Annotated in this window: 61 protein-coding genes and 1 pseudogene (2 of these 62 running past the window's edge); 17 read left to right on the top strand and 45 right to left on the bottom strand. The window is 65.7% G+C overall.

The window, feature by feature from the left end:
* From sppA to E0T84_RS05210, 17 genes are all read right to left on the bottom strand, one after another.
* Positions 1–412: the beginning of a signal peptide peptidase SppA gene (gene sppA / locus E0T84_RS05290; RefSeq protein WP_138743975.1), read on the bottom strand. 1,373 nt of this gene lie to the left of the window's left edge; the window shows 412 of its 1,785 coding nt (coding positions 1–412); it begins with the start codon at positions 410–412; its stop codon lies beyond the left edge, outside the window.
* Positions 413–550: 138 nt separating this feature from the next.
* The gene (gene rplO, locus E0T84_RS05285; protein ID WP_138743974.1) at positions 551–994 is read right to left on the bottom strand and encodes a 50S ribosomal protein L15; all 444 of its coding nucleotides are present in this window, start codon (positions 992–994) and stop codon (positions 551–553) included.
* Positions 994–1,179, bottom strand: coding sequence for a 50S ribosomal protein L30 (gene rpmD / locus E0T84_RS05280; protein ID WP_070186314.1), 186 nt, complete (start codon positions 1,177–1,179; stop codon positions 994–996). The genes rplO and rpmD overlap by 1 nt, the downstream gene beginning before the upstream one ends.
* Before the next feature lie 2 nt (positions 1,180–1,181).
* Positions 1,182–1,829, bottom strand: a complete 648-nt coding sequence (rpsE, locus tag E0T84_RS05275) for a 30S ribosomal protein S5 (RefSeq protein WP_075910301.1) — start codon at positions 1,827–1,829, stop codon at positions 1,182–1,184.
* Between the two features lie 25 nt (positions 1,830–1,854).
* Entirely contained in the window at positions 1,855–2,271 is a 417-nt protein-coding gene (gene rplR / locus E0T84_RS05270) for a 50S ribosomal protein L18 (protein WP_070186316.1), read from the bottom strand.
* Between the two features lie 3 nt (positions 2,272–2,274).
* Positions 2,275–2,814, bottom strand: coding sequence for a 50S ribosomal protein L6 (gene rplF, locus E0T84_RS05265; RefSeq protein ID WP_070186317.1), 540 nt, complete (start codon positions 2,812–2,814; stop codon positions 2,275–2,277).
* 13 nt (positions 2,815–2,827) lie between these two features.
* A complete protein-coding gene (rpsH, locus tag E0T84_RS05260; protein ID WP_070186318.1) occupies positions 2,828–3,226 on the bottom strand; it encodes a 30S ribosomal protein S8 in 399 nt (132 codons plus the stop codon).
* A gap of 104 nt (positions 3,227–3,330) precedes the next feature.
* Complete coding sequence (locus E0T84_RS05255) at positions 3,331–3,516, bottom strand: type Z 30S ribosomal protein S14 (RefSeq protein ID WP_003883429.1); 186 nt, start codon at positions 3,514–3,516, stop codon at positions 3,331–3,333.
* A gap of 4 nt (positions 3,517–3,520) precedes the next feature.
* Positions 3,521–4,084, bottom strand: coding sequence for a 50S ribosomal protein L5 (rplE, locus tag E0T84_RS05250; protein ID WP_070186319.1), 564 nt, complete (start codon positions 4,082–4,084; stop codon positions 3,521–3,523).
* Positions 4,084–4,401, bottom strand: coding sequence for a 50S ribosomal protein L24 (rplX, locus tag E0T84_RS05245; RefSeq protein WP_003883431.1), 318 nt, complete (start codon positions 4,399–4,401; stop codon positions 4,084–4,086). The genes rplE and rplX overlap by 1 nt, the downstream gene beginning before the upstream one ends.
* Positions 4,401–4,769 (bottom strand): 50S ribosomal protein L14, encoded by a 369-nt coding sequence (gene rplN, locus E0T84_RS05240; RefSeq protein WP_003883432.1) that lies wholly within the window; start codon positions 4,767–4,769, stop codon positions 4,401–4,403. The genes rplX and rplN overlap by 1 nt, the downstream gene beginning before the upstream one ends.
* Positions 4,770–4,955: 186 nt before the next feature.
* Positions 4,956–5,831, bottom strand: a complete 876-nt coding sequence (locus E0T84_RS05235; protein WP_138743973.1) for a formylglycine-generating enzyme family protein — start codon at positions 5,829–5,831, stop codon at positions 4,956–4,958.
* A 46-nt stretch (positions 5,832–5,877) separates the two neighbouring features.
* On the bottom strand, positions 5,878–8,241 hold the full coding sequence (locus tag E0T84_RS05230; protein WP_138743972.1) for an arylsulfatase: 2,364 nt from the start codon (positions 8,239–8,241) through the stop codon (positions 5,878–5,880).
* Positions 8,242–8,330: 89 nt separating this feature from the next.
* A complete protein-coding gene (locus tag E0T84_RS05225; RefSeq protein ID WP_070186322.1) occupies positions 8,331–9,029 on the bottom strand; it encodes a TetR/AcrR family transcriptional regulator in 699 nt (232 codons plus the stop codon).
* Between the two features lie 77 nt (positions 9,030–9,106).
* Positions 9,107–10,531 carry an FAD-binding oxidoreductase gene (locus E0T84_RS05220; RefSeq protein ID WP_138743971.1) on the bottom strand — a complete coding sequence of 475 codons (1,425 nt, stop codon included), beginning with the start codon at positions 10,529–10,531 and terminating at the stop codon, positions 9,107–9,109.
* 56 nt (positions 10,532–10,587) lie between these two features.
* On the bottom strand, positions 10,588–11,112 hold the full coding sequence (locus E0T84_RS05215; RefSeq protein WP_070186324.1) for an NUDIX domain-containing protein: 525 nt from the start codon (positions 11,110–11,112) through the stop codon (positions 10,588–10,590).
* 9 nt (positions 11,113–11,121) lie between these two features.
* The gene (locus E0T84_RS05210) at positions 11,122–13,713 is read right to left on the bottom strand and encodes a LuxR C-terminal-related transcriptional regulator (RefSeq protein WP_131823122.1); all 2,592 of its coding nucleotides are present in this window, start codon (positions 13,711–13,713) and stop codon (positions 11,122–11,124) included.
* An 87-nt stretch (positions 13,714–13,800) separates the two neighbouring features.
* On the opposite strand from E0T84_RS05210, the gene E0T84_RS05205 reads away from it, so the two are divergent.
* On the top strand, positions 13,801–14,625 hold the full coding sequence (locus tag E0T84_RS05205) for a carotenoid oxygenase family protein (protein ID WP_083284143.1): 825 nt from the start codon (positions 13,801–13,803) through the stop codon (positions 14,623–14,625).
* A gap of 24 nt (positions 14,626–14,649) precedes the next feature.
* On the opposite strand, the gene E0T84_RS05200 is transcribed toward E0T84_RS05205, so the two are convergent.
* Positions 14,650–16,188, bottom strand: coding sequence for a DUF1254 domain-containing protein (locus tag E0T84_RS05200; RefSeq protein WP_234998280.1), 1,539 nt, complete (start codon positions 16,186–16,188; stop codon positions 14,650–14,652).
* Between the two features lie 362 nt (positions 16,189–16,550).
* Here E0T84_RS05200 and E0T84_RS05195 point away from each other — a divergent pair, with 362 nt between their 5' ends.
* Complete coding sequence (locus tag E0T84_RS05195) at positions 16,551–18,020, top strand: DUF1254 domain-containing protein (RefSeq protein ID WP_138743970.1); 1,470 nt, start codon at positions 16,551–16,553, stop codon at positions 18,018–18,020.
* A gap of 13 nt (positions 18,021–18,033) precedes the next feature.
* Here E0T84_RS05195 and E0T84_RS05190 read toward each other — a convergent pair whose 3' ends face one another.
* Together E0T84_RS05190 and E0T84_RS05185 are read right to left on the bottom strand one after the other, a co-directional pair.
* A complete protein-coding gene (locus E0T84_RS05190) occupies positions 18,034–19,080 on the bottom strand; it encodes an NAD(P)-dependent alcohol dehydrogenase (protein ID WP_070186326.1) in 1,047 nt (348 codons plus the stop codon).
* A 214-nt stretch (positions 19,081–19,294) separates the two neighbouring features.
* A complete protein-coding gene (locus tag E0T84_RS05185) occupies positions 19,295–19,936 on the bottom strand; it encodes a TetR/AcrR family transcriptional regulator (protein WP_070186327.1) in 642 nt (213 codons plus the stop codon).
* Between the two features lie 122 nt (positions 19,937–20,058).
* On the opposite strand from E0T84_RS05185, the gene E0T84_RS05180 reads away from it, so the two are divergent.
* Both E0T84_RS05180 and E0T84_RS32665 read left to right on the top strand, forming a co-directional pair.
* A complete protein-coding gene (locus tag E0T84_RS05180; RefSeq protein ID WP_159437524.1) occupies positions 20,059–21,411 on the top strand; it encodes a cytochrome P450 in 1,353 nt (450 codons plus the stop codon).
* The gene (locus E0T84_RS32665; RefSeq protein ID WP_083284150.1) at positions 21,408–21,617 is read left to right on the top strand and encodes a ferredoxin; all 210 of its coding nucleotides are present in this window, start codon (positions 21,408–21,410) and stop codon (positions 21,615–21,617) included. Before E0T84_RS05180 ends, E0T84_RS32665 begins: the two co-directional genes overlap by 4 nt.
* Positions 21,618–21,620: 3 nt before the next feature.
* On the opposite strand, the gene E0T84_RS05170 is transcribed toward E0T84_RS32665, so the two are convergent.
* On the bottom strand, positions 21,621–22,925 hold the full coding sequence (locus tag E0T84_RS05170) for a CdaR family transcriptional regulator (protein WP_070186329.1): 1,305 nt from the start codon (positions 22,923–22,925) through the stop codon (positions 21,621–21,623).
* Between the two features lie 154 nt (positions 22,926–23,079).
* On the opposite strand from E0T84_RS05170, the gene E0T84_RS05165 reads away from it, so the two are divergent.
* From E0T84_RS05165 to E0T84_RS05140, 6 genes are all read left to right on the top strand, one after another.
* Positions 23,080–24,549, top strand: a complete 1,470-nt coding sequence (locus E0T84_RS05165) for a class I adenylate-forming enzyme family protein (protein WP_138743969.1) — start codon at positions 23,080–23,082, stop codon at positions 24,547–24,549.
* Positions 24,550–24,582: 33 nt separating this feature from the next.
* A complete protein-coding gene (locus tag E0T84_RS05160) occupies positions 24,583–26,358 on the top strand; it encodes a DUF3556 domain-containing protein (protein ID WP_070186331.1) in 1,776 nt (591 codons plus the stop codon).
* Complete coding sequence (locus E0T84_RS05155; RefSeq protein WP_138743968.1) at positions 26,355–27,773, top strand: NAD(P)/FAD-dependent oxidoreductase; 1,419 nt, start codon at positions 26,355–26,357, stop codon at positions 27,771–27,773. The genes E0T84_RS05160 and E0T84_RS05155 overlap by 4 nt, the downstream gene beginning before the upstream one ends.
* Positions 27,770–28,519: an SDR family NAD(P)-dependent oxidoreductase gene (locus E0T84_RS05150; protein WP_138743967.1), complete on the top strand. Its 750-nt coding sequence runs from the start codon at positions 27,770–27,772 to the stop codon at positions 28,517–28,519. Before E0T84_RS05155 ends, E0T84_RS05150 begins: the two co-directional genes overlap by 4 nt.
* Before the next feature lie 13 nt (positions 28,520–28,532).
* Entirely contained in the window at positions 28,533–29,336 is an 804-nt protein-coding gene (locus tag E0T84_RS05145) for an SDR family NAD(P)-dependent oxidoreductase (protein ID WP_070186334.1), read from the top strand.
* Between the two features lie 163 nt (positions 29,337–29,499).
* A complete protein-coding gene (locus tag E0T84_RS05140; RefSeq protein WP_070186361.1) occupies positions 29,500–31,860 on the top strand; it encodes an arylsulfatase in 2,361 nt (786 codons plus the stop codon).
* A 66-nt stretch (positions 31,861–31,926) separates the two neighbouring features.
* Here E0T84_RS05140 and rpsQ read toward each other — a convergent pair whose 3' ends face one another.
* The 11 genes and pseudogenes from rpsQ to rpsJ form a co-directional block, all read right to left on the bottom strand.
* Positions 31,927–32,223 carry a 30S ribosomal protein S17 gene (gene rpsQ, locus E0T84_RS05135; RefSeq protein ID WP_070186335.1) on the bottom strand — a complete coding sequence of 99 codons (297 nt, stop codon included), beginning with the start codon at positions 32,221–32,223 and terminating at the stop codon, positions 31,927–31,929.
* A complete protein-coding gene (gene rpmC, locus E0T84_RS05130) occupies positions 32,223–32,456 on the bottom strand; it encodes a 50S ribosomal protein L29 (protein ID WP_070186336.1) in 234 nt (77 codons plus the stop codon). Before rpmC ends, rpsQ begins: the two co-directional genes overlap by 1 nt.
* The gene (gene rplP / locus E0T84_RS05125; protein WP_070186337.1) at positions 32,456–32,872 is read right to left on the bottom strand and encodes a 50S ribosomal protein L16; all 417 of its coding nucleotides are present in this window, start codon (positions 32,870–32,872) and stop codon (positions 32,456–32,458) included. The genes rpmC and rplP overlap by 1 nt, the downstream gene beginning before the upstream one ends.
* Before the next feature lie 2 nt (positions 32,873–32,874).
* On the bottom strand, positions 32,875–33,720 hold the full coding sequence (rpsC, locus tag E0T84_RS05120; protein ID WP_070186338.1) for a 30S ribosomal protein S3: 846 nt from the start codon (positions 33,718–33,720) through the stop codon (positions 32,875–32,877).
* Positions 33,721–33,734: 14 nt separating this feature from the next.
* A pseudogene (gene rplV, locus E0T84_RS05115) lies at positions 33,735–34,202 on the bottom strand (50S ribosomal protein L22); the annotation flags it as partial.
* Positions 34,199–34,480 (bottom strand): 30S ribosomal protein S19, encoded by a 282-nt coding sequence (gene rpsS, locus E0T84_RS05110; RefSeq protein WP_003883480.1) that lies wholly within the window; start codon positions 34,478–34,480, stop codon positions 34,199–34,201. The pseudogene rplV and the gene rpsS, both read right to left, overlap by 4 nt.
* A 21-nt stretch (positions 34,481–34,501) precedes the next feature.
* Positions 34,502–35,338, bottom strand: a complete 837-nt coding sequence (gene rplB / locus E0T84_RS05105) for a 50S ribosomal protein L2 (RefSeq protein WP_070186340.1) — start codon at positions 35,336–35,338, stop codon at positions 34,502–34,504.
* 29 nt (positions 35,339–35,367) lie between these two features.
* Complete coding sequence (rplW, locus tag E0T84_RS05100) at positions 35,368–35,670, bottom strand: 50S ribosomal protein L23 (RefSeq protein WP_070186341.1); 303 nt, start codon at positions 35,668–35,670, stop codon at positions 35,368–35,370.
* The gene (gene rplD, locus E0T84_RS05095) at positions 35,670–36,335 is read right to left on the bottom strand and encodes a 50S ribosomal protein L4 (protein ID WP_138743966.1); all 666 of its coding nucleotides are present in this window, start codon (positions 36,333–36,335) and stop codon (positions 35,670–35,672) included. The genes rplW and rplD overlap by 1 nt, the downstream gene beginning before the upstream one ends.
* Positions 36,335–37,009 (bottom strand): 50S ribosomal protein L3, encoded by a 675-nt coding sequence (gene rplC / locus E0T84_RS05090; RefSeq protein WP_070186343.1) that lies wholly within the window; start codon positions 37,007–37,009, stop codon positions 36,335–36,337. The genes rplD and rplC overlap by 1 nt, the downstream gene beginning before the upstream one ends.
* Before the next feature lie 10 nt (positions 37,010–37,019).
* On the bottom strand, positions 37,020–37,325 hold the full coding sequence (gene rpsJ, locus E0T84_RS05085) for a 30S ribosomal protein S10 (protein WP_003883485.1): 306 nt from the start codon (positions 37,323–37,325) through the stop codon (positions 37,020–37,022).
* A gap of 536 nt (positions 37,326–37,861) precedes the next feature.
* Between rpsJ and E0T84_RS05080 the strand changes: the two genes are divergently transcribed.
* A complete protein-coding gene (locus tag E0T84_RS05080; RefSeq protein ID WP_070186344.1) occupies positions 37,862–38,335 on the top strand; it encodes a hotdog fold domain-containing protein in 474 nt (157 codons plus the stop codon).
* Between the two features lie 5 nt (positions 38,336–38,340).
* Here the strand turns inward: E0T84_RS05080 and E0T84_RS05075 are convergent, their stop codons facing one another.
* Positions 38,341–38,694 carry a nuclear transport factor 2 family protein gene (locus E0T84_RS05075; protein ID WP_249383578.1) on the bottom strand — a complete coding sequence of 118 codons (354 nt, stop codon included), beginning with the start codon at positions 38,692–38,694 and terminating at the stop codon, positions 38,341–38,343.
* 5 nt (positions 38,695–38,699) lie between these two features.
* The gene (locus E0T84_RS05070) at positions 38,700–40,313 is read right to left on the bottom strand and encodes a carboxylesterase/lipase family protein (RefSeq protein ID WP_138743964.1); all 1,614 of its coding nucleotides are present in this window, start codon (positions 40,311–40,313) and stop codon (positions 38,700–38,702) included.
* A gap of 108 nt (positions 40,314–40,421) precedes the next feature.
* Between E0T84_RS05070 and E0T84_RS05065 the strand changes: the two genes are divergently transcribed.
* On the top strand, positions 40,422–41,675 hold the full coding sequence (locus E0T84_RS05065) for a cytochrome P450 (protein WP_070186346.1): 1,254 nt from the start codon (positions 40,422–40,424) through the stop codon (positions 41,673–41,675).
* Here E0T84_RS05065 and E0T84_RS05060 read toward each other — a convergent pair.
* Entirely contained in the window at positions 41,660–42,298 is a 639-nt protein-coding gene (locus E0T84_RS05060) for a TetR/AcrR family transcriptional regulator (protein ID WP_070944298.1), read from the bottom strand. The genes E0T84_RS05065 and E0T84_RS05060 overlap by 16 nt on opposite strands.
* A gap of 83 nt (positions 42,299–42,381) precedes the next feature.
* On the opposite strand from E0T84_RS05060, the gene E0T84_RS05055 reads away from it, so the two are divergent.
* A complete protein-coding gene (locus E0T84_RS05055) occupies positions 42,382–44,013 on the top strand; it encodes an MFS transporter (RefSeq protein ID WP_070186348.1) in 1,632 nt (543 codons plus the stop codon).
* Here E0T84_RS05055 and mftG read toward each other — a convergent pair.
* The 7 genes from mftG to mftA form a co-directional block, all read right to left on the bottom strand.
* Positions 43,943–45,358 (bottom strand): mycofactocin system GMC family oxidoreductase MftG, encoded by a 1,416-nt coding sequence (gene mftG, locus E0T84_RS05050; protein ID WP_070186349.1) that lies wholly within the window; start codon positions 45,356–45,358, stop codon positions 43,943–43,945. The two genes, E0T84_RS05055 and mftG, sit on opposite strands and share 71 nt — an antisense overlap.
* A gap of 32 nt (positions 45,359–45,390) precedes the next feature.
* Entirely contained in the window at positions 45,391–46,803 is a 1,413-nt protein-coding gene (gene mftF / locus E0T84_RS05045; protein WP_070186350.1) for a mycofactocin biosynthesis glycosyltransferase MftF, read from the bottom strand.
* On the bottom strand, positions 46,800–47,543 hold the full coding sequence (mftE, locus tag E0T84_RS05040; RefSeq protein ID WP_075910222.1) for a mycofactocin biosynthesis peptidyl-dipeptidase MftE: 744 nt from the start codon (positions 47,541–47,543) through the stop codon (positions 46,800–46,802). The genes mftF and mftE overlap by 4 nt, the downstream gene beginning before the upstream one ends.
* A gap of 136 nt (positions 47,544–47,679) precedes the next feature.
* Positions 47,680–48,870 (bottom strand): pre-mycofactocin synthase MftD, encoded by a 1,191-nt coding sequence (gene mftD / locus E0T84_RS05035; RefSeq protein ID WP_138743963.1) that lies wholly within the window; start codon positions 48,868–48,870, stop codon positions 47,680–47,682.
* Positions 48,871–48,873: 3 nt separating this feature from the next.
* Complete coding sequence (mftC, locus tag E0T84_RS05030) at positions 48,874–50,052, bottom strand: mycofactocin radical SAM maturase (protein WP_070186353.1); 1,179 nt, start codon at positions 50,050–50,052, stop codon at positions 48,874–48,876.
* Complete coding sequence (gene mftB, locus E0T84_RS05025) at positions 50,049–50,342, bottom strand: mycofactocin biosynthesis chaperone MftB (RefSeq protein ID WP_070186363.1); 294 nt, start codon at positions 50,340–50,342, stop codon at positions 50,049–50,051. Before mftB ends, mftC begins: the two co-directional genes overlap by 4 nt.
* Positions 50,343–50,365: 23 nt before the next feature.
* Positions 50,366–50,461, bottom strand: coding sequence for a mycofactocin precursor MftA (gene mftA / locus E0T84_RS05020; protein ID WP_019344466.1), 96 nt, complete (start codon positions 50,459–50,461; stop codon positions 50,366–50,368).
* A gap of 93 nt (positions 50,462–50,554) precedes the next feature.
* On the opposite strand from mftA, the gene mftR reads away from it, so the two are divergent.
* A complete protein-coding gene (mftR, locus tag E0T84_RS05015; protein ID WP_070944299.1) occupies positions 50,555–51,160 on the top strand; it encodes a mycofactocin system transcriptional regulator in 606 nt (201 codons plus the stop codon).
* On the opposite strand, the gene E0T84_RS05010 is transcribed toward mftR, so the two are convergent.
* Positions 51,146–51,919 carry a mitomycin antibiotics/polyketide fumonisin biosynthesis protein gene (locus E0T84_RS05010; RefSeq protein WP_371725694.1) on the bottom strand — a complete coding sequence of 258 codons (774 nt, stop codon included), beginning with the start codon at positions 51,917–51,919 and terminating at the stop codon, positions 51,146–51,148. The two genes, mftR and E0T84_RS05010, sit on opposite strands and share 15 nt — an antisense overlap.
* 61 nt (positions 51,920–51,980) lie before the next feature.
* Here E0T84_RS05010 and E0T84_RS05005 point away from each other — a divergent pair, with 61 nt between their 5' ends.
* Together E0T84_RS05005 and E0T84_RS05000 are read left to right on the top strand one after the other, a co-directional pair.
* Positions 51,981–52,496, top strand: a complete 516-nt coding sequence (locus tag E0T84_RS05005) for an RNA polymerase sigma factor (protein ID WP_070944301.1) — start codon at positions 51,981–51,983, stop codon at positions 52,494–52,496.
* Positions 52,493–53,773: a VOC family protein gene (locus tag E0T84_RS05000; protein WP_138743962.1), complete on the top strand. Its 1,281-nt coding sequence runs from the start codon at positions 52,493–52,495 to the stop codon at positions 53,771–53,773. Before E0T84_RS05005 ends, E0T84_RS05000 begins: the two co-directional genes overlap by 4 nt.
* A gap of 16 nt (positions 53,774–53,789) precedes the next feature.
* Here E0T84_RS05000 and E0T84_RS04995 read toward each other — a convergent pair whose 3' ends face one another.
* Together E0T84_RS04995 and E0T84_RS04990 are read right to left on the bottom strand one after the other, a co-directional pair.
* Positions 53,790–54,977 (bottom strand): FAD-dependent oxidoreductase, encoded by a 1,188-nt coding sequence (locus E0T84_RS04995; protein WP_138743961.1) that lies wholly within the window; start codon positions 54,975–54,977, stop codon positions 53,790–53,792.
* 67 nt (positions 54,978–55,044) lie between these two features.
* On the bottom strand, positions 55,045–55,491 hold the full coding sequence (locus tag E0T84_RS04990; protein WP_138744026.1) for an Lrp/AsnC family transcriptional regulator: 447 nt from the start codon (positions 55,489–55,491) through the stop codon (positions 55,045–55,047).
* A 113-nt stretch (positions 55,492–55,604) separates the two neighbouring features.
* Between E0T84_RS04990 and ddaH the strand changes: the two genes are divergently transcribed.
* Positions 55,605–55,885, top strand: the 5' portion of a protein-coding gene (gene ddaH / locus E0T84_RS04985) for a dimethylargininase (RefSeq protein WP_138743960.1). Its footprint extends 565 nt past the window's final position; 281 of the gene's 846 nt are visible here — the first part of the coding sequence; the start codon lies at positions 55,605–55,607; its stop codon lies off the right edge, out of view.

Genomic DNA, 55,885 nt, shown 5'->3' with positions numbered 1-55,885 from the left:
GCATCCAGACCTCGCGGAACGCCGAAGCCAGGTAGTACGACAGCGTGCCCGGGTAGGTCTCGGCCCAGGCCAATGTGGGCTTGGTGTCACTGAATTCCGCTATGGCGGCCCGCAGTTCCTGCACCGGACCTGGCGCGGCGGCGGGAAGCTGCACCCGCGCGATCAGTCCGGCCACCCGATCATCCTCAGCGGCTCGGTGGATTGCCGCGATGGCCTGCCGCAGCACGAGCGGCCGGCCGCCACCCGCGATCATCGCCAGCGGGTCGAAGCCGGCGGTCTCCGGCGGTATCGACAGCAGATCCAACTCCAGCACGCATCCGCTGGGGACTCCGTTGTGACGGGCGGTGTCGATCCGCCGGGCCAACACCTTGAGATCGTCCTGGCCCGGTATCCCGGGGAGAAAGGCGAACATGAATCGAGCCTACCGATCCGCACCTTGCGCGCGCGCCCGGCAGTTTGCCGAGCAGTCCCCCGCAAGCGGGAGGGGCCCCCAACAAAACTGCCCCAAAACCGAAGTTTTGGGGCAGTTTGGCATCTGCTTGCGCAGTGATTACAGTTCGGTGGCCGAACCGCCGGCAGCGGTGATCGCCTCGCGGGCGCTACCACTGAACTTGTTGGCGGTCACCTCGACCTTGACGGCCAGCTTGCCGTCGCCGAGAACCTTGACCAGGCTGTTCTTGCGAACCAGGCCCTTGGCCACCAGCTCGTCGACACCGATGGTGCCGCCCTGCGGGAAGGCCTTGGCGATGTCGCCGACGTTGACGACCTCGTACTCGGTCCGGAAGCGGTTCTTGAAGCCCTTGAGCTTCGGGAGCCGCATGTGGATCGGCATCTGGCCACCCTCGAACGTCGCGGGGACGTTCTTGCGGGCCTTGGTGCCCTTGGTACCACGACCGGCAGTCTTACCCTTGGAGCCCTCACCACGACCGACGCGGGTCTTGGCCTTCTTCTCCCCGGGAGCGGGCTTCAGGTCGTGCAGTTTGATAACAGACATTAGGACTCCACCACTTCCACATCAACGAGGTGATGCACAGTCTTGATCAGACCGCGGGTCTGCGCGTTGTCCTCACGAACCACGGACTGACGGATCTTCTTCAGCCCCAGGGTGCGCAGGCTTTCGCGCTGCTTCCAGCGTGCGCCGATGGTTCCGCGCACCTGCGTGATCTTGAGTTCTGCCATGGTTATGCCGATCCCTCACGCGCTGCTGCGGCAGCCAGCGCTTCGCTCTCGCGCCGGGCCTTCAGCATGCCGGCCGGCGCCACGTCCTCGAGGGGCAGGCCGCGACGGGCCGCCACCTCTTCCGGCCGCTGGATCATCTTCAGCGCGGCAACGGTGGCGTGCACCACGTTGATCGCGTTGTCGCTGCCCAGCGATTTGGCCAGGATGTCGTGCACCCCGGCGCATTCCAGCACGGCACGGGCCGCGCCACCGGCGATCACACCGGTACCGGGGCTGGCCGGGCGCAGCATGACCACGCCGGCGGCCGCTTCACCCTGGACCGGGTGGACGATGGTGCCACCGATCAGCGGGACGCGGAAGAAGTTCTTGCGAGCTTCCTCGACACCCTTGGCGATGGCGGCCGGAACTTCCTTGGCCTTGCCGTAGCCGACGCCGACCATGCCCTTGCCGTCACCGACGATGACCAGAGCGGTGAAGCTGAAGCGCCGACCACCCTTGACCACCTTGGAGACGCGGTTGATCGACACCACGCGCTCGATGTAATTGCTCTTCTCGCCGCTGTCGCGGCCGCCACGGCCACCGCGGTCGTCGCGACGGCCGCGGCCGCCACGGTTCTCCTGCGCCGGAGCGGCTCCTGCCTGCTCGGCCATCATGCAGTCCTCTCGTTGACAGTCATCAGAATTTCAGCCCGCCCTCGCGCGCGGCATCCGCCAGCGCGGCGATCCGGCCGCCATAGGTGTAGCCACCACGGTCGAACACCACGGTCTCGACGCCGGCAGCCTTGGCGCGCTCGGCGATCAGCTGACCGACCCGAACGCTGTGCGCCTTCTTGTCGCCTTCGACCGCACGCACGTCGGCCTCGATCGACGAGGCGGCGGCCAGCGTGACGCCTTCCAGGTCGTCGACGAGCTGGACGTGGATGTGCCGTGCCGAGCGGTTGACCACCAGACGCGGGGTCTCGGCGGTGCCGGAGACCTTCTTGCGCAACCGGGCATGCCGGCGCAGCCGGGAGTTGCGGCGGGCCTCAGAGATGTTCTGCCCCACCGGCTTCTTCTTCGTGACAGCTGCTGCGTCAGTCTTTGTAGTAGCCATGACTTACTTACCTGTCTTTCCGACCTTGCGGCGGATCTGCTCACCCTCGTAACGCACACCCTTGCCCTTGTATGGGTCGGGGCGGCGCAGGCGGCGGATGACCGCCGAGATCTGACCGACCTTCTGCTTGTCGATGCCCGAGACCGAGAACTTGGTGGGCGTCTCGACGGCGAACGTGATGCCCTCGGGCGCCTCGATCACCACGGGGTGGCTGTAACCGAGTGCGAACTCCAGGCTGGAACCCTTGAGCTGGACGCGGTAGCCCACGCCGAAGATCTCCATCTTCTGGGTGTAGCCCTCGGTGACGCCGGTGACCAGGTTGGCCACCAGGGTGCGGGACAGCCCGTGCAGGGAGCGACTGCGTCGTTCATCGTCGGGACGGCTCACCACGATGGCGCCGTCTTCGTTGCGTTCGACGGTGATCGGCTCGGCGACGTCCAGGACCAGGGTGCCCTTGGGGCCCTTGACCGAGACGTTGCGGCCGTCGATCGTCACATCGACCCCGGCGGGAACCGGAACCGGCTGCTTTCCAATACGCGACATGTTCTGCTGCCCCCTACCAGACGTAAGCGAGGACTTCGCCGCCCACGCCCTGTCGTGATGCCTGGCGGTCGGTCAGCAGGCCCGAGGACGTGGAGATGATCGCCACGCCCAGGCCGCCGAGCACCCGAGGCAAATTGGTGGATTTTGCGTAGACCCGCAGGCCGGGCTTGGACACCCGTCGCAGGCCGGCGATGCTGCGCTCACGGCTGGGGCCGTACTTGAGCGAGACCACCAGAGACTTGCCGACGCGAGCATCCTCGGTGCGGTAGTCGTTGATGTAGCCCTCTTTCTTGAGGATCTCGGCGATGTTCGCCTTGAGCTTCGAGTGGGGCAGAGTCACCTCATCGTGGTACGCCGAATTGGCGTTGCGCAGACGTGTCAAAAAGTCTGCGATCGGGTCAGTCATCGTCATGACAACCGGCTCACCTTCCTCGCGGCGGTTCCCTGGTCAGGGCCTTCCGCAACCTGTTTGGATTGGTCTGTGGTCTGCTTGCGCTCGCGCGCGGTGTCTGCTGGTTACCAGCTGGACTTCTGCACGCCGGGCAGCTCACCCGCGTGCGCCATCTCGCGCAGGCAGATACGGCACAGCCCGAACTTGCGGTAAACCGAGTGCGGACGACCGCACTTGTTGCACCGCGTGTACGCGCGGACCGCGAACTTGGGCTTCTTGTTGGCCTTGTGGATCAACGCCTTCTTTGCCATGTGCTCAGTTCTCCTTGAAGGGGAAGCCCAGCGCCTTCAGCAGCGCACGGCCTTCGTCGTCGTTGGTCGCCGAGGTGACGACGGTGATGTCCATGCCGCGGGGACGGTCGATGGAATCCACGTCGATCTCGTGGAACATCGACTGCTCGTTGAGGCCGAAGGTGTAGTTACCGGTGCCGTCGAACTGCTTGGCGTTCAGGCCGCGGAAGTCGCGGATACGGGGCAGGGCGATGGAGATCAGCCGATCCAGGAACTCCCACATCCGGTCGCCACGCAGGGTGACGCGGGCGCCGATGGGCATGCCCTCACGCAGCTTGAACTGTGCGATGGACTTGCGGGCCTTGCGGATCTCCGGCTTCTGGCCGGTGATCAGGGCGAGGTCGTTGACCGCGCCGTTGATCAGCTTGGCGTCACGGGCGGCGTCGCCGACACCCATGTTGACGACGACCTTGACGACGCCCGGGATCTGCATGACGTTGTCGAACTCGAACTGCTTGTTCAGCGCCTCACGGATCTCTTCGCGGTAGCGCTGCTTCAGCCGGGGCTGAACCTTCTCTGGTGCAGTCATCAGATGTCCTTGCCATTGGTCTTGGCGATGCGGACCTTCTTGCCGGTCTCCTCATCGACGCGGTAACCCACACGGGTCGGCTTGCCATCGGAATCGACGACCATCACGTTGGACACGTGGATCGCGGCTTCCTGGGTGACGATGCCGCCCGACGATGCGCCGCGCTCGTTCTGCGACTGCGCGGTGTGCTTCTTGATCCGGTTGACGCCCTCGACGAGGACCTTGTCGCGGGTCGGGTAGGCCTCGATGACCTTGCCCTTGGCGCCCTTGTCCTTGCCCGAGACCACCAGCACGGTGTCGCCCTTGTGGACCTTCATTACAAAACCTCCGGCGCCAGCGAGACGATCTTCATGAAGCGCTTCTCGCGCAGTTCCCGGCCGACGGGCCCGAAGATGCGGGTCCCGCGGGGGTCGTTGTCGGCCTTGATGATCACGGCCGCGTTCTCGTCGAACTTGATGTAGCTGCCATCGGCACGGCGGCGCTCCTTGACGGTGCGCACCACGACGGCCTTGACGACATCGCCGCGCTTGACGTTGCCGCCGGGGATGGCGTCCTTGACGGTCGCGACGATGACATCACCGATGCCTGCGTAGCGTCGCGATGAGCCACCGAGCACGCGGATGCACAAGATCTCCTTGGCGCCCGTGTTGTCGGCGACCTTCAACCGCGATTCCTGCTGAATCACTCGATCTCCTGACCTGGTTTTGTATGCACGCCAGATACCGACCTGGACGTGCGCGGTCTTTGTTTCCGAAGGGCACGCGGGGCTGACTCAGAACAGCAGTCAACCGAGGTCTGCCCAAGGCAACCCCTACATACTAGGTGAGCACCGCGAATGCGCCAAATCGCGGCGGACCGGGCTCAGCGGCCGTCAGCCGGCCACGCAGCGAAACCCGATGTGTGAGGTCGAACTGTCCTGCGACTGTGGTGACCGGGCCGCCGGGCGGTACCGGTGACAGTACTCCGGCGCGCACAGGTGCGAACCACCCTTGAGCACCTGGTTCACCGAGGGATCCGGGTCGGCCGGCGGCGGGCAGCACGCGCCGGCGGTGGCCTGGAGCCGGTGCTGCCCGGTGAACTGGGTGGTGGTCCACTCCCACACGTTGCCGATCATGTCGGACAAGCCGAACGCGTTGGCCGGGAACGTCCCGACCGGCGACGTACCGCGCCAGCCGAGCGCGCCGTCGTTGCGATACGGGAACCGGCCCTGCCACGTGTTGGCCATCAGGGCTCCGCCAGGGGTGACCTCATCGCCCCAGGCGTAGATGCCCTCGACTCCCCCGCGCGCCGCGTACTCCCACTCGGCTTCGGTGGGCAGTCGCCGTCCGGCCCACGCCGCGTACGCTGCGGCGTCCGGGTAGGCCACCTGCACGACGGGGTGGTCGGGTGCGGCGGGCTCACGCTCGGGCCCGAAGGGCCGGCGCCAGTTGGCGCCGGGCGCCCAGTCCCACCACTGACGCCAGTCCCGCAGGTCGACGGGCCCGTCGGTGGGCCGGAACACCAGGGCGCCTGGTACCAGGTCAGCTTCGGCCACCCCGGGATACAGCTCTGGATCCATCGCACGTTCGGCGATCGTGACGTATCCGGTGGCTTCGACGAAGGCGCCGAACTGTGCGGTGGTGACGGGATGCTTCTCGATGGCGAATCCGGTGACGGTGACGGCGTGTACCGGCATCTCTTCGGGGTAGAAGGCCGTCGATCCCATCGGAAAGGTGCCGCCGGGCAGTTCGACGAGTTCGGTGACCACCCGACCGAGGCTAGTCGTCACGGCGGACCGATTCGCCGGATCATCGCTAATCCTTGGCGAACGCCACGGCGAGTTCTCGTTCGAGGTCCTGGTACGGCTCGCCCGACAGGTCGACGGTGACCTGGCCGATGGCACCGCCGGTGAAGGCGAACGGTGCCCGGTATTGCTGCGACACAGCCGATCCGGTGTTGCGTCCGATGCAGATGCCACCCCCGGCGAGCGCGAACATGCCGGGGTGGGTTTGCATTCCGGCGAGCGTGGCCACCGCGGCGTCGTCGATGTACAGGGTGGTGTCGCCCAGCGGGGTGTGGCTGCCCTCGACGGTGCCGGCCCGCTGGTACTGGACTCCGAAGATGTGCCGCCCCAACGGGATCGGATCGGGCGAAGCCAACGACTGCTCGTGTTCGCCGAGGAAGTTGTAGACGTAGTGCAGGCGTCCGTCGGCGATGAAGAGCACGTGGCCACCGTGCGCACCGCCCTGTTTGAACAACACGCCTTGCGCATCGTCGCCGTCCACGGTGACCTCGGCAAGCACGGTGAAGGACTGCCCGCGCAGCTCAGCGGCCGCACCCAGCCCGACTTCGGCGGTGTGCGGGTAGTAGGTGTAGCGGGATCGCTCCCCGACCAGGTAGGGCCGCCACCGGGTCATCGTCTCGAGGATGCTGAGGTCGGCAAGCGGCAGGCCGTTGTACTTCTCGGCCTCGCTGAACCACAACGCCTTGAGTTCTTCGAGTTTGCCGGGCTCTTCACCGGCCAGGTCATGGCATTGACTGCGGTCGGTTTCGATATGGAAGAGCTCCCAGCGGTCGGCGTCGAAGTGGGACCAGCCCGACGGGGTGGCGGCGTGCACGGTGTTGGCGAACCAGCCCTGGTGCCAGATGCCGCGAGTGCCGAGCATGGTGTAGAACTGGGTGTCCTTTCCTGTCGGCGCCTCCGGATTGTCCAGTGCCACTTTGAAGCTCACGCCGTCCAACGGTTTTTGCGGAACGCCGCGCACGCTCGCCGGCGGCGTGATGTCGAGCAGGTCGTACACCGTCGGGGTGATGTCGCAGACGTTGACGTAATTGTCGCGGACTGCGCCGTGGGCACGAATACCGTTGGGCCAGGAGATGATTGCGGTGTCGGCGATTCCGCCCTCGTGAGAGGCGTAACGCTTGAACAGCTTGTAGGGCGTGTTGAATGCCATGGCCCACCCGATGGGGTAATGGTTGTAAGTCTCCGGTGAGCCCAGCCGGTCGATGAACCTGAGCCCTTCCTCGGCGGTGTCGATATAGCCGTTGAAGAACTTGGTCTCATTGACCGACCCGTTCGGCCCGCCCTCGCCACTGGCTCCGTTGTCGGATATCACCACGATGATCGTGTCGTCGAGCTGCCCGGTCTCCTCCAGGAAATCCAGTATCCGGCCGATCTGTGCGTCGGTGTAGGACAGGAAGCCGGCGAACACCTCGGCCATCCGGGTGAAGAGCTGTTTCTCGTCGGCCGACAACGATTCCCACGGCCGGACGGTGTCTTGGACCGGCCAGGCTTCGCCGTTGGGTCCATTGACCTCCGCATAAGGGTTGACCGGCGACAGCTCGGTGCCGGGCGGCACGATACCGAGCCGCTTCTGGTTCTCGAGCACGATGTCGCGGTAGGCCTCGTAACCCATGTCGAACCGCCCGGCGTAGCGGTCGGCCCACTCCTTGAACACATGATGCGGAGCGTGGCCGGCCCCGGGGCACAGGTAGGTGAACCATGGCTTGTCCGGCGCGATCACCTTGGCGTCACGGATGAACTCGATGGTCTTGTCGGCCAGGTCCCGCGACAGGTGATAACCCTCTTCCGGCGTGGACGGCGGATCGACGGGGTGGTTGTCGTACATCAGGTCCGGGTACCACTGGTCGGTCTCTCCACCCATGAATCCGTAGAACCGCTCGAATCCCCGCGAGCACGGCCAATGCCGTTTGGTAGCAGCGAGGTTGGACTCCTCCAACGGCGTCAGATGCCACTTGCCCACGCAGTAGGTGTTGTAGCCGTTGTCGGCCAGCACCTCCGGGAGGAGCGCGGTCTCGTACGGAATCCGGCCGTTACAGTTCGGGAACCCGTCGGTGAATTCCTCGATGGTGGCCATCCCGACTGTGGTGGCGTTGCGTCCGGTGAGCAATGCGGCCCGGGTCGGCGAGCACAGCGCTGTGGTGTGGAACTGGGACAGCCGAACTCCGCGTTCGGCGATTCGGCTCATCGCGGGCATGTCCACCAGTCCGCCGAAACAGTCCCAGGTGGCGATGCCGGTGTCGTCCCACACCAGATACAGGACGTTCGGGGCGTTCTCGACGGCGGTGGGTGCCGCATAGGGCGTCCAGTCCGGTTCGGAATCCCTGATGTCCAGTTCGATCTTGCCGTTGAACCCTGAGTCGAACCTGGTAGCCATGGCGACCTCACTCGTTGGCGATTCAGACCGGTGGGGCTGATCGCCGAGCAGATTACACCTGCTCGCCCGACTTCATCGGGGAAACCGACCTAGCCGTCGAGCCTGGCGGCAATGCCGTCCAGCAGTAGCTCCAGGGCCGGCTCACAACCGCTGCGCCGCATCGACTCGTCGAGGAAGCCGCTGGTGGCCGCGATGTTCGGATGCGTCTGAGCAGGCAGTCGAGCGTAGGTGTCACGCCACCTGTCGTCATCACGCTTCTTGTGTTCGGCAGGAAGGGTTTCGAACCCGGAGTCGAGCGCGGCAAAGCCCAACATCTGATCGATGAACGCGTGATACACCTCGACCGCTTCCCGCTCGCGGAATCCGGCTGCGCGCAGGGAACCCAAGACCGTCTCGATGATCTGGATCTCGTGGGGGCCGCCGGTGACCCGGCTCGCGGCCAGTACGCCGGCCTGCGGATGCTCGACGTAGACACGGTGTACGCGCAGCCCGAGTTCCCGCATGTCCTCACGCCAGCGCCCCGTCGGTTCCCATCCTTCGACCACGCGCCTCAGCAGCTCGTCGGTGATGGCCAGCACCACATCCTCGATGCCGCGGAAGTACCGGTACAGCGCGGTCGGGTCAGCGCCGAGTGCGACCCCGAGGCGCCGGACCGTGAGGCCGGCAACACCGTGATACTGCAACACGCGCAGTGCGGCCTCGACGATGAGCTCCTCCGACAGCACCACACCTTGTTTGGTCTGCCGCCGTCGACGCCGCGGCGACTCAGACTTCAATGTTCGGCCCATCCGCACTGCCTTCTCCGCGTTTACGTCAACACCCTCGCGCCATTGTGCGGCGTCGCTGCGCCCAGCGCACTGGAACGCTAAGAGTCGAACCCCAGCCCCACCGAGTCGAGCGCCTTGAGCAGCACGTTGCGGCGTCCCTCACGATGATCGGCTCGGTCGAGTGACCACCGGGTCGCCTGAATCCCGGCCGAGGCCAGGGGCTCTGGCGGGAAGGGCGCAGGAATGGACTTGACCATGTCTAGTTCGGTGCGAACCGTCGGCTTCCCGCAGAATCGGTCGAGCATCACCTCGGCGGCAAATCGCGTGGCCGCTACACCGAGCCCGGTGAACCCGGCCGCGTAGCCGACGCGGCCTCCGTACGCCGACCCGAAGAAGGCGCAGAACCGCGTCGAAGTGTCGATCACGCCGCCCCATCGGTGCGTGAAGCGGACGTCCTCGAGTTGCGGGAACGTCGTGAAGAAGTGCCCGGCAAGGCGTCGGTAGGTGGCGTCACGGTCCTCGTACTGAGGCCGGATACGGCCGCCAAAGTGATAGATGGCGTCGTACCCTCCCCACAGGATCCGGTTGTCCTTCGACAACCGGTAGTAATGGAACTGGTTCGACATGTCACTGATGCCCTGCCGATTGCTCCACCCGATTTCAGCCAGCAGGGCATCGGTCAGCGGTTCGGTCATCAAGGCATAGTCGTAGACCGGCACGGTGTGATAGCGGTACCTCTTCAACAACGACGGAAAGCCGTTGGTCGCCAGGATCACTCGGTCGGCGTGCACCGTGACGCGTTCGGTCCGAACTGACAGCGCCCCGCCCCGACGGTCCTGCCCGAGACCGAGCACCTTGCTGTTCTCGTAGATGTCGACACCGAATTCAGCTGCAGCCCGGGCGAGTTCGCTCGCGAGCTTTGCCGGGTGAACCAGCGCTGCGGTGTCTTTCGACCAGACCCCGCCCAGATAGGTGGGCGAATCCACCTCGGCGCGCATCGCCTGCCGATCAAGGTAGACCTGGTCCGGCCGCAGTGCCGCACCGGCCAACTCGGCGGCCTGGTAGGGCTCGACCGCCACCGCTATCGAGCCGGTCCGCTCGAAATCACAATCGAGACCGAGCGCATCGACCGTCTTCGCGATGCCGTCGAGGTTTTCTGCCCCCAGCCGTTCGAGGACCTCGATCTGATCCGGCCAGCGGCTGCGGCCGTTCTCGACACCGTGGGTCAGTGATGCCTCGACGAAGCCCCCGTTGCGACCCGACGCCGCCCATCCGACGGTCTGCCCCTCGACCACGGCCACCCGGATACCCGGGTCCCGCTGGGTTGCCAGCAACGCCGACCACAGTCCGGTGTAGCCACCTCCTACGACCACCAGGTCGTAACTCGCGACGGGTTTGGTCAGGCTCAGATAGCCGCGGTGACCTGGTGTGTCATCGAGCCAGAAGGGTTGCAGCGCGGCGGCGGCCAACGAGCGGTCGATGAGGGTGGCGGCGGGGGCGTTGCGTTCGAAGACGGTTTGCACGGGTATCTTCCTGGACAGTGAGGTACCACCCAGTAAGAAGGATTGCCCGCGCTACCTCAAGGGTGTTGACATAAGCGCAGCAGGTGCGGCATCAGCACCCGGGTGTCCGGCACGAACGGCCAGTCCGGGTCGGCCAGGCGGGCGGCCAACTCTGCATCCGTCCACCACCAGCCGTCGACGATCTCTTCGGGCTGGTGGTCAATCGGTCCATCCCAGCGCACCTCGTACGCATACAGGTGACAACGCATGGGCTTTCCCTCCCACCTACCGTCCCATGCCACCGAGGCCAACGCAGTCAAGGGTGGACCACTGATACCGAGTTCCTCGGCCAATTCCCGGGTTGCCGCCTGCACCGGAGTCTCTCCCGGATCGACGACCCCGCCGGCCAAGCAGTCGTGCATGCCGGCGAACACCGCCTTGGTCGTGGTGCGGCGGTGCACATAGACACGAGCCCCGTCCATGGAACGGACCAGCACCCCGGCGCTGGCGTGCCACAGGCCTTCGGCATAAACCTGTGAACGAGGCGCAGCACCAACGACATTGCCTTCGGCGTCGTACACGGTGACGAGTTCGTCGGTCACGCTCTCACGCTAGCGGGCCGCCCGGTTGATCGCTTCCCGGCGGTTGGTCGCGCCGAGTTTGCGGTAGATGGCGCGCTGGTGGGTCTTGAGCGTGTTCACCGAGATCGACATCTTGGCGGCGATGTCGCTCATCGTCATCGGTGTTCGCAGGAAGGCGAGGATCTCCCGCTCCCGGGGGGTCAGGTCCGCCGCATGCGGATCGGAGCGCGTATGTTCGCCGGCCAGCAGGGCTTCCTCGACGAAGTCCGGGTATGACGTGCAAGACAGGTGCGCGGCAAGCAGTTCCTTGCAGGCCGAATCGGGGTTGTCGACGAATTGGTAGCGCACCCGCTCCGGGTGAGCGGCGGTCAACATCTCTTCCATTCGCTTGTGCGCCGCCTCGGCCCGACCGCGCTGCCAGCCCAACAATGCCAGCGTATGCAGCGCATATGCCGCGATATACCCGGGCACCTGCGGTTCCAACGCCTGGTTGGCCAGGCGATCAGCCAGGTCGAGGTCACCAAGACGACGGCACATCCCCGACAGGACTGCCGAAATCATCGGAACGTGTTGAGTACCTGCCACGCTCGCTGCCAGATCGAGGGCGAGCGTGTTGTCCCCGCGAGCCTCTGCCAACCGGGCCCGGCTCGCTGCCTTGTAGCGGACCCACGGCACGCCATGAGTATCGGCATCGGGCATTCGGGCGACTGCAGCCTCGGCGATGCCCAGCACATCCTGGTCGCGAAGCGTCGACGCGGCGAACGCCAGAAACATTCGAGCGGTGTCCGGGTACCCGACCCCGGCCGTCGCGGCTGCCGCGATGAAATGATCCTTCGCCGACCCGACCTCACCGCGCCAGAACTGAATCCATCCGGCGGTGAATCGGTCGATCCCGTCGCCGTCGTGCGACAGCCACAGATCCGGGGTGGCTTCGTCAGAACGCACGGCGATATTCAGTGCCCGCTCCGCATGGTCGAGTTCACCAGAGTGGGCGAGGGCAAAGGCCAGGTTCTGGCGGGCCCGGTAGGCCACCTCCGGTAAACCCAGCGCGGTGCATTCGTGCACGGCGGCTTCCAGTTCCGCCGCGCCCCGCGTCGGCGTCCGCCGCGTCCTGGAATCAGCCCAGCCGAGTACGAACAGTGCGCATGCGTAGACGTGCGGGGCGATCACGTCACGGTCTTTCAGCGCAGCTTCGACCCGGCCCGCGGCGTGATCCATCGCATCGCGGTCGTCAGATATCAGGAGTTTGGTGATGTCAGCGATGAATCCGACCCGACCCGGCGTTCGTGCGGACAACTCTGTGGCTGCGGCCCGGTCGAACAACAGTGCCGCCGTCACGTCATCTCCTGCCATGGCCCGGCAACTGGACCGGATCATGAGGGTTTCCGCATTCTCGCCGAATGCCTCGGTCAGCCTCTGGCACGCCAGATCGAGTGCGGCCGAACGTGACTGTAAGGTCAGCGTGAGCCAATGGTCGGCGACGATGTCGAAGCCGACACGATCATCGGCGCGGATCGCATGCTCGACCGCCTCCAGTGGGTACTGGGGTGCCAATTCGACGGCCGCCAATCGATTCAGCTGCGTCCACGCCTCAGGATGCTGCCGTCTCAACATCTTCTGGCAATGTTTGACAAAGATCGAATGCCATTGGAAGACAGCGTTTTCTCCCGATTCCATCCGCTCGATGAACAGGCCTGCGGCAACACAGTCGCGCAACAGCGCGCCACTGTCCGATCGATCCGCGAGGAGGCCGGCCAGGCGCTCGTCGACGCGGGGGCACACCGTGGCCCTGAGCGCGAAATCGGCCAGATCGGGCCGTATTCGGCCCAGCACCGCCGTGGCGATGTAATCGGTCAGGTCGGCGTCCACGCTGAATTCCGGCGCCGTCGCGCCGCTGACCAGCGTGAGCCGTACAGCGGCGGGCCAGCCCTTCGTGGCCTGCAGGATGCGGTCGACGTCCTCGTCCCGAAGCGAGGCATCGGTAAGGCCGACAAGGGCGTGGACGTCGTCACGGGTGAACGCCAGTTCAGCGGCACCGATCACCGTCACTTTGTCGTGCACTCGCAGGCGCGCCCACGCCGCACTCATCGGGTCGGTCGTGATCAGGACCAACTGCAGCCACGGCGGCCCGTTGTCGGCGAGCTCGACGAGATCCGCGTCGGGCAACACCGAACGAGCCAGTTGAAGATCGTCGATGACGACTGTCACGTCCCGGGACGGAGCGATGGCCCTGAGGGCATCGACCGCCTCGTCGTACGACGCCGCATCGAACACTGCAGCCAATGACTGGCCCAGCTCGGTATCACCGGCTTCTCGCGCCGTGTTCAGCAGTGCCGTCAACACACCGCGAAGCACATCGGTGCGATCGCTGACTCGATCGGTCAGCGTCAGCCACGCCACCGAGCCACGGTGCTCACGCTGCCGAGTCACTGCCCATTGGGCGACGGCGACGGTCTTGCCGAACCCCGACGGCGCGGCGACGAGCACCGCACGTCTCCTGCCCAAGTGCGCATCCAGGCGGTCGCCGATGGCCCGACGCGGCAACATCCCCGGGCTCGATGTCGGTGTGGTGGCAAGAAACCACGGCACCGGCCGCATCGACGATGTTCCAGAAGGCTGCACGGCATTTCCTATCAGTGACTGTCGCACAATGGGTGCTCCCCCTGTGCTCACAGCAGCGGTACACCATTGTGCACTCTTCGTAGGACGATGTTGGATCGAAACGGGAAGCTCAAGCACTTCCGTTCCGCCCCTCTGCCTTACGTCGCGATGGTCCACGACTTCACCGTCACCCAGCGCTATCTCGTCTTCTTCGTCTCACCGATCATCCCCGACGCGGTACCGGTCGCCCTCGGGCTGAAAACTCTAGGCGAGGCACTGCGCTATCGACCGGAACAGGGGAGCTCGGTGATCCTGGTGCCCCGCGACGGCGGGAAGATTCGCCAGATCGACACCGACGCCGCGCTCGTGTTCCACCTCAGCAACGCCTACGACGACGGCACTGATGTTGTGCTGGATGCCATCACCTACGCCAATGGCATTCTGCTGGAACGTATTTCCCGATTCCATACGAGTGCTCTGGACGACGCTCCGTCGGCCTTCACCAGATTCAGGATCACCGGTTCGGGGCGAGTGCTGCGAGAAGCATTGAGCGACAGCCCCTGCGAGTTCCCGCGCCACCACGGGGCTTACGAAGGCCTGCCGCACCGATATTCGTACTACAACACCCGCCGGCATCTGCGGTCGTTCTACGATTCGATCACAAAACTCGATCTGGCAGGCTGCACCGAAAGCACATATACGACCACAGCCGCCGGCAACAGCTTCTGCGAACCGGTGTTCACGCCCCGACCCGGCGCAACTGCCGAAGACGACGGATGGTTGCTGACCGTCGAGTACCAAGCCCGGCAGCGCACCTCGCGTCTGGTCATTCTGGACGCGCGTGACGTTGCCGCCGGTCCGATCGCGACAGCGCAGCTCACCCAACATCTGCCGCAAGGATTCCACGGCAGTTTTGCACCGCGTAACCACTGAGCCTGCCGGCTCGGACTGTCCCGGTCAGAACACTTCGACGGCCGGAGGCTTCCACGTCTCCTCGGTGATACCGGGCTCGCCCCAATAGGCGCGGATGTAGAGGGAGAATGGCCCGTCCGGGGCTGGTAGCCAGTTCGACTCATTTTCCGGGCCAGGCGATTTCGCGCCCGCGTACAAGGTCAGCGAACCGTCCGGGTTGCGCTTGAGGTTCTTGTTCTTGGTGCCCAGCGAGTAGCGCTTGAGATCGTTGGGATGGAACAGGTGCTTGTCGTTGTACAGCGTCAGCGACCAGAAGCCCTTGACCGGCGGCTCCTGCCCGGCCGGGAAGGTGACCTTGTAGTTCTTCTCACCGACCATGGGGGCGCCGGTGGCGTCGTTGTCGGTGTAGAAGTACTGAGTTTCGTTGGGCCGATTGTCGAACATGTTCGATCTCGCGGTGCCCGTTCGGTCGAAGTAATCGATACCGAACTGCGCGTTGTTGGTCGAACGGTTCCAGCCGTTCCCAGCCGGTCGTCCGTTGTGGGCCCATTGGAAGAACGGCCCGATGACGTCGCGTTCAGTGGCGACCGCGGTGTCGACGAGCACCTTTTTCAGGTCGGGATTCTCATTCGCTGAATCCAGCAGCGCCCGGAACTGCGCGTAGAGGGCTTCTTCGCCGGGCAGCGGGGCCACCTGGTCCAGAACGGTGCCGAACTCGTCGAAGAACTGTTCGGGCACAACCCATTTCGTTTCGCCACCGCCAGGCTCAGCCGGCGGCCCCGGAATGACGGGAGCCTTGGCCCAGTCGGCGGTCTTCATGTTCCCGTCGAATTCACCGAGCGGGTAGATGTTGATCTGGTTGATCACCGACTGGATCGCGGTGTGATCCTCAGGCGTGTCGTCCATGAAGACCCGCGGTATGGCGGCGGCCAATGATGTGGAGCTTCGGAGCACCGCCTCGACACCATCGGGCTTATCGCCCTCCCACTTGGGACCGGCCAGCAGATAGAACCCAGGCTTGGTGGCATATGGTTTGCCGAGCTCGCCGAACTGATCGGTTCGCGCGTCGTACAGCGCATAGACCCAGAACCGGTCCCCGAAATCGGGGACCTGAACCACCACTGGCTGATCATCGAGCGAGAAGTACGCCAGCCCGTACACCACGTCCTGATTGGGGCAGGTGACGAAGGTTTCGGCGGGGTCGATGTAGTTCGACAGCATGGCGAGCCGGCCCTGCGGGGCAGCCGGCAGCACACCGTTGAGCAGTCCGGGCTGCGGAGCCTGGGTGATCTTGGAGCGCCGGTTCAGCATGTTGACCATCGGCCAGCCCCAGACGTAGGCGAATTGCGCGATCGTCTGGGCGTAGCCGGGGAACATGCCCACACCGGAAGCGGGCTGGGTGAGCTTCTCGGCCTGCGCAGGCGCCTCAGGCGCTTTCGATGTGGATTGATCAGCCGGCGCTGCGTCCGTGTCCTTCGAGTCATCGCCGGTGGCGCAAGCGGCCATGGCGGTGGCGACGCCAGCCGTCGCGGCGGCCAGTCCTGCGGTACGAAACACGCCACGACGCGTCAGTTGCATATCCATGTTTTCAACAGTGCCTTTCAGGTTCTGTTCGAATCTTGCAGAGCAGCCACTTCGACCATAGCCGGGCGCTCCCTCGATAACCGGAATTCCCGACTACGCGCGCCATATCACCCTTTTTGGGCGACCCAACAAGAATGCTATCGGCCGAAAACCTGAATTGTCCGATCGGCAGATTTCGGCGATCTTCCAAATCCACACGGTAGTTTCGGAATACACCCGCACACCCGACGGAAGGCGTCGACCATGGTTTGGGAGCTAAACCGACGAACCGCGCTGCGTACGGCCGGCCTGACGGCAGCGACCGCCGGTGTAGGGGGGCCGCGATCGCGGCATGTGCGCGCGAGGAAGGACCGGAGAACGACATGACGAAGCCTGACCGCTTCAAGACCATTGCCGGTGTCAAGTTTGACGGCGGGTATCCCACCGAGGACGCCTCACAAGCGCTGACCGAAGAGCTGTTTTTCCAGCGCGCGGTACAGGCCTATCTGTGGGCCTTACCGGCGGTGAACATGTATGCCATGAAGAAGGGACTGGGTGACGTCGCCGGCACCGGCTACAACGTGATGTCGGTCTACGAGAAGCGACTCAAGCCGGACACCGTGATCACCACGCCCAACTCCGACGTCATCTACTGCATGGGCTTCGCGGACCTCAGCGAAACCGGGCCGTTGGTGCTGGAAGCACCGCCGAAGATCCAGGGGTTGATGGACGACTTCTGGCACCGCCCGCTGACCGGGCCGAAGATCGGCGACGTCCAGTATCTCGGCGACATCGGGATACCCGGCCCCGACAAGGGCAACGGCGGCAAGTACCTCGTGGTGCCGGCTGGGCAGAAAGTCGAAGAACTCGGCGTCGATCCCAACGCGTATTTCGTCTACGAGTGCTACACCAACGGGGTGTTTATTTTCCAGCGGGGCTTTTTCCAGTCAGTCGATGACTTGTCACCGGGTGTGAAGGCAGTCGAAGGTCTCGTGGTCCGGCCGCTCAAGGGCGACGCGAAACCAATGGAGTTCAAGCACGTCTCCGACATTCCGGCCAACGCCTTGTTCGCCCAGGACGCCGGCTACTTCGGCATGCTCAACGAGTTGATCCAGGGCGAACGCGTCGACTCGTTTGATCCATACATGCACGGCACGCTCGCAGCGCTCGGGATCTCCAAGGGCCGCGAATTCAAGCCCACTGAGCGTCAGCACGAGTTGCTCGAATCCGCCGCTCAAACCGCATGGAAGATGGCCAAGAACATCGCGGCGCATTTCGATCAGGAAGACAACGCCCTGTGGTGGGAGGACCGCCACTGGGTGGCGCACGCCAAGACCGAACTCGACGATTTCTGGCACACCCTGCTCGACGAACAGTTCCGCGATCGCAAGACGGGCTACACCGACGTGAACGCCAAGGCGCACATGTTCATCAACGCGTATTCGATCAGTACCGGCATGATGTCCTCGATCGTCGGATTCGGCGCCAAGTACGGAGCCGCCTACAAGGACAGCAAAGGCGAGTACCTGCGAGGCGAGAACACGTACACGATCGATCTACCGGCGCACCCGCCGGCCAATATCCTGTGGTCGGTCACGGTCTACGATGCCGACACAGCCTCCGGGGTGGACGTGCCAGGTCAGACTTACCCGTCGTTGAACTCGATGAACGACCTGGAGTTCAACGGCGACGGCTCGGTCACCTTCCACATCGGACCGAATCCTCCGGAGGGAGCGAAGAACTGGCTGAAAACCGTGCCGGGTAAGGGATGGTTCAGCCTGATCCGGTGGTATGGCCCGAAGGAAGAGTTCTTCGACCACAAGTACAAGCCCGGCGACTTCGTCAAGCAATGACCGACGTCGCCACTCAGGGCACTACGACGGCGCGCCCACGCACCTTTCCGTCTTTGAGGTCGTGGTAGGCCCCCAGAGCTTGGTCGAGTGAGTAGGTTGTCGTCTCGACGTGCACTTGCCCCCTGGCCGCGAGATCGAGCAACTCGACCAGCTCAGGGTGTGCGCCCCAGTATGTGGTCTGGATGCTGACCTCGTAGGGCTGGGTGAAGAACGACAGCGGGACGTTGCCGCCGGCGAGACCCACGATGGTGACATCTCCCAGCGTTCGTGCCGCAGCGCGGGCCAATTCCATTGTGGGAGTGGCCCCGACGAAGTCCAGCACGACATCCGCGCCGTGCCCGGAGGTGAGGTCTTTGATGGCGCCCACGGCTTGATCATCGGATTGAAGAACGTGATCTGCGCCCATCGAGGTGGCCAGCTCCAGCGCCTCCTTGCGGTTGTCGACTGCGATGACCCGCGCCCCGGTAGTCGCCTTCACCAGTTGCAGCCCCACATGGCCCAGGCCGCCGACACCGATCACCACCACTGTTGAGGTCGGCGTCATCTTCGGCCACGACCGGCGGATGGCGTGATACGGCGTCAAGCCCGCATCGGTGAGCGGCGCGGCGGTGGCCGGCTCCAAGCCTTCCGGCAGGCGAACCAGCAACCGTTCGAACGGGACGAGCAGGTATTCGGCCATTCCGCCGTCCAGACCGAGGCCTCCGCCACCGTTGACGACCGGGGCCGCGGCCTGATTCTCGCAATAGCTCTCCACGCCGACCCGGCATCGTTCGCACTTCCCACACCCCCACGGGCCGTAGACGGCGACGGCGTCGCCCTCGGCGACCGTGGTCACCTCTGCGCCAACGGCCTCGACCCAGCCGGCATTCTCGTGGCCGAGCGTGAACGGCATCGTCCACGGCATCATGCCCGCTTCGAAATCGTGCATGACGTGCAGATCCGAATGGCAGGCTCCGGCCCCGCCGACCTTGATGACCACCTGCCCCGGGCCGGGTGTCGGTTTCGGCACCTCGACCAGCTCGGGTTCACTCTTCCAGTCCATGATCCGCAATGCCTTCATTGCGCGCCCCGCTTCCCTGGTTGAATTTCACGGGTCTAGCTGTTCACGGTGACGAGCCGCGTCGCCGGTATGACGAAATCGAAACGGCCCCGGCCAAACTGGCGTCACGCCCCAGAAGCCATGTTGGCATGCCACAGCTCGTCCGACATGCGTTTGACCGTCAAAGTTCACACAAAATGCATTCATCACCGATGATGCGATGTTGCGCGGGCACTCAATGCAGCATCGTCACGAGGACGGCAGTCATGGTGTCTTCGAGATCGAGCAGCCCGTCCTGCGCGCCTGCATGCACCTGCCGGGCCACCAATTCGGTGAGGCCACCGACCAGCGCGATGTAATGCCCTGGAACACGATCTGTTCCGCCGCCGTACCGCTCGTCGATACTGCGCACCAGCGCGGCCAGTCTGTCCAGATAGTCGGTACGCATCGCGATGCCCTTCGGGCCCGCTGCACCCAGTTCCAGCACCCAGGCGCGGGTATGGTCCGGTTCCTGCACACATGTCTGCAGATACATGCGACTGACCGCGCGCGCCACCGCTTCCAGCGGTCCGCTGCCCGCATCCCGTACTGCCTGCTCGAGACGCTCGGTCAGCAAGGCACGCCCGGCATCGATCGCGGCCAGGAAGCAATCGAGCTTGCTGTCGAACTCGCGGTACATGACCGCACGCGACACTCGCGCCCGTTTGACGATGTCAGCAATGGTGGCCTGCTGAAAACCCTTGTCCGCCACTGCTGATACGACGGCGCGCAGCAACCGGGCACGTTGATGGGCAGTCACGTCCGACGGATCGAGACTGGTACGGCCACGAGGTAGCCCGGGCGCGGATTTCGGGACCGAACCCGACAGCGTGCTCACCCAGGGGACCCTACGCCGGTCGGTCGGTCTCCTTGTATTGCAAAAGTACGTATGCGTACTATTGATGGAACAGGTCAACGCCGACAACGATCTTGGGAGTACCGATGAGCACCATCAATGCAATGACCGGACCAGTGGAAACGCTCGACGACCTGCCGCGCCCCCGCCCGCATTCCCTCGGCAGCTGGATCTCCTTGTGGAGATCCCCCGAAGCGGCGCGTCAGCAGTTCAGCGAACTCGGTGAAAGGTTTGTCATGGATGTGCCGCTGCTGCCCAAGATGTTCTGGACCACGTCGCCGGACGACGTACGGGCAGTGTTCAAGGAGCAATCCCGAGCAATGTCTTTCGGCGCCGGATTGCGCCGTCTGGCGCCGCACGAACTCTTGTTCGGCGACCGCATCATGGAGTGGTGGGCCAGCGACGACCACACCGTGGTACGGCGAAAGATCGCGCCCGCGTTCATGGGCAAGGCACTACAGGGATACGAGCCGGTCATGGAGGACGTCGCACGCGATGTGCTCCGGGATCTCCCGACCGGTCGCCCCATCCAATTCCACAGCTACATGCGCACTCTGGCGCGCGAGGTGATCCTATCGGTCGTTTTCGGAGTCACCGATCCCGAACGCCGATCACGGCTCGTTCATCAGCTCGAGAAGCTCGACCAGTGCGTCGCGTCACGCGGGCTCGCCCTGCGCTATGCCGCATCGATGGCATCGGGAGGACGCTGGCTCCCGCATCCGGCCCTCCAACGCATCCTCGACAACCTCGACCAGGTGACCTACGAGGAGATCGCACACCGGCGTTCCGGACAGGCGGACGCAGACCGGCGCGACTGCCTGTCCATCTTCCTCAAGATTCAAGAATCCGACGACGAAGGCCTGCTGGACAACGAGATGATCGCAGGCTTTCAACGTCTCCTACTGGTCGCCGGCTACGACACGACCGCGGCGACACTGTCCTGGGTGGCAGAACGGCTCGTGCGCCACCCCGAAGTGTTGCGACGGCTCGAGGAGACGCAGACCGCGGGCGACGATTCTTACCTCGACGCCGTGATCACGGAGACGCTGCGATTGCGGCCCACCGTGCCATTCACCGTCCGGTCCGTGCAGCGCGACGTCGTCGTCAACGATGTCTTCCTGCCCCGGGGAACCATGGTGTTCCTTTACATCAACGGGATACATCGTCGGGCGGATCTCTACGAGAAGCCGGATCAGTTTCGGCCGGAACGCTTCCTGGGCACGACGCCGGATCCGTACCACTGGCTGCCGTTCGGCGGCGGGATCAATCGTTGCCTCGGTGGGCAGATGGCCCAGTTCGAAGCCCGCGTTCTGCTGCGAACACTGTTGCGGGAGATGGCCTTTGTGCCGTCCTCTGCACCTGACGAGGCCCAGCGATCGCAGACCGTTCTGCTCCTGCCGCACGACCGCGCGCAGGTCAGCCTGCGCAAGCGGCCCGAACCTGACATCACGGCATGAGCACCGAGACACTCACGGTCCGGGTCACGGTGGACCCAGAGGTCTGCCTCGGATCAACCACCTGTATAGCCTTGGCCCCCGGGCTCTTCCAGTTAAACGACACCGGAACCGCACAGCCATTTCAGGCCGTCGTCGAGCGATGCACCGCACTGGACGATGTGATATCTCGTTGTCCCACCGGCGCAATCAGTATGACCGGGAGGTGACCACTACCGGTTCCCCTCCACCGGACCTTTCAATACCGCAACACCGAAATAGTGACATGTCAGCAGTGCGAGCTCGACGTCGATGCGATCCTCGCCTATCGGACGGCCACGTCGGTCGATCGCTCGTTCGACACGGTAGCGAACTGAGTTGTGGTGCAAGTTGAGTCGCTCGGCCGCGGCCTTATAGCTGCCTCCCTCACCCAGGAATACCCGCAGGGTGTCGCGCAGGCGCGCGTCGCTGTCGGTGTTGCCGGCCAACGCGCCCAAAGCTTCCCACACCCACTCGCGGGTTTGACCCAGATCCTCTGCGAGCATCGCCGTCGCCACGAGACCGGGTTCATCGGCGGCGGTGAATCGCCGGCCCGAGTCACCCGCAACAGAGATCCGCTGGGCGATGCGCGCCAATCGATGCGATCGCCGGAATCCGCTCAGCCCCGCAAGGGGTTTACCGACCGACAACCGCGGCGGATCGACCCCGTCGGCGACGAATCGGCGCACCCGGGCGACCGCATCGTCGGCCTGCGCCGCGGGTAACGCCAGCCAGCCGTGCGCGCTGACCCGGTCTGCCGCGACAAACAAGGCTCCGTCCGGCAGGTCCATCGCTTCGGCGAGCTCGCGTACGAATCGCTCGAGTCGCAGCAACTCCCCACCGGATGTGTCATCACTGTCTGTCCACAGGATCAACGCGAGGTGCGTGCGCCGCAATGGATAGCGAATTGCTGTGCTCGCCGCATCGATGTCGAGCTGACCAAGCTGGCCCTCCGCCATCTCGAGCAACTCGCGCACCCGAACGGCGCGCACACTGTTGCGGTTCTCCACCCAGCGTTCACGCTCGGCCTCATAGGCGTCGATGACCTGCTGCGAAATCCAGTCGATGTAGCGGAACGTGACACCGCTGATGGTCTCGAAGGCGACCAGTGCACGTCCGGGCTCGAGTCCCGCACGGCGGATCTCCCTGAGTACGTGGTCCAGCATCTGCTGGTGCCCCAACCGGTAAGCCCGAACCAGTGCGGTAACCGGGACACCGTGCTGAGCGGTGCGGCGTGCGTATTCCAGAGCCGCGGTCGGCGGTTCGACCCGTTCGATGTCGATGGAGTAGCGCACCGCGTCCAGAACGGTTTCGACATTGCCGGCCACGCTGGCGCCCAACAGTTCGAGCAATTGGGGGTCGCCGCGCAACTCACCGATCTCGGTGGCCAGATGCTGCTGGATGGCGCCGATGATCTCGCCGCTGCGCTCGCCCAACCGGTCCACGATGTCGGCCACCGTGCCTGTAGGGGCTTCCGATCCACCCTGCCCAGCACTCATACCTGAACGGTAAACACCTGAATCGGCCACCGCGCACACTTTTGGATTCTCGATACAAGTCGATGGGCGATCTTCGTGACGTCACCACGGTGTGAGACGGGTCACCACTTCCTACCGTTGTGGCACACCACCAACGACCTCCCAGGAACCGAACGTGCACCTGCCCTCCCTGCCCGACCGCCGCGCCGCAGCGGCACCCGAGGCACCGTGCCTCGACGACGACCACGCGTCCCTGAGCAACGCCGAGTTCCTCGACGCCGTGCGCCGCGCCGCCTCGACACTGCGCAGCCACGGTGTCCGGTCGGGCGATGTGGTCGCAGTGATGCTGCCCAACACCGTCGATCTGGTGGTCACGCTGTTCGCCGCCTGGCGCGTCGGTGCGGCGGTGACTCCCCTGAATCCATCACTGTCGCCCGACGAGGCCGCCTATCAGGTGAGCGACGCCGCCGCCAAGGTTCTCCTCGTCGCCGAACCAGTCGATCTCGGCGCGACTGCCGTGGTCGTCACGACGGGAGATCTCACCTCGGAACCGGATGCACAGGATCCCGAACCAGTGTGCGATGCCTCTGCCCTGGCACTGCTGATCTACACCAGCGGCACCACCGGTCGCCCCAAGGGCGTGATGCTCGACCACTCGAATCTCGATGCGATGTGCCAGATGATCATCAACGCCTTCGACCTCACCGCCGCCGACCACAGCCTGCTGATTCTTCCGCTCTTTCACGTCAACGGCATTGTGGTGAGCACGCTTTCGCCCCTGCTGGCGGGCGGGCGCACCACCATCGCCGGCCGTTTCGACCCGAAGAGCTTCTTCGATCGGGTCAAAGGCAGCCGCGCGACGTACTTCTCGGCAGTGCCGACCATCTACACGATGCTGGCCAACCTGCCGGCCGAGCAGGAACCCGATACCTCCACACTGCGGTTCGCCGTGTGCGGGGCGGCACCGGCCAGCGCGGAACTGCTCGAGAAGTTCGAGAGCCGCTACGGCGTACCCATCATCGAGGGATATGGGCTGTCCGAGGGGTCATGCGCGAGCACCGGAAATCCGTTGCACGGCAAGCGCAAGCCCGGCACCGTCGGCCCGCCGCTACCGGGACAGACCATCCGAATCGCCGACACCGACGGCAACTCGGTGCCGCAGGGCGAGTTGGGCGAGGTGCTGATCGCAGGCCCCAATGTCATGCGGGGCTATCTGAACCGGCCTGAGGAGACCGCCAAGACGGTCGCCGGCGGCTGGCTGCACACGGGCGACATCGGCCGCCTCGACGAGGACGGCTACCTGGTCCTCGTCGACCGCGCGAAAGACATGATCATCCGCGGTGGCGAGAACATCTACCCCAAGGAGATCGAAACGGTCGCCTACCGGTTCCCCGGTATCGCCGAGGCAGCAGTTGTCGGCAGGCCCGACCCCCTGTACGGCGAGCAGCCCGTGATGTTCGTGACCACCACGCCGGGCAGCATCATCGAGGCCGATCAGGTGCGTGAACACCTCGCCGCGGCACTGTCGAAATACAAACGCCCCGTGGAGATCACCATTCTCGACGAGCTACCCAAGAACGCTGTCGGCAAGATCGACAAGCCGGCCCTGCGCAAGCGCACCGCCACCGTCACCCACCCGGTCTGACCGACTTATCCCACCGAAACAGGAGATTTGACAATGGGATTCACACAACCCGACCTACCCGCGGTCGACCCCCAGGAGTTCCTCGGCAAGCCGTTGATGGAACGGATGCGAATCTTGTCGGTCAACTGGGTCGAGCACGGCTTCGGCTCACCGACGATGGTGCACACCATCTACATCGCCAAACTCATCTTCTTCTACGCGCTCGGCGGCGTCATCGTCGCCACCGTCACCTCGGACCTGCCTGCCTTCTGGCATGTTTCACAGTGGTGGAACCAGCCGATCGTCTATCAGAAAGCCATACTGTGGACGGTACTGCTGGAGGCCATCGGTGTGGCCGGATCCTGGGGGCCACTGGCCGGCAAGGTGAAGCCGATGACCGGCGGTATCTTGTTCTGGGCTCGGCCGGGCACGATCCGGCTGCGCCCGTACAAGCGGGTTCCGTTCACCGCCGGCGACCGGCGCACCTGGTGCGACGTCGCGATCTATCTGGGGCTGTTGGCGACGTTGACCGTAGCGCTCGTGCTCCCCGGGATTCCCAGTGAGTCGCTGTCGAAGGTTTTGCCGGACAACACTTCCGGTCTGGTCAACCCGGCGCTGCTGATCGCTCCCATGGTGCTGCTGGTGGCGATCGGCCTGCGGGACAAGACCATATTCCTCGGCGCCCGCGGTGAGCAGTACCTGCCTGCGCTGTTCTTCTTCACCGTATTGCCGTTCGTCGACATGATCATCGCGCTGAAGCTGCTGATCGTGGTGGTCTGGGTCGGCGCCGGGATCTCGAAGTTCGGCAAACATTTCTCCAACGTCATCCCGCCGATGGTGAGCAACAGTCCGTTGATCCCGTCCAAATGGGTCAAACGCGCGCATTACCGCGACTTTCCGCACGACTTGCGCCCGTCCCGGGTCGCCGACGTGATGGCCCACGTGCTGGGCACCACGGTGGAGATTCTCGCGCCCCTGACCCTGCTCTTCTCCACGAACAAGGCGCTCACGCTGGCAGCCGTCGTCCTCATGGTGTGCTTCCACCTGTTCATCGTGTCGACCTTCCCGCTGGCCGTGCCGCTGGAGTGGAATGTCCTGTTCGCCTACGCCTCGGTGTTCCTGTTCGCCGGATTCCCCGCGTGGGACGGCTATGCAGTGACCGACATGTCCTCGCCGTGGTTGACCGCAGCCATCGTTGCGGCGCTGGCGTTCTTCCCCATTCTGGGTAACTTCCGGCCGGACAAGGTCTCCTTCCTGCCGTCCATGCGTCAGTACGCGGGCAACTGGGCCAGCGCCACCTGGACTTTCACTCCGGGCGCCGAGGCCAAACTGAACCGGGTCACGCGGTCGGCACGCAACACGGTGGACCAGTTCGTCGCGTTCGGCTACGAGCCCGAGTGGGCCGAGGTCACGATGAACCAGCCGATCGCCTGGCGCACGATGCACAGTCAGGGCCGGGGCCTGTTCTCGGTGCTGCTGAACTCGTTGCCGGACATCGACTCCCGAACCGTGCGCGAAGCGGAGTTCACCTGCAATTCCCTGATCGGGTTCAACTTCGGCGACGGGCACCTGCACGACGAGAACATGATCAAGGCAGTCCAGCGCGAAGCTCAGTTCGAGCCCGGCGAGCTGATCGTGGCCTGGGTGGAATCTCAAGCCTGGGGCAGCAAGGTGCAGCACTACAAGCTGATCGATGCGGCCCTCGGCGTGATCGAACGCGGCACCTGGAACGTCGCTGACGCGGTGGCCGAACAGCCCTGGCTGCCCAACGGTCCGATCCCGACGCAGGTCACCTGGTCGCGCAATGATCGGCACGGGGCACTGGCGTGAGCACCGCGACAGTGGTCGGCAGCGGGCCCAACGGGCTCGCCGCGGCCCTCACCCTGGCCCGCGCGGGCATTACGGTCACGGTGCTCGAAGCCGCCGACCAGATCGGTGGGGGCACCCGCAGCAGCGAAGCCCTGTTGCCAGGCCTGCTGCACGACCACTGTTCGGCGATCCACCCGATGGCCGTCGGCTCACCGCTGCTGGCCGACCTCGGCATCCAGTGGCGGTGGCCGGAACTCGACTGCGTGCATCCGCTCGACGACGGCACGGCCGGCGTGCTGCACCGCTCGGTCGAGGACACTGCCGCCGGACTCGGCATCGACGGCTCGCGGTGGCGGACCCTGTTCAGCGGTCCCGCAGCCGATTTCGACGCACTCTCGCAGGACATCATGGGCCCGCTGCTGCGAATGCCGCGGCACCCACTGGCCCTGGCCCGGTTCGGCGCTCCGACGGTGTTGCCCGCGACCGCCCTGGCGCGGGTGTTCCGCTCCGAGGCAGCCAAGGCACTGTTCGGCGGAGTCGCCGCCCATGCGTTCCGGCCCCTGCACCTGCCGATGACCTCCGCGATCGGACTGGGCATCCTGACCGCGGGCCACCGGCACGGCTGGGCGGTCGCCGCCGGCGGCTCCGGTGCGATCGCGACCGCGATGGCTGCCGAGCTGACCCGACTCGGCGGCAGCATCGAGACCGGTGTTCGGGTCAGCGCGGCAAACCAGTTACCACCCTCGGAGATCACAATGTTCGACCTCGCGCCCGAGGCCGTCGCACAGATTCTCGGAGACCGCCTACCGCGGCGGGTATCCCGTGCGTACCGCAATTTCCGGCGCGGACCGGGTGCCTTCAAAGTCGATTTCGCCGTCCAGGGCGGAGTCCCGTGGCGCAATCCGGATGCGCACCGAGCCGGCACCGTACACCTGGGGGGATCCTTCGAAGAGGTCGTCTCCACCGAACGCGCCATCCACGCCGGCCGGCTGCCGGATCGGCCTTTCGTCCTGGTCGGCCAGCAATATCTGGCCGACCCGCAACGCTCCGTCGGCGACGTGCACCCGGTATGGAGCTATGCGCACGTGCCCAACGGTTACACCGGAAACGCCACCGAGGCGATCATCGCGCAAATAGAGCGGTTCGCTCCGGGGTTCCGCGATCGGATCCTCGACCACACGACGCGATCCACGGTGGCGATGGCCGACTACAACGCCAACTACGCCGGCGGCGACATCATGACCGGCGCCAAAGACATCCGGCAGTTGACCTTCGGGCCACGAATCACCTTGTCACCGTATTCAACCGGCCTTCCCGGCCACTACATCTGTTCTGCCGCAACGCCTCCGGGCCCCGGAGCCCACGGCATGTGCGGGTACCACGCGGCGCGATCCGCACAGACCAAACTGACCCACCACCAGGAGGTATCTCGATGAATGACCTGACGAATCGGCGCGCGATCGTCTCCGGTGCCGCACGCGGCATCGGCCTCGCGATCGCCCAGCGCCTGGTGGCCGGCGGTGCGCGGGTGGCCATCGCCGACATCGACGGCGACGGAGCCCGGTCCGCAGCCGCCGAGCTGGGCGACGGCTGTATCGGCATTGCCTGCGACGTCCGCTCGACCGCGGCCGTCGCAGCTGCCGTCGATGCCTTCGGTGGGCTCGATCTGCTGGTCAACAACGCCGGCATCGAGATCGCCAAACCGGTACTCGACATCACCGACGAGGAGTTCACCCGGATCCTCGACATCAACGTCGTCGGCACCTTCCGGTTCACCAGGGCCGCCGTGCCCGCTCTGGGCCAGGCCGGTGGCGCGGCGATCGTCAACATGGCCTCGGTGGCCGGCACCGCAGGCGGCCCGCTGCTGTCGGCCTATTGTGCGTCCAAGGGTGCGGTGGTCCGGTTCACCGAATCGGCCGCCGTCGAACTGCGCACCGCCGGTATTCGCGTCAACGCGGTCTGCCCGGGCATCGTGGCCACCGAGATGGCCGACCGACTGGCCGCCCCGATCGAGGCCATCTCACCGATCCCGTTCGACGATCTCATCGCCCTCAAACAGGGCCGTTTCGGCGCACCGGTCGACGTCGCCGAGATGGTGGCCTTCCTCGCCTCCTCGGACGCCGAGTTCATCACCGGCGGCCACTACCTGGTCGACGGCGGCCTGACCGCAAACCTATTCTGAAAGGAGCACATTCATGACACAGCACACCCATACCCTCGACCGTGCCCAGGCGACCGACCAATCCTTGGCGGGCAAGGTCGCGATCGTCACCGGCGCCGCCCGCGGCATCGGCCTCGAGATCGCGCGAACGTATGCCACCCACGGCGCCAAAGTGATGGTCTCCGACATCGACCGTGCGGCCGCCACCGAAGCAGCCGGACAGTTGCCGGACGCTACGGCGCACGCGTGTGATGTCCGCAGCGAGGACAGCGTGTCCCAGCTGATCGACCACACCCTCGAACTCCACGGGCAGGTCGACATTGTGGTGGCCAACGCCGGGATCGCCACGGTGTCACCATTGACCGAAATGTCGTTCGAAAAGTGGCGGACCATGATGTCGGTCAATCTCGACGGCGTGTTCCTCACCGTCAAGCATGCCGCGCGGGCGATGCTGGCCGGCGGCGCGCCGGGTTCGATCATCACCATGGGTTCGGTCACCGCCCTGTGTGGCACACCGCTGGTCGGGCACTACGGTGCGGCAAAGGCAGCGGTGGTCAACTTGACCAAAACCGCTGCGCTGGAACTGCGACCGCATGGCATCCGGGTGAACTCCATCCTTCCGGGCTTCGCTGAGACCGCTCTGGTCAGCGGGAACAAGCAGGCTTACACCGAGACGCTCGGGGTGGACTTCGATGCCGTGATCGCCCAGGCGCAGGGCGGCTATGTCGACGTGAAAGATGTTGCCGCAGTGGCTCTGTTCCTTGCCGGTGACCGGTCGTCGTTCTGCACCGGGTCCGGGTACGTCGTCGACGGCGGTTTGACCGCGAGCCTCATCTGAGAATCATCCGTGACAGGCCGGCCCAGCGTGTACATTGGCCACAGATAGCGCTCGTCGCCCGGAATCACTACGGGGCCCGCCATTATGGGCAATTGTCTACCAGCACAGCATTTTTGGTGCTCAATCCTGGCGAATCGGCAACCGTCGTGACACCATCGTGATCATGGCTGATGACCGCAGTTCCGAATTCCCGCTGCATCTCGATCGCTATCACCTGCCGGAGCCGGAGTGGACATTCCCCAACGCCACGATCAACCTCTACGCGCAGGACTCGACTCCGGATTTCCCGCCGGTGCGTCAGGCCCCGGCAGGCGCACCCAATATCCTTCTCGTCCTGCTCGACGATGTCGGCTTCGGCTGGCCGAGCGTCAACGGCGGTTTGGTCCGGATGCCGACAGCCGAGCGCCTGCACAAGCGCGGCTTGTTCTACAACCAGTTCCACACCACCGCACTGTGTTCACCCACCCGTGCCGCGCTGTTGACCGGACGCAACCACCACTCGGTGGCCACCGGCGTCATCCAGGAGATGGCCACCGGCTATCCGGGCTACTGCGGCATCATCCCCAAAAGCTGCGCGACCATGGGCGAGCTGCTCAAACAAGCCGGCTACACCTGCGCCTGGTGGGGCAAGAACCACAATGTCCCCGACAACCAGACCAGCCCGGCCGGACCGTTCGACAATTGGCCCACCAACCAGGGTTTCGATTATTTCTACGGTTTCATCTCCGGCGAGACGGATCAGTTCTATCCGTCGCTGATCCGCAACACCACCCCGGTGGAGCCACCCGCGCGGCCCCAGGACGGATATCAACTGCAGCGCGACCTCGCTGACGACGCGATCGCCTGGATCCAGGCTCAGAAGACCATCGCCCCAGACCGGCCGTTCTTCGGATACTTCTCGACGGGTGCGGCGCACGCGCCGCACCAGCCTCCGTTGGACTGGCGCGGACGCAACAAGGGCCGCTTCGACATGGGCTGGGACGAATACCGCAAGACCGTCCATCAAAACCAGCTCGACATGGGGATCAGTCCGGCCGGCACCCAGCTGACCGAGCGCCCAGACCAGATCCCCTCATGGGACAGCCAGCCCGCCGAACATCGGGCTTTGTTCGCCCGCCAGGCCGAGAACTTCGCCGACTTCCTGGAACACACCGATTACGAGGTCGGCCGCGTCGTCGATGCGATCGAGAAGATCGGCGAGCTCGACAACACCATCGTCATCTACATCCTCGGCGACAACGGCTCATCGGGCGAGGGCTCGTTGATCGGCACACCGAACGAGCTGATGAGCCTCAACGGTCAGCAGCCGTCGATCGAGGAATCGCTACGTTTCATCGACAACTGGGGACTGCCCGGGACGTCCCCGCACTACGCCGTGGGTTGGGCGCACGCCGGTGACACCCCGTTCCAGTGGACCAAACAGGTGGCCTCGCACTTCGGCGGCACCCGCAACAGCATGATCGTGTCCTGGCCGGACAAGATCTCCGAGCACGGAGCGGTGCGCTCCCAGTTCCATCACGTGATCGATGTGCTGCCCACCCTTTTGGAGGTGGTCGGAGTCCGCGAACCGGTCGAGGTCAACGGCTACATCCAGCGTCCCATCGAAGGCGTCAGCTTCGCGTACTCATTCGCCGACGGCGCAGCCAAGAGCACCCGAGACAAGCAGTACTTCGAGATGATGGGCAACCGGGCCATGTATCACGACGGCTGGATCGCCTGTGTGCGGCACGGCCGGCTGCCGTGGGAGACCGCGGGCACCTTCTCCTACGACGACGACAAGTGGGAGTTGTACAACATCGCCGAGGATTTCAGCGAATCGGTGGACCTGGCCGAGCAGGAACCGGCCAAACTCAAAGAGTTGCAGGACATGTTCCTGGCCGAGGCGGCCAAGTACAACGTGCTGCCCATCGACGACCGGTTCGCCGAACGCCTCGACGTCACCCTGCGGCCGAGCTTCTTCACCGGCCGCAAGGAGGTCACCTTCCACCCGGGCATGATCCGGCTGCCCGAAGGGTCGGCGCCGAAGATGGTCGGAGTCCCGCACCGGATCACGGTGCCCGTCGAGATTCCCGAGGGTGGGGCCGAGGGCGTCCTGGCTGCCCTCGGCGGTGATGCCGCAGGATTCGCATTGTTCTTGTGGGAAGGCAAAGTTCGCTACCACTACAACTATTTCGGCCTCCAACGCTATGACGCGGCGGCCGAGGAACCGCTGGTCCCCGGTAAACACGTCATCACAGTCGACTTCACCCCGGACGGCCCCCAACCGGGGTCACCTGCATCGGTAACGGTGTCCGTCGACGGCAACCAGGCCGCGCAGACCCGCGTAGAGCGACAGGTGCCGCAGCGCTGCGGCACCGAATGCTTCGACGTCGGCATGGACAACGTCTCACCGGTCTGTGACGACTATGCCGACAAGGCGCCGTTCCCGTTCACCGGAAGGTTCGAGTCGGTGACGTTCACGTTCGGCGACCACGACGAACCCTCGGGTATGGACCGCCTCGAAATGGCCACCAAATTGGACTGAGCAGACGCAAATGTCCCCCAAACCCGAAGGTTTGGGGGACATTTGCGTCTGCTCGCGCGGAGAAGGCTACTTGGCCTTCTCCAGCACCTCGACCAGGCGCCAGCGCTTGGAGGCCGACAGCGGCCGGGTCTCCATCAGCGAGACGCGGTCGCCGATACCGGCGTCACCGTTCTCGTCGTGCGCCTTGACCTTCTTCGTGGTCCGGATGATCTTGCCGTAGAGCGCGTGGCTCTTGCGATCTTCCAGCTCGACCACGATGGTCTTCTGCATCTTGTCGCTCACCACGTAGCCGATGGCGGTCTTGCGACGGCCACGGGTCTCCTCGGTGCGCGGAGTGTGCTTGGGGCCCTTAGTCTCCGCCATTAGCTTTCCTCACCTCCGGGCCCGGAAGCCAGACCCAACTCACGTTCACGCAGCACGGTGTAGACCCGTGCGATCTCCTGGCGCACAGTGCGCAGCCGACGGTTGTTGGCCAGCTGACCGGTCGCCATCTGGAAGCGCAGGTTGAACAGCTCTTCCTTCGACTCGCGCAGCTTGTCCGTCAACTCGCTGTCGGACAGTTCGCGCAGTTCACCAGGCGTAGTTCCCACTGCCATCAGAACTGCTCCTCTCGAGTCACGATGCGTGCCTTGATCGGCAACTTGTGGATCGCCCTGGTAAGGGCGTCCCGGGCGGTCTTCTCGTCCGGGTAGCTGAGCTCGAAGAGCACACGACCGGGCTTGACGTTGGCGACCCACCACTCCGGCGAACCCTTGCCGGAACCCATGCGGGTTTCGGCCGGCTTCTTGGTCAGCGGACGGTCCGGGAAGATGTTGATCCACACCTTGCCGCCACGCTTGATGTGCCGGTTGATGGCGATACGAGCGGACTCGATCTGCCGGTTGGTGATGTAGGCGTGCTCCAGTGCCTGGATGCCGTAGTCACCGAAGCTCACCGACGTGCCGCCGCTGGCGATGCCACGCTGCCGTGGGTGATGCTGCTTGCGGTGCTTGACCTTGCGGGGAATCAGCATGATTAGTTCTCCGTTGCTTCCGGCTTGCCGGAATCAGACCCAGCCGAAGCAGCCGCGGCCTCGGTTGCGGCCGGTGCATCGTCACCGGTCGCGGCGCGGCCGGCCTCGGTGCTCGTCGCCGTGGTGCCCGAGGCACCACTACGACGCGGCCGGGTGCCCGACGGACGCTCACGACGCGGCCGGTCACTGGCCGGCGCGGCGGCGGTGAGCTCACGCTTGCCACCGACGATGTCGCCCTTGTAAATCCACACCTTCACACCGATCCGGCCGAAGGTGGTCTTGGCCTCGTAGAGGCCGTAGTCGATGTCCGCGCGCAGCGTGTGCAGCGGAACCCGACCCTCGCGGTAGAACTCCGACCGGCTCATCTCAGCACCGCCGAGGCGGCCCGAGCACTGCACCCGGATGCCCTTGACGTTCGGCTGACGCATGGCCGACTGGATCGCCTTGCGCATCGCGCGACGGAACGCCACGCGGTTGCTCAGCTGCTCGGCAACACCCTGGGCGACGAGCTGAGCCTGCGACTCAGGGTTCTTCACCTCAAGGATGTTGAGCTGAACCTGCTTACCGGTCAGCTTCTCCAGGTCGGCGCGGATACGGTCGGCCTCGGTGCCGCGGCGGCCGATGACGATGCCGGGACGCGCGGTGTGGATGTCAACGCGGACCCGGTCCCGGGTGCGCTCGATCTCCACATCGGCGATACCGGCGCGCTCCAGACCAGTGGCCAGCAGACGCCGGATGGCGACGTCTTCCTTCACATAGTCCGAGTACTGCTTGTCGGCGTACCAGCGGGACTTCCACTCGGTGGTGATACCGAGCCGGAAACCGTGGGGATTGATCTTCTGGCCCACTACTCCGAGCCTCCCTTCGTCTCGGCCGTGGCCTTCGCGGCAGCGGAAGCCTTGCTGCCCTGAGCACGACGGCTACGCGCCGAGGTAGATGTACCCGCGCCTCCGTTGCTCTTGGGCGGACGGCTCTCCACGATCACGGTGATGTGGCTGGTGCGCTTGCGGATCCGGAACGCACGCCCCTGGGCACGCGGACGGATGCGCTTGGCGGTCGGGCCCTCGTCGGCGGTGATGGTCGCAACCACCAGCGTCGTCGGGTCCAGCCCCTCGTTGTTCTGCGCGTTGGCGGCAGCGCTGGCGATCACCTTGGCGACCGGCTCGCTGGCACCCTGCGGCGCCCACCGCAAGATGTCGAGGGCTTCCTCGACGCTCTTGCCGCGGACCAGATCGATGACGCGGCGGGCCTTGCTGGCCGAGACGCGCACGAAGCGCGCCTTGGCGGTTGCCGACGGGTATTCGATGACATTGCTGACTGTGGTACTCATCGCCGCTTGCTCTTCCGGTCGTCCTTGATGTGACCCTTGAAGGTGCGCGTCGGGGCGAATTCGCCGAGCTTGTGCCCGACCATCGCCTCGGTGACGAACACCGGGACATGCTTGCGGCCGTCATGCACCGCAAACGTATGCCCGATGAAGTCGGGGAGGATGGTCGACCGACGCGACCAGGTCTTGATGACCTGCTTGGTGTTCTTCTCGTTCTGAACGTCGACCTTCTTGAGCAGATGGTCGTCGACGAACGGACCCTTTTTAAGACTACGAGGCATCGCTGCTACTCCTTCCGCGGCCTAGCGCTTCTTGCCGGTGCGCCGGCGACGGACGATGAGCTTGTCGCTCGGCTTGTTGGGCTTGCGGGTGCGGCCCTCGGGCTTGCCCCACGGGCTGACCGGGTGACGGCCACCGGAGGTCTTGCCTTCACCACCACCGTGCGGGTGGTCGACCGGGTTCATCACGACACCACGGACGGTCGGGCGCTTGCCCTTCCACCGCATACGGCCGGCCTTGCCCCAGTTGATGTTCGCCTGCTCGGCGTTGCCGACCTCGCCGACGGTGGCGCGGCAGCGCACGTCGACGCGACGGATCTCACCGGACGGCATACGCAGCGAGGCGTAGGTGCCTTCCTTACCCAGCAGCTGGATGCTCACGCCGGCCGAGCGGGCCAGCTTGGCACCGCCACCGGGCCGCAGCTCCACAGCGTGGATCACGGTGCCGGCGGGGATGTTGCGCAGCGGCAGGTTGTTGCCCGGCTTGATGTCGGCGTTGGCGCCCGACTCGATCACGTCGCCCTGCTTGATGCCCTGCGGCGCGATGATGTAGCGCTTCTCGCCGTCCAGGAAGTGGAGCAGCGCGATGTTGGCCGTGCGGTTGGGGTCGTACTCGATGTGCGCGACCTTGGCGTCGACGCCGTCCTTGTCGTGACGACGGAAGTCGATGACGCGGTAGGCGCGCTTGTGGCCACCACCCTTGTGCCGGGTGGTGATCCGGCCATGGGCGTTACGACCACCCTTGCCGTGCAGCGGGCGAATCAGCGATTTCTCCGGAGTCGAGCGAGTGATCTCGGCGAAATCGGAGACGCTGGCACCGCGACGACCCGGGGTCGTCGGCTTGTACTTGCGAATTCCCATATCAGTTAAATCCTCTTAGTTCCCGGCCGTTACGCCGGGGCTCCGAACAGGTCGATCGGCTTGCTGCCGGCGGCCAGGGTGACGATGGCGCGCTTGGTGTCCTTGCGCTTGCCGAAGCCCGAGCGGGTGCGCTTGCGCTTGCCCTGCCGGTTGGCGGTGTTCACCGAGCTCACCTTGACGTCGAAGATCTTCTCGATCGCGATCTTGATCTGCGTCTTGTTGGAGTCCGGATGCACGATGAACGTGTACACGTTGTCCTCGATCAGCCCGTACGACTTCTCCGAGATGACCGGGGCCAGGATGATGTCGCGGGGGTCGGTCACGGTAGCCATCAGGCCGACACCTCCTCTTTCTTCGTGTTGGCCTCGATGTAGGCGTTCAGAGCCTCGACCGAGAACACCACGTCGTCAGCGTTGAGCACGTCGTAGGTGTTCAGCTGATCCGGCGAGATCACGTGCACACCAGGCAGGTTGCGAACGCTGCGGGCGCCGACCTCATCGGTGCGGCCGATGACGACGAGAACCTTCCTGCTTTTGGCCGTGTTCTCGGCAACCAGCGTGCCCAGGAACGCCTTGGCGCTCTTGGTCGACGGGGTCTGGCCCTCGACCAGCTCGGTGATCGCGTGGATCCGCTCGTTGCGGGCCCGGTCCGACAGCGCACCGCGCAGGGCGGCGGCGATCATCTTCTTCGGGGTCCGCTGGCTGTAGTCGCGCGGCTGCGGGCCGTGGACGATGCCACCACCGGTGAACTGCGGTGCGCGGGTCGAACCCTGACGCGCCCGGCCGGTGCCCTTCTGCCGGTACGGCTTCTTGCCGCCACCGGAGACCTCACCGCGGGTCTTCGTCGAGTGGGTGCCCTGGCGCTTGGCGGCCAACTGAGCGTTGACGACCTGGTGCATCAGAGCAATGTTGGGTTCGACGTCGAACAGCGCGGCGGGCAGCTCGATGGAGCCGTCCTTCTTGCCGGCCGGGGTCTTGACGTCAATCTTCAAAGTCATTACTTCTCGCCTCGCTTGATTGCGCTGCGGACAACCACCAGACCACCGTTGCGTCCGGGGATGGCGCCCTTGATCAACAGCACGCCGTTCTCGGCATCGACCTTGTGAACCTTCAGGTTCTGCGTGGTCACCCGGTCGTTACCCATGCGGCCCGACATCCGGGTGCCCTTGAACACGCGGCCCGGGGTGGCGCAGCCACCGATGGAGCCGGGACGACGGTGCACCGCCTGGGCACCGTGGGCGGCGCCCTGGCCGGCGAAGCCATGACGCTTCATGGTGCCGGCGAAGCCCTTGCCCTTGCTGGTGCCGGTCACGTCGACGTAAGCACCGTCGGCGAAGATCTCGGCGGTCAGCTCCTGGCCCACCTCGTACTCGGCGGCGGCGGCCTCGTCGACCCGCAGCTCGGCCAGGTGGCGGCGCGGGTTGACACCCGCGGCGGCGTACTGACCGGTGACGGGCTTGTTGACCTTGCGCGGGCTGATCTCGCCATAGGCGAGCTGCACGGCGCTGTAGCCGTCACGCTCGGGGGTGCGGATAAGGGTCACCACGTTGGGGCCGGCTTTCACGACCGTCACCGGGACGACTTTGTTGTTCTCATCGAACACCTGCGTCATGCCCAGCTTGGTGCCCAAAATGCCACGCCGCGGAGCGGCAGAACTAGCACTGTTAGCCATTTCTGTTCTCCTACTGGATGTTGACGTCGACACTGGCCGGCAGATCGATGCGCATGAGCGCGTCAACCGTCTTCGGCGTCGGGTCGAGGATGTCGATCAGTCGCTTGTGGGTGCGCATTTCGAAATGCTCCCGCGAGTCCTTGTACTTGTGCGGCGACCGAATCACGCAGTACACGTTCTTCTCGGTCGGCAGCGGCACGGGGCCCACCACACTGGCACCGGTACGGGTGACCGTCTCGACGATCTTGCGCGCCGAGGCATCAATGGCCTCATGGTCGTAGGCCTTGAGCCTGATGCGGATCTTCTGTCCCGCCACGCTTCTCCTACCTCTACTTCGTACATCGGCCGGCCGTATCGGAGTCTCGATGGGAATCCCACCGAAAGCCCGTCGGGCCTGGTGCCCCGGCGCGGGTGCGCCGAGAATTGCCGCCGCTGTTTACCTGTCTATGGTCCACCGACCCCCGCGGTCGGGCGTGTCGCCTTCTCGCACACTTTCTCGCCCTGGGAATCAGTCGCGATCTAGTGTTGGGACCGGATGCGCCCGTGGGGGCGCCGGTCGTTTGCCCGGCCAGAAATACCCGGCTCAAGGCAACCCGAACAGTATGCCCTAGATCGGGGCGTCCTCCAAATCCGCGATCGAGCAGGTAGGGGGCCATCGGCGCGGGCGGGAAAAACAGCGTTCGAGATCCGGGTTTCCCAGCGATTTTCGCGTGCCGTCGGCCAGATCGCCGCACGCGGTCCCCGCGGATGAAGCGCCATGGCGGAAAATCCCGCTTCCGACCGCCACAGCGCTTCGCACGCGAGGGGCCCAGCCCGTTTCACCGAACTTACTTTTGAGTAAGGTATGGCCCCATGACGCAGCCCAGCCCCACGTATCGCGCCTGGAAGAAGATGTCACCACTGCCCGGCGGCACGTGGGCGTTTTCGGCCGCCGCCATGGCCCGGGTGCCGTATTTCGCGTCGATCCTGCCCCACGTCGTCCGCATGGAGCCGGGACTGGCCGAGGTGACGGTGCCGAAGTGGTTCTACGTCTACAACCACCTGCACACCGTGCACGCCATCGCGTCGTGCAACGCCGCCGAGATGGCGATGGGCATGCTCATGGAGGCCACGGTGCCCACCACGCACCGCTGGATCCCCAAGGCGATGAATGTGCAATACCTGGCCAAGGCCACCACCTCGCTGCGGGCCAGAGCCGAACTCGCGCCGCCGGACTTCGGTGCGATCACCGAGGGCACCGACATCGTGGTGCCGGTCAGCATCACCGACCGCCATGGCGTCGAGGTGGTGCATGCCGACATCACCACCTGGGTGACACCGGTCTGAGCGGGCTAATCCAGATACGTGCCGTGACCTTCGCGCACCAGGGCACCGTCGAACAACAGCACCTCGTTGACCAACCCGCCGTTCTGATTGGGGTAGTGGATCACCAGGGCCGATTCGCCGCGGTAGGTGGCCAGCACCTCGAACTGCAGATCCGGCATACCCGTCAGCGCCGTCGACCAGTAATGACGCAGCGCATCCTTACCGCGCACCACACCCCCGGTCTCCGGGAACAATCGTGCTGCCACCGGTGAGCTGAACACCACGTCATCGTGGAAATGCGCCAGCACCGCGTCCACGTCGTGCGCGTTCCACGCACTCACCCACTCGTGTGCGAAGGCCTGTGGATCCGGTGTCGCCATCGGGTTCATTTCTCCTTCAGCTCCGCCCAGAACGGGCATTGATGAACGTGCGGATAGTCATTGTCGACACGACTCCCCTCGGCCTGCAACGACATTCGGCCCCCGCTGAACTCGGGCCAGTCCGGCTGACCGTCCACCGCGGGCTCACCGGCCCGCACGAATGCGCTCCAGTAGTCGATCATCTGGTTTGAGAGCTGTTGCTGGGCCGGGTTCAGCGGTGGTGCCCCACCGACATCGAACAGATAGCGAAGCTCAAGTGAGTGACTGGCGCCGACCGGGAAGGGCAGCGTCCGCATGACCTCGGGAGCGGGGGCGGAGCGATCGTTGAACTCGTAGGCGTAGACCGGCGCAACGCGCGCCAGCTCACCGGCTGCCCGTTCCGACACGCAGGCAAACGCACCATCGGTGACGGCCGCCGAATACGCCTGCGCCACACCGCCGTAGCGATCGATCGGATAGTGTGCGGCGACGGCCGCAGCGTCGGAGCCGAACGTCTCCACCAGCAACCTCGGGTAGTCCGCCGGGACGTAGCGCTGACCTTGCCGCAGGTAGCGCAATGCCACGAAGAGGGTGAACTCGTCGCGGGTGGTGCCGATGAGCAGCGGCACCGGGGCCGCCAGGCCGGCACCGAAAGCCGCCAACGGAGGCTGGGGAATCGCTGCCGAGCCGGTGACCGGACCGGTCAACTCGTCACTTCCGATATTGAAGTACCACACGGGTTTCCGCACGCTGTCGACCGGCAGGGCGCGTAGGCACATGGCGGCGGTCGCCGGATCAGGGCATCCGGCCGCGGCCGCGTAATCGAGCGAGCGGCGGGTCGCGACGGCCAGACCGGCCTGCGCCTGACACGGCGCACTCATCAGGATCGCTGCGCGGAACAGCCCTGCCGAACCCGGTGAGACCAGATGGTCGCACACCGACATTCCTCCGGCGGATTCACCGGCGACAGTGACCTTTTCCGGATCGCCGCCGAAATCGGCGATGTTGTCCCGCACCCACCGCAGCGCCGCCTGCTGGTCGGCCAGACCGTAGTTGCCGACATCGCCGCCGGCCCCGAGGGCCGGGTGAGCGAGGAACCCCAGGGTGCCGAGCCGGTAGTTGATCGTCACCACGACGATGCCGCCGCGCGCAGCGAGCCGCCCCGCGTCGTAGATACCGCTGCTGCCGCCGGCGAACCCGCCGCCGTGAATCCACACCATCACCGGGCGCTTCTCCTGCGAGACCGGCGGCGTCCAGACATTCAGGTTCAGGCAGTCTTCAGCGGTGTTGGCTCCGCGTTCGGGATCCAAATCCGGGTCTTGGACACACCGCGGCCCGGGTACGGTGGCGTCGCGCTCCCCCGCCCAACCCGGCGCGGGGGCCGGTACGGCGAACCGCCGGGGGCCCACCGGTGCGGCGGCATACGGGATCCCGGCGAACAGCCGATGGTCGGATGTCACTGTGCCGCGAAGGGTTCCGGCCGCGGTGCGCACCAGCGCCGGGTCCGGCCCCTGGACGCGCCCGGACGGAACACCGGTCGGCCGGCCGGGCGTCACCGCGTGGCCGCCACCTTGCGCACAGCCTCCCACCAGCATCGCCAGCACAGCCAGCAATGCGACGACGCAACGCCCCGACCGCATGGCTGCGAGCGTACGGGGCGGATCGACAAAATCAGCTCCCTTACGTGGCGGCGATCACATATGGTGGGAATTGACACCCGTCAAGTACCCGCCCCGGGAGGAGTCTGTATGAGCGCGCCGACGATGGACGAAGCCGCGAAGGTGCTCGCCGATCCGACGGCTTACGCCGACGATTCGCGGCTGCACACCGCGCTGACCCATTTGCGCGCCAACAATCCCGTGGCCTGGGTGGACAATCGGCCCTACCGACCGTTCTGGGCGATCACCAAGCACGCCGACATCATGGCCGTCGAGCGGGACAACGAGCTGTTCATCAGCGAGCCTCGGCCGCTGCTGGCCACCGCGGCCGCCGACGATCTGGCCAAACAGCAGCTCGAGGCAGGCATGGGCCTGCGCACCCTGATCCACATGGACGACCCACACCACCGCAAGGTGCGAGCCATCGGCGCAGATTGGTTCCGCCCCAAGGCGATGCGAGCCCTCAAGGTGCGGGTCGACGAGCTAGCCAAACGCTATGTCGACAAGATGCGGGACATCGGACCCGAATGCGACTTCGTCACCGCGATCGCCGTGGACTTCCCGCTCTACGTGATCATGTCGCTACTCGGCCTGCCCGAAGAGGACTTCGGCCGCATGCACATGCTGACCCAGGAGATGTTCGGTGGCGACGATGACGAGTACAAGCGCGACGGAGGATCCCTGGAAGACCAGCTCGCCGTCTTGATGGACTTCTTCGCTTACTTCTCGACGCTCACCGCGTCACGGCGCGCCAACCCGACCGAGGATCTCGCGTCGGCCATCGCCAACGGCACCATCGACGGGGAACCGCTGTCCGATGTCGACACCGCGTCCTATTACGTCATCGTCGCCAGCGCCGGACACGACACCACCAAGGACGCGATCTCGGGCGGACTGCACGCACTCATCGAGAATCCGGACCAGCTGGCCAAGCTGCAGGCGCAGCCCGAACTGATGGGCACCGCGGTCGAGGAGATGATCCGCTGGTCCACCCCGGTCAAGGAGTTCATGCGGACCGCCACGGCCGACACCGTGGTGCGCGGCACACCGATCGCCAAGGGCGACTCCGTCTACCTGGCCTACGTCTCGGGAAACCGCGATGAGGACGTGTTCAACGACCCGCACCGCTTCGATGTCGCCCGGGATCCGAACAAGCACTTGGCATTCGGCTATGGCGTGCACTTCTGCCTGGGCGCGGCGCTGGCCCGGATGGAGATGAACAGCTTGTTCACCGAGCTGATGAGCCGGCTGGACTCCATCGAATTGGCCGGAACCCCAGAGCTTTCCGCGACCACGTTCGTCGGCGGGCTCAAGCACCTGCCGGTTCGTTACTCGTTGCGCTGAGGGCCCGGCCTTTGCGGGTCTCGCAGGTGGGTGGCCAGGAAGCCATCCACCGCGGTCCGCACGCATGAGGCGTAGTCGAATTCAGACACCGTGCTGAGCTTGCCCAACACGATCGGGCCCAGCAGCAGCGCGGCGGCCTGCGTACGATCCACCTCGCCGAGCTCGGCGAGAGCGTCGGGGCTGTCGAAGATGGCCTCGAACGGCTTCGCATACTGCTCGGCCACCCGCTCACGCAACGTCCGCACCTCGGCACTGTCGCCGGTCCGCCAGGGCAGCTTCTCCAGGTCGCCACCCAGTGCCAACCACGACAGCGCGGTGATGCTGATCGGCGCCTCGGCGATCGAATCGGCCTGCGCCTGAACCAGCGCGATCAGCCGGTCACGCAGCGTTCCCTCCGCGGGCGGCATCGGCGCGGCCGGGATGAGGGCGCGAAATGCCGCTGCCAGCAGATCATTTCCGCTCGGAAAGTGGCGGTACAACGTCGCCCTGGCCACATTGGCCTGCTTGGTGACCGCATCGACGGTGACCGCGCTGGGTCCGCCCGATCGCAACAGCGCCGTCGCCGCCTCCAGCAGCCTGGCCCGGGACCGGGCCGGGCGCGGGTCACCGCTCTCGGCAGTCATTCGCCGTCACCTCCATAAAAGAGACTTACCATCTCGCTCCGAGACTGTTAGTCTCAAAACTTCATCGACGGAGGGGGCCAAGCATGTCCGACACCCTCGTCGAGCCCAGCCAGGATATCGACCCGGGCATGGCGGATCTGACGATCAAGCAGCGGTACTGGCTGCTCGCAGTTGCCTGCATGGACGTTTCGATCGTGATCGCATCGATGGTGGCGCTCAATGCCGCACTCCCCGACATCGCCCGCCAGACCTCAGCCACCCAGACCCAACTCACCTGGGTGATCGACGGGTACACCCTGGTGCTGGCCTGCCTGCTGTTGCCGGCCGGGGCGATAGGCGACCGCTACGGCCGCCGCGGAGCCCTGCTGACCGGCCTCGCGGTCTTCGTCCTGGCCTCGGCCGCGCCACTGGTATTCGACGCCCCGGCACAACTGATCGCAGCGCGCGCGGTCGCCGGGGCGGGTGCGGCCTTCATCATGCCGGCCACCCTGTCGCTGCTGACCGCGGCTTTTCCAAAGACGGAGCGCAACAAAGCGGTTGGCATCTGGGCCGGCGTCGTCGGGTCGGGAGCCATCGTGGGCTTCCTGGTCACCGGTGGCTTGCTGCACTTCTGGCCATGGCAGTCCATCTTCGCCACCTTCGTCGTCGCCGGTGCGGGGCTGTTCGTCCTCACCTGCACCGTGCCGTCCTCGCGCGACGAGAACAGCGCTCCAGTGGATTGGCTCGGGGCCATCCTGATCGGTGCTGCGGTGGCCGTCTTCGTGCTGGGCGTGGTGGAGGCCCCAAGCCGGGGTTGGACGCATCCGATGGTGTGGGGCTGCATGTGCGCCGGTGTCGCCCTGGCCGCCGCGTTCACCGTGGTTCAACTCAGACAACGGCACCCATTGCTGGACGTTCGACTGTTCGGAAAACCCGACTTCGCGACCGGCGCCGTGGGCGTGACATTCCTGTTCTTCGTGAACTTCGGCTACTTCTACGTCAGCATGCAATACATCCAGCTGGTGATGGGCTACAGCCCGATTCAAACCGCAATCGCGTTGTGCCCGTTGGCTGTACCGCTGCTGATCCTCAGTGCCACCACCCACTTATATCTGCCGCGGCTCGGCCTGCGAGCATGCGTGTTCATCGGACTCTTGGTGATCTCGGTGGGCCTGCTGTGCATGCGTTGGCTCGACATCGACTCCAGCTATCCGCAATACGCCTGGCCGTTACTGATCATGAGCGTCGGCATCGGATTATGCACGGCGCCGACGACATCGGCCATCATGGGTGCGGTCCCCGACGAGAAGCAAGGGGTGGCGTCCGCGGTCAACGACACCACCCGGGAGGTGGGGGCCGCCCTGGGCATCGCGGTGGCGGGCTCGATCCTGGCCGCCCACTACCAGAATCAGTTGCTACCCAAGCTGACCGGACTGCCGACCGAAGTGCGCGAGCCGATCCTCAGCTCATTGGCCGAAGCCCTTGCCGTGACACCACGGCTCGGCCCGCAGGGCGAGGCCGTCGCCGGACTGGCCAAGCGCGCGTTCCTCGACGCGACGAACTCCGCTCTGCTGGTGATGGCGGTGGTACTCACGGTGGCCGCAGTGTTCGTCGGAGTCTGGGCACCGGGCCGCGACGGTGAACAACTCCGGATCGTCCGGAGACTCAGGACGCGACGAACTCCGCCGCCCGATGACCGATCATGGCAATGGTCGCGTGCGGGCCGCGGCTGGTGATGGCCGGCATGATCGACCCGTCGACGACCCACAGGCCCTCAACGCCCAGCACCCGGCACATCGGATCGAGCACTGCCTGCGCCCCGGCCCCCATCGGCGCGGTGCCCGCCAGATGCTGCGATGTCGACCACGATGCCTCACCGACTTCGGTTGCACCACTGACTAATTCGCGGGCCAGCGCAGAACCCCGGCGCAGGGCGTCGACATCGGCCGCCACCGTGTCGTAGCGGTGTTCGATGATCGGCGCCACCATCGGGTCCGGCGAAACCAACCGGACCCGTCCGCGAGAATGCGGACGCATCAGCGCCACCCCGAGGTGCGGAAGCTCGGCAGGGTCGTGTCCTGGACCGTGCACCATGGCCGCGAAGCCGGCCGTGTACGGTCGCACCTCGATGCCGTCCGAAGTGGTCAGGACCGCCTCCAGGGGAGGCAGGTCATGGGTGGGCACCCACGAGACCGGAAGCACCCATTCCGGGTGGTCTACCGTGTGCATCCCGACCGGCAAGCCGGCCACCACCCCGACGCCCAGCGGCTCGAGATCGGACGCCGGCCCGACGCCCGACAGCAGCAGCAGATGCGCTGACCCAATCGCACCGGAACACAGCACAATTCGATCGGCGTGCAGAACAGAACCGTCCGTACAGGACACCCCGACCGCCCGGTTCGCGCGGAACAACACGCGATGGACCCGGGTGTCGGCCCGGAGCTCGAGATTGGGCCGCTCCAGCGCCGGTTTCAGGTAGGCACCACCGGGCCCAACCCTGGTGCCGCCGTTGATGTTCAGCGGGACCGCGCCCACACCGGCCGGCAAGGCGGCGCCGGCGTCCGAGCCGTTCAGGTCCTCGATCCACCCGAATCCTGAGCGTGTCGCAGCGTCGACGAATGAAGCTGTGCAACCGTCGAATTCACGCACCCGGCGGACCGTGATCGGGCCGCGGTCCCCATGCAGCGAGGTGCCGAAATCCAGGTCCGTCTCGATGGCGCGGAAATGCGGCAGCACATCGTCCCAAGCCCAGCCAGGCACCGCCCAGGCATCGAAATCCGTCGGCAACCCCCGGCAGAAGTAACCACCGTTGACGGCACCGGAACCACCCACGACCGCCCCGCGCATGATCTGGGTGGGCCGCGGCGGGTTCTCCGTCAGCACCGACGCATAGTGGCGTACCACCGAGCTGGCGGCCCCGATCGGCAACCGCAGGGCGTCGGTGATCTGCGCTTCCACCCGAGGGTCGCTGGGCGCCGGACCCGACTCGACAACGGTGACGTTGCAGCTGGGATCGCTGGAAAGCCGTTCAGCCAGAACCGAACCGGCGCTTCCGGCGCCGACGATCAGGACGTCCCGCACGCGAGTAGGACTAGATGGCAGCTGCAACTGGTTTAGCTCCGCAGCTGCGGCTTGAGGGCACCGAGCTGGCGTTCCCGCACCACCCCGGTCCACAGGCCTACCCCGTAGGCCAGATCGTCCAGGCGCTTGAGCAGGATATGAGCCAGCAGGCCGACCGGCTTGGTGTCGTCGTCGGCATTGCCGCGCCGGCTCGCCCAGTCCACCACGCCGTCGAGCACCGCGGCCACCACGACCGCGTGTCTGGCCCGCCGGCACAGCAGGGCGGCGATCAAGGCAACGGGCCAGTAGTGGCGGCAGATCGCCGAACACAACTGCAGGGCCGCCGACCACAGTCCGCGTGCGGTCACCGCGGCGACCTCGGTGGGTTCGGTGTCGACGGTACTGAGGGAGCGTGCGATGCGCCTGCCGGTGACGATCGCGATCACCACGGAGCCCAGATAGCCGAAGCACGACCCCATGGCCAGGAACAGCCACACCATCAACGTCCACCCGGAGATCACCACGGGGGCGGTCTTACCTGGGTGCCGGACACTCAGCGGTGCCGCCGAGGTCCCGTAGAAAGCCTTGCGGTTGAACCACTCTCGCAGATCTGTCCGGTGGTCGTGCGCCACCAGCGCAATCGGCTCGTACCGCAGCCGGGCTCCCGACTCGATCAGACGCCAGCACAGGTCCACGTCCTCACCGGACTGCATGGTCTCGTCGAATCCCCCCACCGCGGCCAGCGCCGATCGCCGGCCGATGATGGCAGCGCTCGGCACGTAGGACACCGGGCCATACGGCACCACCGGCGCCTCGCGCACCCCGAGATCCAACGACGAACGCACCGCCTCGTACCGGGCCACCACATTGTCGGCGGTGTGCAGACCGACGATGCGCGGAGCCACCAGAGCCACCGCCGGGTCGCAGAAGTGTCCGAGCAACGCCTCCAGCCACCCGCGCCGGGGCACCACGTCGGAGTCGAGGAACGCCACGAAGTCGGTCTCGGACGCCTCCAGACCGGTGTTGCGAGCGGCCGCCGGACCGTTGCTACGGAGGTGCCGCAGTACCTGCACGTCGCAATGCATCCCGGCGAACTCCGATTGCGCGACGGGCACCGCCGAGCCGTCGTCGACCACGATCACCCGTAGCCCCCGCAGCGCGGTGATCAGCCGATGCAGACCGGATACGTTGTCGCGCACCGGGATAACCACCGTCACGTCCCGATGCGACGGCCCACTGGGCGGACGAGGATGGGCGACGGTGGCGTCGAGCAAAGTCCGCGCCAGTTGCGCGCTCTGGGCGTCGTGCACCTCCAGGCGGCCACCGTTGAGCATGGTCCGCGCCGTCGGCGCCAGCCGCAGCAACCGAGTCGGCGACCCGCCGAGCAGCGCCGCGCCGGACCCGAGCACCTTGACACGGCGGTCCACCTGCACGGCGAAACCGTCGGGCAGCCTGGGTCCGGTCATGTCAGTAATCCGTTCCGGTCGGGCTGCCACCGCCTAATGCGACCGGCGCAGCCGTTGACCATTTCAGCAAAGATACGCTCCCCTTCGACAGCCGTGGCGGTTGTCGGGTCACCGAGTACCCCGGCTTCGCTGACGGCCGCGATTCCGCCACTGCGCATCGCAGGCATCAGCTCGGCCAGCGGGGCCGTGTTCCCCGCAGTCAGATCATCGGTCCAGACATCGCCAGGCGAAATATGTAGCAATACAGATGTTTCGGTATGCCCCGCGTGGGCGTCGGCCCCCGTGGCGATGCACGGAACCCAGCCAACGTCGCGGCCCTCCTGGCGCAACAGGGCCACCGCAGCGACCAGCGCCTCCACATTTCCACCGTGACCGTTGACGTAGACGAGCCTGCCGGCCCAGCTCGAGGCCGAGCGTCCGTACTCCACCAGCAACGACCGCAAAGCGGCCGTGCCGATCGATATCGTGCCGGGGAATCCCTCGTGCTCGCCGCTGGCCCCGTAATAAACCGGCGGGGCGACCATCCAGTCTCCGGTCGAGGCGTCGTCGAGCTGCTCGAGGACCTCGTGGGCGACAGCCGTCGCGATGCGCGTGTCGGTGTCCAGGGGCAGGTGCGGACCATGTTGCTCGGTTGAGCCCACCGGGATGATCAACATTGGCGACATGCTGCGTAGCTGTCTCGACGTTGAGTTCCCGAGCCCGCTGGGGAAAGCCACGTGCCGATCGTAGGCCGAATTCACCTACTGTGCGCCAATTGTTGGAGCACGAGCAGCAATTGATTTACCTTAGCTTTCTCCGACACCGGCCATGACCATCACGTACGCCTCTTCTGCCACCCCTGTCACGTCCCCGGCCGCGACGCGCCGGGGCCGACCGTCAGGAATCGGTGCGCGGCACGCCGAGGGCCCGGGTGAAGCCATCGGGAACCAGGATGTCGTCCGGCGTGAGGTCGTGGATCGAGGACTTGCCCAACCCGCGGAGCGCGGAGTCGATGCCACCGCTGAGGATGTCCAGCACGTTCTCGACGCCGGCCTGACCGTTGGCCGCCAGGCCCCACAGGTAGGCGCGCCCGATCATCACGGCCCGGGCGCCCAGCGCCACCGCCTTCACGACGTCGCTGCCGCGGCGGATCCCGCCGTCCAGCAAAACCTCGACCTGGTCGCCCACGGCATCGGCGATGGCGGGCAGACAACGGATCGCCGCGGGCGTGCCGTCCAGGTTGTTGCCTCCGTGGTTGGACACCGTGATCGCCGAAACACCAGCATCCACGGCACGTTTGGCGTCGTCGACGCGCACCATGCCCTTGAGTAGGAACGGACCGCCCCACAGCTCACGCAACCAGGCGATGTCCTCCCAGGTGGGCGGCGGGGTGCCCATCCACTGGCCGTAGGCCTCGAAGAACGTCGGACCCGGCTCGCCGCGCCTGCCCTGGTTCGGCACGCGCAGGTCCGGCGGACGCAGGTGCTTGGCGAAGCTCCACAGCCAGCGGGGCTTGGTCAGCACCTCCGGGGACATCCGCAGCATCGTGCGCAGGTCCATTCGCTCCGGGATCTTCGGGCTACCCCAGTCCCGGCCGTGGCTGAAGCTCCAGTCGGTGGTGGCGATGAGACCGACGGCACCGGCGTCCTTGGCGCGCTGCACGCGCTCGGCGATCTCGTCGCGCGACCCGAGCCAGTAGATCTGGAAGAAAATCTTGTCGTTGACGGCGGTGACTTCCTCCATCGGCTTGCTCGCGAAGGAGGACAGACCCATGGCGGTGCCACGTGCCGCAGCCGCGCGGGCCACCGCCACCTCGCCGTCAGGGTCGACGGCCTGCACACCGGTGGGCGAGATGATGACGGGCATCGAAATCTCTTGCCCCATCACAGTTGTCGCCATCTCGCGCTTCTCCGTGGCACCCACCACGTGCGGCGCGAAGCCGAGTTCGGCGAAGGACTCGACGTTGTCGGTGACCGTCACGCCCTTCTCACTGGCGGAGATCAGCGACGAGTAGGCGGACTTGGGCAGCCGCTTGCGCGCCCGCTGCTGGGCGATGGCGACGGTCTCGAACCAGGTATCACGAGCCATGGATTACACCGGACTTTCGTTACAGATTCGGGCAGGGGGCTTGGTCAGCAGCTTGAGCGCCACCGGCCCCTGCTTGGTGCCGCGGGAGTGGTCACCGCTGGGCTTGGGTTTGACGCGGTCGGCCGCCAGGGCCGATTCGCCCCAGCCCTCGACGCACTCGGGGTCCGGCCCGTCCATCGGCAGACCGGTGAAGAACTTGGCCGCCATGCAGCCGCCGCGGCAGGCGTCGTAGTGTCCGCAACCGCTGCAGGCGCCGGCCGACTGAGGCTCGCGCAGCTCGCGGAACAACGTGGAGTTCTGCCAGACATTCTGGAAACCATTGTCTTCCAGGATGTTTCCGGCCAGGAACGTGTCATGGATGGCGAACGGGCAGGCGTAAACGTCGCCCACCGGATCGATCAGGCAGACCACCCGGCCGGCACCGCACAGGTTCAGCCCGGCCAACGCTCCGGGCTCGCCGAGCCCCGACAGGTGAAAGAACGAGTCGCCGGTCAACACCCGCTCACCGTGGGCGACCAGCCAGTTGTACAACTGGCGCTGCTGGTCCGCGGTCGGGTGCAGCTCGTCCCAGACGTCCGCACCGCGGCCCGAGGGACGCAGCCGAGTGATCCGCAGCGTGGCGCCGTACCGGTCGGCCAGCGCCTTGAACTCGTCGAGCTGACCTACGTTGTGGCGGGTCACCACGACCGAGATCTTGGCATCGGAAAAGCCCGCGGCGGCAAGGTTTTCCAGCGCGCGCACGGCCATGTCGAACGAGCCCTTGCCCCGCACCGCGTCGTTGACCTCGGCATTGGCGCCGTCCAGTGAGATCTGCACGTCGACGTAGTCGCTGGCAGCGAGTTTCGCGGCCACCTCAGGGGTGATGCGCACGCCGTTGGTGGAGAACTTGACGCCGACGTGATGCTCGGTCGCGTAGTCGACCAGTTCCCAGAAGTCCGGGCGCACAGTGGGTTCGCCACCGCCGATGTTCACATAGAACACCTGCATGCGTTCCAGCTCGTCGATGATGTCCTTGCACTGCTGGGTGGACAGCTCGCGCGGATCTCGCTTACCCGAGGAGGACAGGCAGTGCACACACGCCAGGTTGCAGGCGTAGGTGAGCTCCCAGGTCAAACAGATCGGGGCGTCGAGTCCATGCTCGAACTGCTCGACGAGCCTTGGCACAGGGGCAACAGAAGTCATTGTGAATTCCCGGGGATGAGCATCTTCGAGGACACCAGCACGCCGAGGGCATGCAGGTAGGGGCCTTGGTCGGAGTCTGCGATACCGGCCGCGCGACACGCGGACCGGGCGTCGGGGTGATCAGCCAAAGAGTTGACCACCTCGACGACCGTCCGGTTCTTCAGAAACGACAGCTTGCGAGTTCCGAAGTGATACAGCAGGGCGCCGAACGGCTCAGGACGCACCGCCACCTGGTGGTGCAACCGCCAGCTGACATCGGGGTCGAATACGACACCGGTGGTCCCAGCCATATCGGCAACCTCTGTGGACACCGTCAGTAAACCCCGCACATACCGTCGATCGAGACCTCTTCGACGAGCGTCTCGGTGACGAGCTGGGTTTCGGTTTCAACCTGCGGGTTCTGATCCATGAATCGCACCTTTCCTGCAACTGTGGGTCTCGACAATTGTGACCTGAGTCGCAAGAATATGGCATCGAGTGCACAAATGGAAGGGCGGATTTCATGCGGCAGGCATCCGGGCCCCGTGTCGGTCGGCGTCCGTCCACCACACAGGACCACATCACCGACGTGGCGCTGGCCCTGTTCGCCAGCCGGGGCTTCGACGAAGTCAGTGTCGACGACGTGGCCAAGGCCGCCGGAATCGCGCGGCGCACACTGTTCCGCTACTACGCCTCGAAGAACGCCATCCCCTGGGGCGACTTCGACGCCCACCTGCAACACCTGCGTGAGCTGCTCGGTTCCCTGAGCACCGAGATCCCGTTGGCCGAGGCGCTGCGCACGGCCCTGCTGTCGTTCAACACGTACGACGACCAGGAGATGGCCCAGCACCGCCGGCGCATGCGGGTGATCCTGGAAACCGCTGGACTGCAGGCATATTCGATGACCATGTACGCCGGTTGGCGCGAGGTCATCGCCGCTTACGTGGCACAGCGGATCGGCGCGGCACCCGGCGATCTGATGCCCCAGACCGCGGGCTGGCTGATGTTGGGCGTCGCGCTGTCCGCGTATGAGCACTGGCTGGCCGATGAGTCGGTCGCCCTGGCAGACGCGATCGCCGAGGCCTTCGAGGTGGCACGGCCCGGGCTGGAGGCGCTAACCCCGCGGTAGCCCGTCCCACACGCTCGCCAGCGCCGGCGGTCCCGCCGGACCGAGATTCTCGGCGAGCACCACCGGCCCCTGCGCCATGAAACGCGGTGTGCTGCCGCGATGTACGTCGGCCGCATGCGCTGTGAAGGGATTCACCACATACATGTCACCCGGGCGGCCGGTGGCATGGGCCACCGGCCGGTCTCGGCTGGCCTCGTCCACCAGGGCGCCGGCCTCGATGAAGTCGATGGGCTCGGGCCCGAGCACCCCGGCGACGTCGCGGTGTGAACCCACCCGGAGTCGCGTCGGCGCGTCGTCGGGCCCGACCGCCGACAGCAAGGTCAGCACCAGAACGGTGTGCGGGCGGCCGCTGACCGCCCACTGGCCTCCGGGCAGCGGGGTGTTGGCATCGATGTGCCACCCTCGGTCATCAGCGGGCGGATCGACGGGAAACCGGACCGGGATGTTGCCCAGCGAACCCCGCGGCTGCCATGCCCCCGTGCCGCAGAGCTGGTCCAGGGCCTCGCCGAGCCGAACACTGCGCGCCAGCTGGCCGAACGGGCCGGCGCCGGTCAGATCGGCGGCCCACATCACCGGTTTCGTCCACGATGCCGGGTCCTGCGGGGACAACCCGATTTGCCGCCACAGCAGATCCCTGGCCGCATCGGCGATTTCGGGTGGAACGGCCTGCTCGATCTTGACGAAACCGTCCCGCTTGAATGCGTCGACGTCCACCACACCGACCACCTTGACGCAATCCGCCCGCGGCGTGCCAATCATTTTCCGCGAAATTCTTCGCACAACCCGTCGGAGTTCGGCTCCCCACGGCGACGATAGAGGTGTGAGCGCCGAAACTGACGCTCCGCGGGTACTGCTGAGGTGCTACGACGAGGCCCTGCCAGTGGTGTACGGCTACTTCGTACGACGCTGTGGTGACCGCGGAACTGCCGAGGATCTGACGTCGGAGACGTTCCTGGCCGCCATGGACGCGGCCCGCAGACCGTCGCCGCCGCCGATCTCGGTGCCCTGGCTGATCGGGGTCGCCAGACACAAACTGGCCGACCACTACCGCCGGCGGCATGACCGCTTCACCATGCCCGTGGCCGAGCTGCCCGAACCGGTGGATCCGGCCGACAATTGGGACACCGAACTGGATCGCATTGTGGCCGAATCAGTTCTGGCCCGGCTGCCCGAACACCATCGCACCGTCCTGGTTCTGCGCTACCTCGACGACTGTTCGGTGCCCGAATGTGCCGAGCTGATCGGCCGCACGGTGCACGCCACCGAAGCCCTGCTGGTGCGAGCCCGCCGCGCCTTCAGAGCCCAGTACCCGACACCGGAGGGAGGGACGTCGTGATCAACAGCCACGATCCGCTGGCCGTGCTGACCGGCGGAGACCACCCGGTCACCCCCGATCCGGCATTCGCCGCCCGGCTGCGCGCTCGGCTGGAATCGGCCCTCACCCTGCCCGCCCACGCAGAAGGAGTTGACATGAGCGGAACCGACACTGCCATCGCAGAATTGAACCAACCCGCGACCGTTTCAGAGCGCCCGCGGTCCGCGGTCATTGCCTATCTGGCCGTGTCCGGCGCACGCGAGGCCATTGCGTGGTACACCGACGCCTTCGGTGCGTCCCTGGTCGGACAGGCATACGAGATGGACGACGGCCGCATCGGACACGCAGAGCTTCAGATCGGCGACGGCGTGCTGTACCTGGCCGACGAGTACCCCGAACTTGGCCTCAAAGCCCCTGCTCCACAGGCGAATTCGGTGAGCCTGATGCTGCATGTGCCCGATACCGACGCCACGCTCCAACGGGCACGAGAGATCGGAGCCGTCGTGCAACGGGAGTCCTACGAGAACTACGGCTCCCGCGCCGCCACGATCATCGATCCGTTCGGCCACCGCTGGATGCTGTCCGGGCCGGTGACCGGCGCATCCGTCACCATTCAGCACGGCGATGTCGGCTACGTCTCGGTCTGGGTTCCCGACGCCGACCGGGCCGCGGCCTTCTACGGCCACGTGCTGGGCTGGACCTATGACCCGACCACCCGGCAGGTGACCAACACCAAGCAGCCCGTCGGCATCTTCGGTGTGGCCGGTCCGGCGACCCTGTTCTGCTGCTACGCGGTGACTGATCTGGACGGCGCCCGTCAGGCCATCTTGGCCGGCGGCGGCCAACCCGGCCAGACCCAGGAATTCGACTTCGGCACCGTCCTGGATGCCACCGATCCGGCCGGCACCCGGTTCGCGGTGTTCGCCCCCACCCCGGGGACACCGAGGCCGGACCTCAATGGTGCTGGGCCAGGCGAGCTTTCGTACATCACCTACGAGGTGACCAACTCGACCGCGTTCAAGGCGTTCTACAGCCGGGTGTTGTTCTGGACGTTCGAACCCGGCCGCATCAACGATGGCTGGGGCGTGCAGGGCAGCCAGCCGATGTCCGGGGTGGCCGGCGGCGGCGAACGATCCGTGACGGTGCCGATGTGGACGGTCGCCGACATCGACGCCGCGGTCACCCGCGTCGTCGAGGCCGGAGGCACCGTTCTGCAGCAGCCCTCACGACAGGACTACGGGTTGATGGCCGAGTGCACCGACGACCAGGGCGGCCGGTTCTACCTCGGCCAGATCTAAAGGCAATCGCCGGGCGTCAGCCCAGGACGTCGGCGATGGGGGCGCCTGCGGCGATCTTGCCGCGAGCCTTCATCACCTTGCCCGGCATACCGCCGCCGACCACACCGACCACCACACCTTCGCGCTCGTAGAAGGCCAGGAACTTGCGTCCGTCGTCCTCCACCACGTGCACGACATCGTCGGCCTCAGGTTCTCCCAGGCACTGGATCTTGACGTCGTACTGATCGCTCCAGAAGTACGGCACCGAGACCACGGGCGAGGTCTCCTGGCCCAGGATCGCCGGCACCATGGCCCGGGCCTGATCGGCCACGTTGCTCCAATGCTCAACGCGCGCTTGGCCACCCACGTGATCGCGCCACGACGCGACATCGCCGATGGCCCACACACCCGCGGCGCTGGACCGGCCGACCTCATCGCACACCACGCCGTTGTCCAGCTCGATCCCACTGCCTTCGAGCCACTCCACCGCCGGATGCGAACCGATACCGACCACCACCAGATCCGCGTCGAGCTCGGTGCCGTCACCCAGCACGACCTGCTCGACCTTGTCGGCGCCACGCACCTCGCTCACTCCCACGCCACAGCGCACGTCGACGCCTTCGGCCCGGTGCAGCCGTGTCACCAACGCCCCGATCTGCTCACCGAGAACCGAGGCCAACGGCGTCGGCTGCGGCTCCACCAGCACCACCTCGACGCCCAGCTTGCGCAGGCTCGCGGCCACCTCGCAGCCGATGAAGCCCGCGCCGACCACGACGGCCCGCCGAGCGTTGCCGGCGTGCTCGCGCAGCGCCATGCTCTCGTCGTAGTTCCGCAGCACGTGAATGCCCGCCAGATCACCGAAGGACCGAATACGCTTCGGCACCAGTCCGGTGGCGATGATGAGCTCGTCATAGGCCACGTCGCTGCCATCGGCGAGCTTCAAGGTCTTGGCGGCGGTATCCACCGATCGCGCGGCGGAGCCGAGCCGCAACGTGATGTTGTTCTCGGCATAGAACTCGGCCGGCTTGAGCGTCACGTCGTCCGTCTCGGCGCGCAGCACTTCCTTGGAAAGCGGCGGCCGGTCATAGGGCAGATGGCCCTCGTCGCTGACGATGGTGATGGGCCCGGCGTACTCCGAGCGGCGCAGCTGTTCGGCCGTCCGGGCCGCAGCCAAGCCGCCGCCGACGATGACGATGCCCGCTGCTGATCCCGCTGAAGTAGTCACGTGGGGTTTTTACACGATCGAGGTCAAACGTTGTAGGGCACCCTACGTTTGCGCAGGCCGACGCGCCTCACGGCCGACCCCGGTCGATGACATTGCTGAGCACCACGATGCTCTCGCTGCGCTCGATCCGTGCCGTTGACCGGATGCGCTCAAGGGCCTCCTCGAGGTGTCGCATGTCCCGGGCGAGCACGCGCAGGATGGCATCGGCAGTGCCCGTCACCGTCGCCGCGCTGACCACCTCCGGGATGTCGATCCAGGCCGCGCGCAACTGGTCTGGCGCGATGGTGCCTTGGCAGAACACCTGCACATAGGCCTCCGTGCTCCAGCCGAGCACGTTGCGGTCGACCACGGTGGTGAAACCCCGGATCACCCCGTCGGCGATCATGCGGTCCACCCGCCGCTTGACCGCGGGTGCCGACAGATTCACCCGCACCCCGATCTCGGCGAATGTCGCCCGGGCGTGCTCGGTGAGCTCGGCCAGAATCCGCTCATCGGTGTCGTCCAGACGCTCCACGTCGACCTCCACACAACAAACCCTCGCATTGTCGGAATTTACGCAATGCATCCCTGGCTATCATGCAACAAACGGTGATTGATTGTGCCAGGAGCGCTTCATATCGTCGATTCATGACCATCTTCGATGAAGTCATGCCCGAGGCTGCGCCCGGATCCCGGACCGCCACCACCCGCCACTACGCCATGACCTCCCCGGAGTACTTCACCGTCGAATACGCCATCAACCCGTGGATGGACACCTCCACACCCGCGAACACCTCGCGCGCACTGGCCCAGTGGGACACGCTGCGGCGGGTGTACGCCGACCTGGGGCACACCGTCGACCTGGTAGCCCCACGTGCCGGACTGCCCGACATGGTCTACGCCGCCAACGGCGGCTTCCTGGTCGGAGA

It is taken from the genome of Mycobacterium sp. DBP42 (assembly GCF_005924235.1).
Lineage (GTDB): Bacteria > Actinomycetota > Actinomycetes > Mycobacteriales > Mycobacteriaceae > Mycobacterium > Mycobacterium syngnathidarum.
The sequence above is the reverse complement of the archived record's forward strand: the minus strand, read 5'-3'. Positions and strand labels throughout refer to the sequence as shown.

Bases quoted from the DNA above. Each gene is read 5' to 3' on its own strand.
- E0T84_RS05070 (WP_138743964.1), bottom strand. From the start codon at position 40,313: ATGCGGTCGGGGCGTTGCGTCGTCGCATTGCTGGCTGTGCTGGCGATG.
- E0T84_RS05200 (WP_234998280.1), bottom strand. From the start codon at position 16,188: ATGGATATGCAACTGACGCGTCGTGGCGTGTTTCGTACCGCAGGACTG.
- E0T84_RS05225 (WP_070186322.1), bottom strand. From the start codon at position 9,029: ATGGGCCGAACATTGAAGTCTGAGTCGCCGCGGCGTCGACGGCGGCAG.
- rpmC (WP_070186336.1), bottom strand. From the start codon at position 32,456: ATGGCAGTGGGAACTACGCCTGGTGAACTGCGCGAACTGTCCGACAGC.
- rplC (WP_070186343.1), bottom strand. From the start codon at position 37,009: ATGGCTAACAGTGCTAGTTCTGCCGCTCCGCGGCGTGGCATTTTGGGC.
- rplD (WP_138743966.1), bottom strand. From the start codon at position 36,335: ATGACTTTGAAGATTGACGTCAAGACCCCGGCCGGCAAGAAGGACGGC.
- E0T84_RS05080 (WP_070186344.1), top strand. From the start codon at position 37,862: ATGACGCAGCCCAGCCCCACGTATCGCGCCTGGAAGAAGATGTCACCA.
- E0T84_RS05180 (WP_159437524.1), top strand. From the start codon at position 20,059: ATGACCGGACCAGTGGAAACGCTCGACGACCTGCCGCGCCCCCGCCCG.
- E0T84_RS05055 (WP_070186348.1), top strand. From the start codon at position 42,382: ATGTCCGACACCCTCGTCGAGCCCAGCCAGGATATCGACCCGGGCATG.
- rplW (WP_070186341.1), bottom strand. From the start codon at position 35,670: ATGGCTACCGTGACCGACCCCCGCGACATCATCCTGGCCCCGGTCATC.
- rplR (WP_070186316.1), bottom strand. From the start codon at position 2,271: ATGGCTACTACAAAGACTGACGCAGCAGCTGTCACGAAGAAGAAGCCG.
- E0T84_RS05195 (WP_138743970.1), top strand. From the start codon at position 16,551: ATGACGAAGCCTGACCGCTTCAAGACCATTGCCGGTGTCAAGTTTGAC.
- rplE (WP_070186319.1), bottom strand. From the start codon at position 4,084: ATGACTGCACCAGAGAAGGTTCAGCCCCGGCTGAAGCAGCGCTACCGC.
- rplX (WP_003883431.1), bottom strand. From the start codon at position 4,401: ATGAAGGTCCACAAGGGCGACACCGTGCTGGTGGTCTCGGGCAAGGAC.
- E0T84_RS05150 (WP_138743967.1), top strand. From the start codon at position 27,770: ATGAATGACCTGACGAATCGGCGCGCGATCGTCTCCGGTGCCGCACGC.
- rplF (WP_070186317.1), bottom strand. From the start codon at position 2,814: ATGTCGCGTATTGGAAAGCAGCCGGTTCCGGTTCCCGCCGGGGTCGAT.
- mftC (WP_070186353.1), bottom strand. From the start codon at position 50,052: ATGACTTCTGTTGCCCCTGTGCCAAGGCTCGTCGAGCAGTTCGAGCAT.
- E0T84_RS05160 (WP_070186331.1), top strand. From the start codon at position 24,583: ATGGGATTCACACAACCCGACCTACCCGCGGTCGACCCCCAGGAGTTC.
- mftR (WP_070944299.1), top strand. From the start codon at position 50,555: ATGCGGCAGGCATCCGGGCCCCGTGTCGGTCGGCGTCCGTCCACCACA.
- rplP (WP_070186337.1), bottom strand. From the start codon at position 32,872: ATGCTGATTCCCCGCAAGGTCAAGCACCGCAAGCAGCATCACCCACGG.
- rplB (WP_070186340.1), bottom strand. From the start codon at position 35,338: ATGGGAATTCGCAAGTACAAGCCGACGACCCCGGGTCGTCGCGGTGCC.
- rplO (WP_138743974.1), bottom strand. From the start codon at position 994: ATGTCTGTTATCAAACTGCACGACCTGAAGCCCGCTCCCGGGGAGAAG.
- E0T84_RS05010 (WP_371725694.1), bottom strand. From the start codon at position 51,919: ATGATTGGCACGCCGCGGGCGGATTGCGTCAAGGTGGTCGGTGTGGTG.
- E0T84_RS05140 (WP_070186361.1), top strand. From the start codon at position 29,500: ATGGCTGATGACCGCAGTTCCGAATTCCCGCTGCATCTCGATCGCTAT.
- mftB (WP_070186363.1), bottom strand. From the start codon at position 50,342: ATGGCTGGGACCACCGGTGTCGTATTCGACCCCGATGTCAGCTGGCGG.
- E0T84_RS32665 (WP_083284150.1), top strand. From the start codon at position 21,408: ATGAGCACCGAGACACTCACGGTCCGGGTCACGGTGGACCCAGAGGTC.
- E0T84_RS05190 (WP_070186326.1), bottom strand. From the start codon at position 19,080: ATGAAGGCATTGCGGATCATGGACTGGAAGAGTGAACCCGAGCTGGTC.
- mftF (WP_070186350.1), bottom strand. From the start codon at position 46,803: ATGACCGGACCCAGGCTGCCCGACGGTTTCGCCGTGCAGGTGGACCGC.
- E0T84_RS05170 (WP_070186329.1), bottom strand. From the start codon at position 22,925: ATGAGTGCTGGGCAGGGTGGATCGGAAGCCCCTACAGGCACGGTGGCC.
- E0T84_RS05060 (WP_070944298.1), bottom strand. From the start codon at position 42,298: ATGACTGCCGAGAGCGGTGACCCGCGCCCGGCCCGGTCCCGGGCCAGG.
- rpsH (WP_070186318.1), bottom strand. From the start codon at position 3,226: ATGACGATGACTGACCCGATCGCAGACTTTTTGACACGTCTGCGCAAC.
- E0T84_RS05230 (WP_138743972.1), bottom strand. From the start codon at position 8,241: ATGGCTACCAGGTTCGACTCAGGGTTCAACGGCAAGATCGAACTGGAC.
- E0T84_RS05075 (WP_249383578.1), bottom strand. From the start codon at position 38,694: ATGGCGACACCGGATCCACAGGCCTTCGCACACGAGTGGGTGAGTGCG.
- E0T84_RS05205 (WP_083284143.1), top strand. From the start codon at position 13,801: ATGTTGGATCGAAACGGGAAGCTCAAGCACTTCCGTTCCGCCCCTCTG.
- rpsQ (WP_070186335.1), bottom strand. From the start codon at position 32,223: ATGGCGGAGACTAAGGGCCCCAAGCACACTCCGCGCACCGAGGAGACC.
- mftD (WP_138743963.1), bottom strand. From the start codon at position 48,870: ATGGCTCGTGATACCTGGTTCGAGACCGTCGCCATCGCCCAGCAGCGG.
- E0T84_RS05065 (WP_070186346.1), top strand. From the start codon at position 40,422: ATGAGCGCGCCGACGATGGACGAAGCCGCGAAGGTGCTCGCCGATCCG.
- rpmD (WP_070186314.1), bottom strand. From the start codon at position 1,179: ATGGCAGAACTCAAGATCACGCAGGTGCGCGGAACCATCGGCGCACGC.
- rpsS (WP_003883480.1), bottom strand. From the start codon at position 34,480: ATGCCTCGTAGTCTTAAAAAGGGTCCGTTCGTCGACGACCATCTGCTC.
- E0T84_RS05145 (WP_070186334.1), top strand. From the start codon at position 28,533: ATGACACAGCACACCCATACCCTCGACCGTGCCCAGGCGACCGACCAA.
- mftA (WP_019344466.1), bottom strand. From the start codon at position 50,461: ATGGATCAGAACCCGCAGGTTGAAACCGAAACCCAGCTCGTCACCGAG.
- rpsE (WP_075910301.1), bottom strand. From the start codon at position 1,829: ATGGCCGAGCAGGCAGGAGCCGCTCCGGCGCAGGAGAACCGTGGCGGC.
- E0T84_RS05255 (WP_003883429.1), bottom strand. From the start codon at position 3,516: ATGGCAAAGAAGGCGTTGATCCACAAGGCCAACAAGAAGCCCAAGTTC.